Here is a 57,671-nt window from a genome sequence, read left to right as displayed (position 1 = left end):
GGTCCACGTGGAGGCCGTCTTCGATGACGGCTCCCGCCTCGCGATCGTCACCGACCCGATCGGGGGCGGGCTGGGGACGGCGGCTCCGGGCGCCCTGCTGCCCGGCCCCGAGCACACCGACCCCCACCCCACCCGCACGCTCACCGTCACCAACACCGCCACCGTCCCCATCTCGGTGACCTCCCACTTCCACTTCTTCGAGGCCAACCCCCGCCTGGCCTTCGACCGCGCCGCCGCCTACGGCACCCACCTGGCCGTCCCCGCGGGCGCCTCCACCCGTTTCGCCCCGGGCGAGACCGTGGAGGTCGGCCTCCGGCCGATCGGCGGCGACCGCGTGGCGATCGGCTTCGCGGGCCTCGTGGACGGCCCGCTCGACGCCCCGTGCGCCAGGGCGGAGGCCCTGCGCAGAGCGGCGGCCTGCGGATATCTGGGAGCGGTCGCCCCCGAGGGAGGACAGGCGTGAACCCGTACGAGTACGCGGCCACCCACGGCCCCCGCGCCGGCGACCGCGTCCGCCTCGGCGACTCGGGGCTGACCGTGCGCGTCGAGTCCGACGCCCAGAAGTACGGGGACGAATTCCTCGCCGGGTTCGGCAAGACGGCCCGTGACGGACTGCACCTCAAGGCCGCGGCAGTCCGCGACACCTGTGACGTCGTGATCAGCAACGTCCTCGTGATGGATGTGGCGCAGGGGATCAGGAAGGTGTCCATCGGCATCCGGGAGGGGCGGATCGCGGCGATCGGGCGGGCCGGTAACCCCGACACCCTCGGCGGGGTGGACGTCGTCGTCGGTACCGGCACGGCGATCGTCTCCGGCGAAGGCCTGATCGCCACCGCCGGAGCCGTCGACACCCATGTGCACCTGCTGTCGCCGCGCATCATGGAGGCCTCGCTCGCCTCCGGGGTGACGACGGTCATCGGCCAGGAGTTCGGCCCGGTGTGGGGCGTCGGCGTCAACTCGCCCTGGGCCCTGCGGCATGCCTTCAACGCGTTCGACGCCTGGCCGGTCAACATCGGCTTCCTCGCCCGGGGTTCGTCCTCGGACCCGGCCCCGCTCGTCGAGGCCCTCGCCGAGGGCGGCGCGTCCGGTTTCAAGGTCCACGAGGACATGGGCGCCCACACCCGCGCCCTCGACACCGCGCTGCGCGTCGCCGAGGAGCACGACGTACAGGTCGCGCTGCACAGCGACGGCCTGAACGAGTGCCTGTCCGTCGAGGACACCCTCAAGGTCCTCGACGGACGGACCATCCACGCCTTCCACATCGAGGGCTGCGGCGGCGGCCACGTACCGAACGTCCTGAAGATGGCGGGCGTACGGAACGTCATCGGCTCCTCCACCAATCCCACGCTGCCCTTCGGCCGGGACACGGTCGCCGAGCACTACGGAATGATCGTCTCCGTCCACGACCTCAAGCCCGACCTGCCCGGCGACGCGGCGATGGCCCGCGACCGGATACGTGCCGGGACCATGGGCGCGGAGGACGTGCTGCACGACCTCGGTGCCATCGGCATCACCTCCTCGGACGCGCAGGGCATGGGACGCGCGGGCGAGACCGTACGCCGGACGTTCGCGATGGCCGGGAAGATGAAGGCCCAGTTCGGGCCGCTGGAGGGCGACGGCCCGGACGACGACAACGCGCGCGTCCTGCGCTACCTCGCCAAACTGACGATCAACCCCGCCATCGCGCACGGCCTCGACCACGAGGTCGGCTCCGTCGAGACCGGCAAACTGGCCGACATCGTCCTGTGGCGCCCCGAGTTCTTCGGCGCGAAGCCCCAACTCGTCCTGAAGTCCGGCTTCCCGGCGTACGGGGTCGTCGGCGATCCGAACGCGGCCACCGACACCTGCGAACCCCTGGTGCTCGGGCCGCAGTTCGGGGCGCACGGCGGCACGCCCGCCGACCTCTCGGTGGCGTTCGTCGCGCAGGCGGCGCTGGACCAGGGCAACGACCTCATGCCGACCCGCCGACGCCGGGTGGCCGTTCGCGGCACCCGCGGCATCGGCCCTGCGGACCTGCGCCTCAACTCCCGTACGGGAGACGTCGACGTGGACCGGGACACCGGTCTGGTCACGCTCGACGGCGACCCCCTGCGCTCGGAGCCGGCCGAGTCCGTGTCACTCAACCGCCTGTACTTCCTCTGAGGACCACCCGATGACGACCGCTGCCGCCGACGGCTTCCGCATGCCCGCCGAGTGGGCCCCGCACAAGCGCACCTGGATGGCGTGGCCGGGCCCGAACCCCACCTTCGACGACCCCGCCGACCTCGCCGAGGCGTGCGCGGCCTGGGCGGCGGTGGCCCGTGCGGTACGCCGCTTCGAACCGGTCACGGTCGTGTGCGGGCCCGGCCGGTCCGCCGGGGCACGGGCCCTGCTGGGCCCCGGCATCGACACCGTCGAGCACGACCTCGACGACGCCTGGATGCGGGACATCGGCCCCACCTTCCTCACCGGGGCCAAGGGTGAACTCGCCGCCGTGGACTGGACGTTCAACGGCTGGGGCGCGCAGGCCTGGGCCCGCTGGGAGCACGACGCCACGATCGGGGCGTACGTGGCGGACCTCGCCGGCGCCCGTACGTACGCCTCCACACTCGTCAACGAGGGCGGCGCGATCCATGTCGACGGCGAGGGCACGGTGCTGCTGACCGAGACCGTGCAGCTCGGGCCCGAGCGCAACCCCGGCTGGACCCGCGAGGAGGTCGAGGCCGAGATCCACGGCATGCTCGGTACCCGCAAGGCGATCTGGCTGCCGCGCGGCCTGACCGGCGACTACCCGGCCCCGCCCGGCGAAGGGGACCACGGGGCTCCCGACAGCTTCGGCACCCTCGGCCACGTCGACATCGTCGCCGCCTTCGCCCGCCCCGGAGTCGTCGTCGCGCACTTCCAGCCCGACCCGGCCCACCCCGACCACGAGGTGTCGAAGGAGATCACCGGGCTGCTGCGGTCGGCGACCGACGCGCACGGCCGGCCCATCGAGGTCGTCGAGGTGCCCGCCCCGACGGTCCTTGAGGCCGACGGCCACTGGGCCGACTACTCGTACATCAACCACTACCTCTGCAACGGCGGAGTCGTCCTCTGCGGCTTCGACGACCCGCGCGACGAGACCGCGGCGGGCATCTTCCGGCGTCTGTTCCCCGAGCGGACGGTGACCCTGGTGGACGCACGGGCGATCTTCGCGGGCGGCGGCGGCATCCACTGCGTCACGCAGCAGCAGCCGAGGGTCTGAGGGCGCCGGGATGCGGGACGCGGGCGCGGCGACCGGATCGAGCGGAACGACCGGGATCAGAACGACCGGGATCAGGTAGAACGTACCGGTGAACATACTGTCTTGTGCCGTCTGCGGACGCCGGCTGACCGAGCCCGTCCGGCAGCTCGACGAGCCGCCCGGGTACCCGGGCCGGGACGGCCTGCCCGACGCGGAAGGCCGCAGGCACGGCCCGGCGACCGTCCCCCGCGGCACGTACGTGGTCGATCCGCAGCCGTACGGAGCGCCCTTCGAACCGTACGAGGGCGAGGAGGACGCGTACGACGGCATCGTGCCCGGCGGGATGTGGATGTCCGACGAGCGGGGCTCGCTGGTGGCCGCCGGGCCGCGCGGCACGTACGTCCTGCATCCGCTCGACGTCGTGGAGCTGGCGTTCCACCCCGACACGGCCCGGTGGGGCGGCTGTTGCGGTGCGACCCCCCACAACGGCGTCAACCGCGTCTGCTCCTGCGGCGCCGAGGTGGCCATCCTCGCGAGCGACTGCAGCAGTGGGTACGAGACACGGCTCGTCCCGGACGCCGTCCGCGTGGAGGCCGCCCCGTGACCACTCGCCGGCGCAACACCGCGCCGCCCCGCGAGGACGTCCTCGCCGCGGCCATGGGCATGATCGCCGAGCGCGGTCTGGAGAAGCTCACCATGGCGGCGCTCGGCGGCGAGGTCGGGATGAGCAGCGGCCATCTCCTCTACTACTTCCGCTCCAAGGACGAGTTGCTGCTGCGTGCCCTCGAATGGAGCGAGGGCCTGCTCGGCACCGAACGGGGCCGGCTGCTCACCCGGGCTGCCCCGGCGCGCGAACGCCTCGACGCATACGTCGACCTGTACGTGCCCGAGGGCCACCGCGATCCGCACTGGACCCTCTGGCTCGAGGTCTGGAACCGCTCGCAGAACGCCGACGACGACGCCCGCGACCGCCAGGCCGCGATCGAGGGAGCCTGGCACCGCGACCTGGTGGCACTGCTCGCGGAGGGCGTCTCGCGCGGAGAGTTCCGGCCGGTCGACCCCGACCGCTTCGCCACCCGCCTGCGCGCCCTGCTCGACGGCTTCTCCATCCATGTGGCGATCGGCCTGCGGGGCACGGACCGGGGGCAAGTACTCGGCCACGTCGGCGAGTTCCTGGACGAGACACTGCGCCCCCCGACGCCCACGAAGGCGCCCCCGGACGCTTGAACGCACGTCCGGGTTGTACGCGATATGACGGATTGACCCCTGCCCGGTGGTGCGTTTGCATCGCACGGACCGACCGCATCACCACAGGGGGAAAGCTTGTGTACGCCAGCACGCGCACCGCACTCGCCACAGCTCTCGTCACCGCCGCGCTGACCACGACGGCTCTGACGGGCACCGCGGCGAACGCCGCGCCCGGAGTTCCGCACGCCGCACCGCACACCGAGCCGGTCAGCGTCACACCCGGCGGGAGAGCGGGCAACGGGGCCTCGGACGACGCCGTCATCAGCCGCAACGGCCGTTATGCCGCCTTCTCCTCGGACGCCGAGGACCTGGACCCGAACGCCCCGCACGGGGGCATGTACCTGCGCGACCTGCGCACCGACAGGACCCGTTTCGCGGGCTTCGGCGACGTGGTGGCGGCCCTCGACGACGGCCGCCTCGTGTACGCCGCGTCCGGCGACGTGTCGCTCCTGGACCCGGGCACGGGCCGGCAGGAGACGTTCGGCATCGAGATCCCCGAGGGCTTCAGCGGCCCGCCCGGCGAGGTCTCCGTCAGCCCGAACGGCCGGTACGCCGTCTACACGCTGTACGGGACCGGTGAGGGCTCCGTCGTCTTCCTGAGCGACCGGACCGCAGGCACCACCGAGCGGATCAGCCACCCGCGGCCCACCTGGGAGCCGCGCAACGCCTTCGAGCCGACGGTCGGCGACGACGGCCGCCGGGTCGTCTACCAGTACAACTACGCCAACGGCCCGCGCGGCGACGACTGGGGGGACGTCTGGGTGTACGACCGCCGCACCGGCGAGCGCGTCCAGGCCGACCGCTCCCACGACGGCTCGGCCACCGAGAAGGAGTCGCTGCGCCCGTCCCTCAGCGGCGACGGCCGCACGGTCGTCTTCGAGTCCCGGGACACGCACCTGGTGCCGGACGACACCGACGGCGCCTGGAACGTGTTCGTGCACGACCTCGCCACCGGCACCAACCGGCGTGTCCACGGCACCCAGGGCGGCCCCGGCGAGACCTCCACCCGTAACCCCGCGGTGAGTCCCGACGGGCGGTACGTCACCTTCATGTCGGAGGTGACGGAGGCGGGCGCGCAGTACGGCAAGGAGTGGCCCGTCTATCTGCGGGACCTGAGGAAGGGCACCACCGTCCTGGTCACGCCCGACACCACCGGCGGCACGGCCACCGCCGACGTCCTGCCGGGCCGGATCGCCGACGGCGCCCGCCGCATCGCGTTCCGGTCCGCGGACCCGTCGCTGATCCCGGCCGGCGACACGAACGACGGCACCGACGTGTTCGTCCGCCACCTGCGGTGACTCACCGATGATCCAGTGGTGATGAACCGAGTGCTCGCATCCTGAGACGGACGGTGAGCACGGAGGGGGTCTGTGCCAGACTGCTTCCGTGCTCTCGTTCGCCACGATTATTGGCAGCAGGCGCGCCGGTCCGCAGTGACCACCACGTACGACCAGGTACGGGTGGACACCGTCGTCTCGACCCGCGCGCAGACCTCTCGCACCCGCGAGGGGTTTTTCGCTTTTCTGGCCCACCCTCAGCCGGAGGCGAGAGCGCGAGGGATCATGTGGGGACGGCGGAGCCGGTCATTCCGGTACCGACCGAGATCTGATCCTCAGGAGCCTTGACACCATGACCGAAACCAGCGAGCTCGACGATTCGTTCCACGTCTTCGACACCACCCTGCGCGACGGCGCGCAGCGTGAGGGCATCAACCTCACCGTCGCGGACAAGCTGGCCATCGCACGGCACCTGGACGACTTCGGCGTGGGCTTCATCGAGGGCGGGTGGCCGGGCGCGAACCCGCGCGACACCGAGTTCTTCGCCCGTGCCCAGCAGGAGATCGACTTCAAGCACGCCCAGCTCGTCGCCTTCGGGGCCACGCGCCGGGCGGGCGGCAAAGCCAGCGAGGACCCGCAGGTCAAGGCGCTCGTCGAGTCCGGCGCGCCCGTCGTCACGCTCGTCGCCAAGTCCCACGACCGGCATGTCGAACTGGCGCTGCGCACCACCCTCGAAGAGAACCTTGAGATGGTCCGCGACACCGTCGCCCACCTCCGTTCCGAGGGCCGCCGCGTCTTCGTCGACTGCGAGCACTTCTTCGACGGCTACCGGGCGAACCCGCAGTACGCGAAAGCCGTCGTCCGGGCCGCCGCGGAGGCCGGCGCCGACGTCGTCGTCCTGTGCGACACCAACGGCGGCATGCTGCCCGCGCAGGTCCAGGCCGTCGTCGCCACCGTCCTCGCCGACACCGGGGCGCGCCTGGGCATCCACGCCCAGGACGACACGGGCTGCGCCGTCGCCAACACCCTCGCCGCCGTCGACGCGGGCGCGACCCACGTCCAGTGCACGGCGAACGGCTACGGCGAGCGCGTCGGCAACTCCAACCTCTTCCCGGTCGTCGCGGCCCTGGAGCTGAAGTACGGCAAGAAGGTCCTCCCCGACGGCGCGCTGTCCGAGATGACCCGCATCTCGCACGCGATCGCCGAGGTCGTGAACCTCACCCCGTCCACACACCAGCCGTACGTCGGTGTCTCGGCCTTCGCCCACAAGGCCGGCCTGCACGCCTCGGCCATCAAGGTCGACCCGGACCTGTACCAGCACATCGACCCCGAACTGGTCGGCAACACCATGCGGATGCTCGTCTCCGACATGGCGGGCCGCGCGTCCATCGAGCTCAAGGGCAAGGAACTCGGCGTCGACCTCGGCGGCGACCGCGAGCTGATCGGGCGGGTCGTGAGCCGGGTCAAGGAGCGTGAACTGCAGGGCTACACGTACGAAGCCGCCGACGCGTCCTTCGAACTCCTCCTGCGCGAGGAGGCCGAGGGCAAGGCCCGCAGGTACTTCGACGTCGAGTCCTGGCGCGCCATCGTCGAGGACCGCCCCGACGGCAGCCACGCCAACGAGGCGACGGTGAAGCTCTTCGCCAAGGGCGAGCGGATCGTTGCCACGGCGGAGGGGAACGGGCCGGTCAACGCGCTCGACCGGGCGCTGCGGGTGGCCCTGGAGACCCTGTACCCCCAGCTCGCGAAGCTGGAACTGGTCGACTACAAGGTCCGCATCCTGGAGGGCAAGCACGGCACGGAGTCCACGACGCGCGTCCTCATCTCCACGTCGGACGGCGCGGGGGAGTGGTCGACGGTGGGCGTCGCGAAGAACGTGATCGCGGCGTCGTGGCAGGCACTGGAGGATGCGTACACGTACGGCTTGCTGCGCGCGGGCGTTGAGCCCCCGGAGTAGCTCCCCTTCCCGTACCTGCCTCGGGGGCCAGCCCCCGAACCCCCGGTCCTCAAACGCCGGACGGGCTGAAGGCCTTTCAGCCCGTCCGGCGTTTGAGGACGCGCGCGGAGCGCGATCAGGGGGGGCGAGGGGGCGCAGCCCCCATGCAGTGTCGGGAAGGGCAGGGGCGGCGGGGGCGAAAAACCCCGCCCCCGGATTCGGCGCGAAGGCTTGACGCCCTCGCGGGGCGTCAGTTAACTCACGGCGTGATTTAAGCCCCGCGAGATCACCCCCGTCAAAGCCTGAGCCGAGGGAAGGTCCATGCGAAGAACCGCCCTGCTCGTAGCCGCCACCCTGCTGACCGGACTGCTGCCGTTCGCCGCCGCGACCCCCGCTTCCGGAGCGGACGATCCCGCCCCCGTCCCCGTCGACAACTTCGAGGGCGAGATCCCGTTCGCGAACCCGCCCGCGGAGGGCATCTTCACCTGGGGCAGCGACGCCGACGACCCGCCCACGCTGGAACTCGCCGCCCGCGCCGACGCGCCGCAGGGCGACAAGGTCCTGGCCGGCACGTACGACATCAGCGGCTACGGAGGCTTCACCCACGACTTCGCCTTCGCGGAGCCGGCCCACGACTGGTCGGCCAGCAAGGGCATCCGCTTCTGGTGGGACGGCCGGAACAACGGCAAGAAGGTCAACTTCGAGCTGAAGGACGGCGGCGCCAACGGCGAGGCCTCCGAGCTGTGGACGACGTCCTTCACCGACGACTTCACCGGCTGGAGGCAGGTGGAGATCCCGTTCACCGACTTCGTCTACCGCACGGACTACCAGCCGGTCGGCGGCATCGACCAGGTCCTCGGCCTCACCGAGATGTGGGGTTACGCGCTCACGCTCCCGGTCGGCGTCAGGGATCAGTTCGCCATGGACGGCGTGGAGTTGTACGGCAAGGCCGACCAGGCGCTGCGCGCGAACGTCGTCACCGACGCGGCCGTGTATCCGGTGAAGGAGGGCCGCTCGGCCGCCGTGAGGATCACGGTCGCCACCACCGGCTCCGCCCCGATCGAGGAGCCGGTCACCGTCGCGTACGAGACGGCCGGCGGCACCGGCGAGTCCGGCAAGGACTACACCCCGGTCAAGGGCGAGCTGACCTTCCCGGCCGGTACGGCCTCCGGCGCCTCGCGGACGGTCACCGTGGCGACCCTGCGCGACAAGGCGGCCGAGAACGCCGAGACCGTCCCGCTGAAGCTGACGGTCACCGGCGCCAAGGCGCCCGCCGAGAACCCGCAGGTCGTCATCGACGCCCACGGACTCCCGTACCTGGACGCGAAGCTGCCGGTGAAGAAGAGGGTCGCCGACCTGCTGTCCCGGCTGTCCCTCGCCGAGAAGGCCGGCCAGATGACCCAGGCCGAGCGGGGCGCGCTCACCGCGCCGGGCGACATCGCCGCGTACGACCTCGGCTCGCTGCTCTCCGGCGGCGGCTCCACGCCGACCCCGAACACGCCCGCGGCCTGGGCGAAGATGATCGACGGCTTCCAACTCCGGGCGCAGGCCACCCGGTTCCAGATCCCGCTCATCTACGGCGTGGACGCCGTGCACGGCCACAACAACCTCGTCGGCGCCACGATCCTGCCGCACAACATCGGCATCGGCGCCACCCGTGATCCCCAAGTCGCCCACGACGCGGGCAAGGTGACGGCCGCCGAGGTCCGCGCCACCGGCATCCCGTGGGACTTCGCGCCCTGCCTGTGCGTGGCGCGCGACGAACGCTGGGGCCGTACGTACGAGTCGTTCGGTGAGGATCCGGCGCTCGTCGAGTCCATGGAGACCGTCATCCAGGGGCTGCAAGGGGCGCCCAGCGGGAAGGACTTGAAGCGCAACGACAAGGTGCTCGCCACCGCCAAGCACTTCGTCGGGGACGGCGGCACGGAGTTCGGCTCGTCCACGACCGGCTCGTACACGATCGACCAGGGCGTCACCAAGGTCACCCGGCAGGAGCTGGAGGCCGTGCACCTGGCTCCGTACCAGGACGCGGTGGACCGGGGTGTGGGCACGTTCATGCCCTCGTACTCCTCGCTGGACATCCTCGGTGACGGCAAGGGCGCGGTGAAGATGCACGCCCGCGCCGACATGATCAACGGAGTCCTCAAGGACCGCATGGGCTTCGACGGCTTCGTGATCAGCGACTGGCAGGCCATCGACCAGATCCCCGGCGACTACGCGAGCGACGTCCGTACGTCGATCAACGCGGGCCTCGACATGATCATGGTCCCGTACGCGTACAAGGACTTCCACGCCACGCTCCTCGACGAGGTGCGGGCCGGGCGCGTGAGCGAGAAGCGGATCGACGACGCCGTCTCGCGCATCCTCACGCAGAAGTTCAAGCTGGGCCTCTTCGAGAAGCCGTACGCCGACACGAGCGGCGCTTCGGCGATCGGCTCGGCGAAGCACCGGGCCGTGGCCCGCGAGGCCGCCGCCGCGTCGCAGGTCCTGCTGAAGAACGCGGGCGGGGTACTGCCGCTGAAGAAGTCGCAGAAGGTGTACGTCGCCGGGTCCGACGCCGACGACATCGGCAACCAGACCGGTGGCTGGACCATCACCTGGCAGGGCTCGTCCGGGAAGATCACGGACGGGACGACGATCCTGGAGGGCATCCGGAAGGCGACCGGCGGCTCGGTCACCTACTCCAAGGACGCCTCGGCGCCGACCGCCGGCAGTGACGTGGGTGTCGTGGTCGTCGGCGAGACGCCGTACGCGGAGGGCGTCGGTGACGTCGGCAACGGCAACGACCTGGCGCTGACGGCCGCGGACAAGGCCGCCGTCGACAAGGTGTGCGCCGCCATGAAGTGCGCGGTGCTCGTCGTCTCGGGCCGTCCGCAGCTCATCGGCGACCAGCTCGGTGACATCGACGGGCTCGTCGCGTCCTGGCTGCCGGGCACGGAGGGAGACGGGGTCGCGGACGTCCTCTACGGGAAGCGGGCCTTCACCGGGCAGCTGCCCGTCACCTGGCCGAAGTCCGAGGCGCAGCTGCCGATCAACGTCGGTGACTCCGCGTACGACCCGCAGTTCCCGTACGGGTGGGGGCTGACCACGCTCACGAAGGTGCCGACGGGTGGGCTCGCGACGCTGAAGGGTCTCGCCGTCGCGGCCTCGCTGGCCGAGCGGGCCGGGGCCGAGGAGGCGGGGCGCGCGATCGTCGGCAAGGCGAGGCTGATCGTCCAGCAGAAGGTCGGGCAGGGGATCACTTCGGCGGTGGCCAAGCCGTTCGCCGACGCGGATCATTTGCTGCTCACGGGGCGCTATGCGCGGGCGGTGGAGAAGCTGGCGGCGGCCTATACGGCAACCTGAACGGCCGCCCATCGGGTCGTGGACATGTGTCTGCGGCCCGGTGGGGGCTGGTCGCGCCCACGCGGCGGAGCCGCATATGAACACAGCCCCGCGCCCCTGAAGGGCGCCCCGGTGCCAGGAGGTGTGGGCCGCCGATTGCGGCCGTCAGGAGTAGGTTCGGGGTATGACGGGCGCACTGGCACGAGGACTGGCCGTTTTCATGATCGCGTTCGCGGCGCTGGGCGTCGGAGGCACCGGCGCCCACGCCGCTACGGACGCCACCGGCGTCTCAGCCGTCGCGGACGCCCTGCGCGAGCGGCCCGTGTACGTCGATCCGTCCATGGCCCGGGTGCTGTCCGACGCGGAGGCCGACGCGCTGGCCGCGAAGATCGAGAAGGCGGACAAACCGCTGTTCGTCGCGGTTCTCCCCGGGGACTTCCCCACGGACAACCTCTTCCAGAACCTGCGTACCGACACCGGTGTCACGGGCCTGTACGCGATCCGGCTCGGCTCCCGGTTCGACGCGAAGGCCGACTCCTCCGTCATGCCGAACGCCGCCGTGCGCAACCTGGTGACCAGCGTCCGGGGCGAGGACGCCCTGACCCAGCTGAACCACTTCACCGACCGGGCCCTCGCCAACGTCGGCGGCTCCGCGCCCAGCAGCTGGAGCGACGGCGACGACGGCGTGGACACCGGCGCCCTCATCGGCGCCGGCGTGGTCGTCGTGGCGGGCGGCGCGGGCGCGTACGCCCTCGTGAGGCGCAACCGCCGCCGCAAGGAGGCGGAGCGGCGGGCCGCACTCGACCGGCTGCGCGTGGTCGTGGACGAGGACATCACCGCCTTCGGCGAGGAACTCGACCGGCTCGACTTCCACCCCGCGGAGGCCGGCGCGGACGACGCGATGCGCGCCGACTACGAGCGCTCCCTGGACGCGTACGACAAGGCGAAGTCCTTCATGGCCGCGGCCACCCGCCCCGAAGACGTGCGAGGGGTCACCGAGGCGCTGGAGGACGGGCGCTTCTCGCTGGCCGTGCTCGCCGCGCGCCGCGAGGGCAGGCCCGTTCCCGAGCGCCGGGCGCCCTGCTTCTTCGACCCGCGCCACGGTCCTTCGGTCGCCGACGCCGCCTGGACGCCGGCGGGCGGAGCGCCCCGCGAGGTGCCCGTCTGCGCCGCCGACCAGGTCCGGCTGGCCGAGGGCACCGACCCGGCCGTGCGCGAGGTCGACACGGAGTACGGGCGGCGGCCCTACTGGGACGCGGGCCCGGCGTACGGCCCCTGGGCGGGCGGCTACTTCGGCGGCGGCATCCTGCCCGGCCTCCTCGTCGGCACGGTTCTCGGCTCGATGATGGCCGGTCCGGCGTACGCGGCCGACTACGGCTCCGGTTACGGGGACTTCGGCGGCGGGTACGAGGGCGGGGACGTGTCCGGCGCCGACTTCGACTCCGGTGACTTCAGCGGGGGCTTCGACGGCGGCGGTGGCGGCGACTTCGGCGGCGGGGGCGGCGGCGACTTCGGCGGGGGGTTCTGACCCGCGGCGTGGGCACCGGTACGGATACGGGCCCGGCGCGGTGCGGCGCCGGGCCCGTGGACCTCGTACGAGCGTGAGTGGACCTTGTACCGCGGGCGTCAGAGAGTCGCTGCCGCCGAGGCGATCGCGGAGGAGAAGGTCGAGACCTCGCTGTAGACGCCGGGGGCGTTCGCGCGGGCGCAGCCTATGCCCCAGCTGACGATGCCGACCTGGATCCAGGCGTTGGCGCTGTCCCTGCGGAACATCGGGCCGCCGGAGTCGCCCTGACAGGTGTCCACACCGCCGGCGGCGTAACCGGCACAGATCTCGTCACTCGCGACGAGACCGCTGTACCCGCTGTACGTGCGGCAGGTGGCGTCACTGACGAACGGCACGCTGGCCTTGAGCATGTAGCGCTGCTGGGCGCCGCCCTCGGTGGCCGCACCCCAGCCGGCGACGGTGAAGGTGCCGGAGTTGTACGCCGTGGTGGTGGCGATGGGCAGCGTCGGCAGGTTGATGGGCGTGGCGAGCTTGATGAGCGCCCAGTCCTTGCCGTTGCCGTTGTAGCCGGGGGCCCGGTAGATCTTCGTGGACTTGACCTGGACCCGGCCGGAGGTGGACTGGAGGTCCACGACCCCGGCGGTGGCGGTGATGCTCGTGTTGTTGCCGGTGGCGCCCACGCAGTGCGCGGCGGTGAGCACGATCTGCTGGGTGTAGAGCGCGCCGCCGCAGCCCATGGAGAGCCGGACCATGAACGGGAACTCGCCCTGCGCGGCGCGGGTTCCGCCGACGACGGGCGCCGGGGCGGCCTGCGCGGAGGACAGGGGCTGAAGGCTGATGACCGCGAGGGCGGCGGCGCCCGCGACCGCGCATCTCTTGAGCGTCTTGAGGAGGTTCTTCAACGTGATGCCTTCCGTGGGGGGTGGAAGTGACAGGCTCATGCCAAGTCCGACGAGAGAAGATCCCGATGTTCTCGTCATGGGCCGGTCAATTTCTGTTGAAGGATTATGGGAACGCTGTGAGCACCGCCACAAGGGGTCGAAACCAGCCGTTCGTGTCCGGGCCGTTGTCAGGCGCGGTCCGGGAGGGCCAGCCATTCCTTCCACGACAGGTCCCGGCCGATGAACCGCGGCCGCTCGAAGGGCCACGCCTCGGCGATCCAGTGCGGTACGAACGCGTCCAGGTCCTGCTCCAGCGGGGTCCCCGCCCGGTCGTCGACGACCCACCAGGAGATCTCGGCGTCGGCACCGGCCTTCTCCGGCGGGTCGATGTACACGCACCCGTACTCGGTGGTCTCCGCCTCGTCGAACAGCACGTAGTTGAAGGACTCGTGCGCCTCGATCTCGGCCGCGTGCCGTTCCAGGTCCGCCTTGTTGGCCTCGTACGTGATCGTGGCGGCGGGCCACCCCCAGGCCTCCCCGAAGATCGACCACAGCCGCTCCCGGGAGCCCATCACCGCCGGGTAGTCGACCGCGGCGTCGCCACCGGAGATCGGCCGCAGATGCAGCAGCCCTCCGGGCAGGGCGGCGCGGAGGGGGTGGGCGAAGTCGGTGGGCAGCCATGTCATGGCCGGAGGTTAACGCGCGCCGCGTCGGCGCCGCACCGGGATATCCGCGGCTGCGTCCCCGGCTCTCCGTCACTGCCTGGGGGCTCCGCCCCCGAACCCCCGGTGCGCAGTTCCCCGCGCCCCTATAGGGCCCGCACAGCCGAGCGCCCGCCTTCCGCTCGCAGGGAGCCGGAGGGCGGGCGTGCTCGGGCCCCTTCAGGGGCGCGGGGAACTGCGCACCGGGGGTCCAGGGGGCGGAGCCCCCAGGCAGTGACGGGCGCAGGCCGCCGGGCGGGACCCGGCCCCCCGGGGGATCAGGCGGCGTTCTTGATCGCCGAGATGTCGAAGGTCAGCTTGATCTTGTCGGAGACGAGCACGCCACCGGTCTCAAGCGCCGCGTTCCAGGTGAGGCCCCACTCGGAGCGCAGGATCTCGGACTTGCCCTCGAAGCCGACGCGCTCGTTGCCGAACGGGTCCTTGGCCACGCCGTTGAACTCCAGGTCGATGGAGAGCGGCTTGGTGGTGCCGAGGATCGTCAGGTCACCGGTGATGCGGTAGTCGTCGCCACCGAGGGCCTCGGCCGCGGTGGAGCGGAAGGTCATCGTGGGGAACTCCTCCGTCTTGAAGAAGTCCGCGCTTTTCAGGTGACCGTCACGGTCGTCGGAGCCGGTGCTGATGCTGTCCATCTTGACGTCGAGGGACGCGGTCGACAGCGACGGGTCGGCGCCGTCGAGGTGCAGGCTGCCGGTGAAGTCCTGGAAACCGCCCTTGACGTTCGTGACCATGGCGTGGCGCGCCACGAAACCGATCGTCGAGTGCGACGGGTCGATCGTGTAGTCGCCGGTCAGAGCGGCGAGGTCGGGGTTCACGGCGCCGGGCGTCGCGGTTGCGGTGTCGGTGTCCTTGCGGCCGAAGATTCCCATGACTGGCTCCTTGGGGGGACGAGTTCCGGCTCTGTGCCGAAGCTGTTTAACGTTCAACTAGGGCGACCATAGACCTATTCCCTACGGGTTTCAACTGTGGTCGTGGCGTGTTGCCCCGGTTACACCCGGTTGCCATTGGTCTACTCCTAAGGTGATCCATCAGCCCCCTGGTGGACACGTGTAGACCTCGGGCACGATCGCCTTGCTCCACCTGCACCGCCGCCCCACAGCCAGCACGGTCGTCCGCAGGAAGGCTCCGCATGAAGCTCCGTTCCGCCCTGACCGCACTCACCCTCTTCGCCGCCCCGGCCGCCGTCGTGCTCGGCGGCGCGACGGGGGCGACCGCCACCCCCTCCAACGGTGCCGCCGCCGTCGCGGTCACGAAGATCAGCCACGCCACGGCGACCTCGATGTTCAGCGCCTCCGGCATCACCTGGTCGTCCTCCGGCGGCTGCTCGGACCGCGACAACTCCACCTGTACGTCCTTCACGGAGCTGAACCTCGCCACCGCCCAGGGCGCGCAGACGCTGAAGAGCGCCACCGGCTGCGCCCTCGACATCACCGGCGGCACCGAGACGGGCCACGCGAGCGGCACGTACTCCCACTGGAACGGCTACAAGCTCGACTACGCCAAGAGCACCTGCGTCACGAACCACATCAAGAACACGTTCACCTACATCGGCCCGCGCGGTGACGGAGCCCTCCAGTACCAGTCGGGCTCGGGCAACATCTACGCGGACGAGGGCAACCACTGGGACGTCCTCTACCACAACTGCGGCGGCTGCTAGGAGATGATCTCCACCCGACGTACGTTCCTGCTGGCGGCGGCGCTCGCACCCGCCGTCCCCCTCCTGGCGTCCGCTCCCGTCGCCCACGCGGCCGAGGACGACCCCTACGACACGCTCCGCCGCCGCTGGCTGGAGATCGCCCTCGGCGCGGGCTACGACCCGGCCGCCGAGCCGTACGCGTCCCGGCTCGCCGAGACCGGCGAACTCGCCCGCGGCTTCCGGGCGTCCATGGCGCCGACGGCGAACTCGCTGTGGCCCGGCTACCCGTACGACCCGCCCGCCGGCATCACCCAGGCCTACAGCAGGCTGTGGACGATGACGCAGGCGTACGTCCAGGAGGGCACCGGATCCACCGGCGACGCGGGCCTGCTCGCGGACGTCCTGCGCGGCCTCGACCACCTCTCCGCCACCGTCTACAACCCCTCCACCACTCGGTACGGCAACTGGTGGGAGTGGCAGATCGGCAGCCCCCGCCACCTCATGGACATCGTGGCCGCCCTGTACGGGCAGCTCACGGACGCGCAGATCGCCGCCGCCTGCGCCGCCGTCGACCACTTCGTCCCCGACAGCGTGCTCGGCGACTACACGGGCACCTCGACCGGCGCCAACCGCGTCGACCTGTGCCGTTCCGTGGCCCTGCGCGGCATCCTCGGCCGCGCCCCCGAGAAGATCGCGCTCGCCCGGGACGCGCTCTCGCCGGTCTTCCCGTACGTGACGAAGGGGGACGGGCTCTACGCCGACGGGTCGTTCGTCCAGCACACGTGGGTCGCGTACTCGGGAACGTACGGGCAGGTCATGCTCGACGGGCTCGGGCGGCTCTTCGCACTGCTCGCCGGTTCGCCGTGGGAGGTCACCGATCCCGGCCGGCAGATCATCCTCGACAGCGTGGAGAAGGCGTACGCGCCGCTGATCCACGACGGGCTGATGATGGACAGCGTCAACGGCCGTGCCATCAGCCGGGGTTACCTCAAGAGCGACGACCGGCAGGTCATGCGCAGCGACCACTTCCACGGACAGGCGCTGATCGCCGCGATCACGCTCCTCGCCCAGGGCGCGAGTGCGGCGGAACGCGAGCGCTGGCAGGGGAGGATCAAGGGCTGGATCGAGCGGGACACCGTCACGCCGATCCTGACGGCACGGCAGTTCGGGGTGGCCGATCTGGCCCGGCTGCACGCCGTCGCCGACTCGGCCCTCCCGGCCGCGCCCGAACCGGCCGGCCACCACCTCTTCGCGGCCATGGACCGGGCGGTCCACCGGGGCTCCGGCGCCGGTTCCGGGAGGGGCGCGGGCTTCACCGCCAACATCTCCATGGCGAGCGAGCGGATCGCGTACTACGAGTGCGGCAACGGCGAGAACCCGCGCGGCTGGCACACGGGCGCCGGAATGCTCTACTGGTGGGCCGACGGGAGCCGGTCCGGTCCGTCGGGCGGGTCCGGTCAGTACACGGACTGGTACTGGCCGACCGTCGACTGGTACCGGCTGCCCGGGACGACCGTGTCCACCAAGCGGCTCGCCGACCGGGCGGGCGGCGAGTGGGGCGAGCCCAAGCCGGCGGCGCGCTGGGTCGGCGGCACCACGGACGGGGAGTTCGCGGCGGTCGGACAGCACCTGCCGGGGCTCGGCTCGACCCTGCAGGCCCGCAAGTCGTGGTTCTGCCTCGACGACGCGATCGTCTGCCTCGGCGCGGGCATCACCGCCACGGACGGCGTCCCGGTCGAGACGGTCGTCGACAACAGGAACCTGGGGGAGAGCGGTACCCAGGCCTTCGTACGAGGTCCGGGCTGGGCCCACCTGGAGGGCCACGGCGGCTGGGTCGTCCTGGCGGGACCCGCCCTGCGCACCCTCCGCGAGGACCGCACCGGCGCCTGGTCCGACATCAACACCACCTCCACCACCGAACGCCGGACCCGCCGCTGGCAGACGCTGTGGCTCGACCACGGCACGGACCCGGTGGACGCCTCGTACGCGTACGTCGTGCTGCCCGGGGCCTCGCGCCGTACGGTCGCCGCCCGCGCCGCCGACCGGCACCGGCTGTCGGTCCTCGCCAACGACTCCGGCCGTCAGGCGGTCTCCGTACCGGCGCTGGGGCTGCTCGCGGCGAACTTCTGGCGCCCGGGAACGGCCGGCCCGCTCTCCGTCACGGCCCCCGCGAGCGTGCTCGTACGCCGCCGGGGCGGGACCGCGACCGTCTGCGTGAGCGAGCCACCGCGTACCGGGGAGACCCTGGAGGTCGTCTGGGACCGTCCCGTACGCGGGGTCGTGCGCGCCGATCCGGGAGTCGAGGTGCTCGCCACGGGACGCCGGCTCAGACTGCGCGTCACTCCAGGGAAGGTATGCGCATCGCTGGAGTGTGAGGTGACTCTCAGCTGAGCGCTTTGTGCGACCCCTACAAGCCACAGGGCCTCTGAGCAGTCGGATCGCCTGCATGCGGGCAGGGTTCTGTTCAGGGCTACCAGTAAAACGGGCCGGAGACTGTACAGAGTCGACGGCCCGCTTTCCTTGGTGGACTTCGTAAGGTCGCTACATGACCGTTTTGGACGAGACCGAATCCTTGGCCGACGAACCCGCGGATGCCCGTGGGCGCGTGGCCGAGCTGCAGGCGATCCGTGCGGAGGCTCTTCGCGGACCCAGCGACAAGGCGACCGCGGCGCAGCACGCCAAGGGCAAGCTGACCTCCCGGGAGCGGATCGAGCTGCTGCTGGACGAGGGCTCGTTCAACGAGGTCGAGCAGCTGCGGCGGCACCGGGCCACCGGCTTCGGCCTGGAGGCCAAGAGGCCCTACACGGACGGCGTCATCACCGGCTGGGGCACGGTCGAGGGCCGCACGGTCTTCGTCTACGCCCATGACTTCCGTATCTTCGGCGGCGCGCTGGGCGAGGCCCACGCCACGAAGATCCACAAGATCATGGACATGGCCATCGCGGCCGGAGCGCCGCTGGTCTCCCTCAACGACGGCGCCGGCGCCCGCATCCAGGAGGGGGTCTCGGCCCTCGCCGGGTACGGCGGCATCTTCCAGCGCAACACCCGCGCCTCCGGCGTCATCCCGCAGATCTCCGTGATGCTCGGCCCGTGCGCGGGCGGCGCGGCCTACAGCCCCGCCCTCACCGACTTCGTCTTCATGGTCCGCGAGACCTCGCAGATGTTCATCACCGGCCCGGACGTCGTCAAGGCGGTCACCGGCGAGGAGATCACCCAGAACGGCCTCGGCGGCGCCGATGTGCACGCCGAGACGAGCGGCGTCGCGCACTTCGCGTACGACGACGAGGAGACCTGCATCGCGGAGGTCCGCTACCTCCTGTCGATGCTGCCCCAGAACAACCGCGAGAACCCGCCGACCACCGAGTCCGAGGACCCGGCGGACCGCCGCTCCGACGTCCTCCTGGACCTCGTGCCGGCGGACGGCAGCCGTCCGTACGACATGACCAAGGTCATCGAGGAGCTCGTCGACGACGGCGACTTCCTGGAGATCCACGAGCGCTGGGCCCGCAACATCATCTGCGCCCTGGCCCGGCTCGACGGCCAGGTCGTGGGCATCGTCGCCAACCAGCCGCAGGCCCTGGCGGGCGTGCTGGACATCGAGGCGTCGGAAAAAGCGGCGCGTTTCGTCCAGATGTGCGACGCTTTTAACATCCCGATCGTCACGCTGCTGGATGTGCCGGGCTTCCTGCCCGGTGTCGACCAGGAGCACGGCGGAATCATCCGCCACGGCGCGAAGCTGCTGTACGCCTACTGCAACGCGACCGTGCCGCGGATCTCCCTGATCCTGCGCAAGGCCTACGGCGGCGCGTACATCGTGATGGACAGCCAGTCCATCGGCGCCGACCTCACCTACGCCTGGCCGACCAACGAGATCGCCGTCATGGGCGCGGAGGGCGCCGCGAACGTCATCTTCCGCCGCCAGATCGCGGACGCGGAGGACCCCGAGGCGATGCGGGTGCGCATGGTCAAGGAGTACAAGGCCGAGCTGATGCACCCCTACTACGCGGCCGAGCGCGGCCTGGTCGACGACGTCATCGACCCGGTCGAGACCCGCGAGATCCTCATCCGCTCCCTCGCGATGCTGCGCACCAAGCACGCGGACCTGCCCTCCCGCAAGCACGGAAACCCGCCGCAGTAGTAACCCGGCGGATTCATCGCGGCAATCCCGCGTACCTCTCTCTCACGGAGACTGACACCCATGGACATTCCTGATATCCGCGTCGAGAAGGGCCACGCCGGCCCCGAGGAACTCGCCGCGGTCACGGCACTCCTCCTGGCCCGCGCGGCCTCAGCGCCCGCCGAGGCCCCGACCCACCGCCGCCACCCGAAGGCCGGCTGGCGCCGCCTGGAACGCACCCCGGGCTTCCGGGCGCCGCACTCCTGGCAGGGCTAGGCTGCTGCGCCGCCGCTCTGACGTCTGAAGGGGGCCCCTCCCGCCGGGAGGGGCCCCCTTCAGACGTTCACGTCCGTCTGCGGCCCGGCGGGGGCCGACCGCGCAGTCTTCTGTCTTCAGGGGCGCGGGGAACGGCGCGATCTTTGGGGGCGCGGGGAACGGCGCGACTAGCCACGACGGACTCGCACCCCGCAACGCACGCGAAGGGGCCCCTCTGGGCAAGAGAGGGGCCCCTTCGTCACGGCTGAGCGCCGCAGGCCTACCGCAAGCGCGCCATCAAGGCATGCTCCACCAATGTGATCAGTGCCGACTTCGCGTCCGCCCTGTGGCGGGCATCCGTCGTGATGATCGGGGTGTCGGGGCCGATCTGGAGCGCTTCCCGGACCTCGTCCGGGTTGTACGGCTGGCTGCCGTCGAAGCCGTTGAGGGCGATGACGAACGGCAGTCCGCTGTTCTCGAAGTAGTCGACTGCGGGGAAGCAGTCGGCGAGACGGCGCGTGTCGACGAGCACGATCGCGCCGATCGCGCCGCGTACCAGGTCGTCCCACATGAACCAGAAGCGGTCCTGGCCGGGTGTACCGAAGAGGTACAGGATCAGGTCCTGGTCCAGGGTGATACGGCCGAAGTCCATGGCCACCGTCGTGGTGGTCTTGTCCCCGGTGTGGGTGAGGTCGTCGATGCCCGCCGAAGCGGACGTCATCACGGCCTCGGTACGCAGCGGGTTGATCTCCGAGACGGCCCCGACGAACGTGGTCTTGCCCACGCCGAAGCCGCCCGCCACCACGATCTTCGCGGACGTGGTGGAGCGGGAAGGCCCTCCGCTAGAGCTTGCGAAGTCCACTGAGCACCCTTTCGAGCAAAGTCACGGCTGGCTGGCCGCCGGCGCTCTCGTCGCCGCCCGGCTGATGAATGGCGACCAGGCCCGCTTCCGCCAAGTCGGCGACGAGGATCCTGGCCACACCGAGAGGGATCGTCAGCAGGGCCGAGATTTCGGCCACCGACTTGATCTCCCGGCAGAGGTTGCAGATGCGCTGATGCTCGGGCAACTGGCCCTGCATCTGGTGCGGCTGCGCTGTGGTGTGTACCAGTGCCTCGATGGCGAGCTGGTATCGCGGCCTGGTACGGCCGCCCGTCATCGCATAGGGGCGGACCAGCGGATTGCTGGCACTCCCCGCGGGTGACGGTTCGGGCGAGCGCCGCTGCGGCTGCACGGGCTGGATGCGCGGCGCCGGCGGCTGGTCGTACGGAGAAGGACCCGGACCCTGGGGAGAGTACGGCTGCTGGCGTCGGGGGCTCGGCGCGGAGGGAAAGTTGTACCGGTTCGGCGAACCGTCGCCGCCCTGGCCCTGGCCGGGGCCGTAGGACCAGTTGCCCGAAGACGAACCGCCTGGGGGTGTTGCCACTTTCTCCTCCTCCGAATGTGCCGGGCCCGTCAATGTGGAGCCGCGTCCCGAAACCTTACGGCCACGGGACGCCAAAACGCATCGCTTGTCTGCTAGTTGAGAAGGCTCCCCTGCAGCTCGGCACGTAGATCCGGCGTGAGGACCGTACCGGCACGGTCGACCAGAAGGGCCATCTCGTACCCAACGAGACCGATGTCCGCTTCCGGATGTGCGAGAACGGCGAGTGAGGAACCGTCGGAAATGGACATGATGAACAGGAATCCCCGCTCCATCTCCACAACCGTCTGATTCACGCTCCCGCCCTCGAAGATGCGGGACGCGCCCGCGGTCAGTGAGGTCAGGCCCGACGCGACGGCCGCCAGCTGGTCGGCGCGGTCACGCGGGAACCCTTCGGACATCGCCAGAAGGAGTCCGTCGGCGGAGACCACCACGGTGTGGGACACCCCGGGGGTGTTGTCCACGAAATTGGTGATCAACCAGTTCAGGTTCTGTGCCGCCTGGCTCATCGGGCTCACACTAACGCTCCTGGTTGTAGGTGCTGTCAGGGCCACCGGGCTGGTTCCTGGTGGTCTGACCGTTCGTTTCACTGGTTGCATCTCGGCCCCGCTGCACGCCGCGTCGCAGGTTGCTCAGCCTGCCCCGGACGTCCTCGGGAGCGCGGGAGACCTGGGGGCCGCCCTGTGGGGTCGATTCCGCGGTGCCCTCGACCAGATTGGCCTTGGGCACCCGCCGCGGCAGGCCGGAGGAGGTGACCCCGCCCGCCTTGGGCTGCTTCAGCGCTTCGGCCCGGTGCCACATCTGGTCGTTGTTCGACCGCCAGTCGCCCTTGCCGCCGGTGCCGTTGCTGCCGCTGCCGTTGCTGTCGTTGTTCGCGAAGGGCGCCGGTGACTCCTGGCCCACGGACTGCTTGCCGACCGCGGTGGCTCCGCGGCGGGGAAGTCCGGCGTCGGTGGTTCCGCGGCGCGGAAGTCCGGCGTCGGTGAGCTCGGGGGCGCTGGAGGGGACCGGTCCCGGAGCATCGAAGCCTACGCTGTCCTGCTCGGCCGCCTCAGCGGTCTGCGCGGACTCGGCCTGGGGAGCGTACTCGGCGGGGAAGCCGTTCTGGTACGTCTCCTGCTGCGGCCAGTCGTCCTGGTAGGGCTGCTCCTGGAAGGGCGGGAACGCGTCCTGCCCGGCGGCCTGGTCCGGCTGGTGCTCGTCCTGGCCCGGCTCCGCGTAGGTGCCTTCCTGGTACCCGCCGGCCTGCGGGACCGGCGGGAAGTACGTCTCGTCGTACGACGTCTGCTGCTGTCCCTCGTACGACGTCTGCTGGTCGTAGGCGGGAGCGTCGGTGTACGCGGGCGTCTCGGTGTACGCGGCCGCCGTGTCGTCGAACGCGGGCTGACCGTTCTCGTACCCCTGGCCACCGTTCTCGTAGGCCTGCTGCGGGTCGAACTCGCCCTGGAAGGAAGGAGCCTCGCCGTCGGGGCCGTGCGTCTGGGCCTCCAGGGCCGCGCGGCGCTCCTCACGCATGAGCGAGCGGCCCACCGGGTCCAGCTCGCGTATGTCGTCCGGGACCTCGGGGTTGTAGCGGCTGTCGTCGAAGCCCAGTTCGGCGGCCGTGCGCAGGGCCGGCTGGACGCTCTGGAACTCCTCGCCGCCGAAGGGCGGCTGCGGCTGCTCGGGCTCCGGGATGATCTGCGAGACCGTGAAGTCGTCGCGCTGCACCTGGTAGTCGCCGCCGCCACCGTGGGTGATGGCGTCGGGGAGCATGACGAGCGAGGTCGTGCCGGCCTGCTCGCCCGAGGGGCGCAGCTGGACGCGGATGCCGTGCCGGTCGGACAGCCGGCCGACCACGAAGAGGCCCATGCGCTGGGAGATCGCGGCGTCCACGGTCGGCGGGTTGGCCAGCTTGTGGTTGATGTCCGCGAAGTCCTCGGCGGTGAGGCCGATGCCCTTGTCGTGGATCTCGACCATGATGCGGCCGTCCGGCAGACGGGTCGCGGTGACGCGGACCTTGGTCTGCGGGGAGGAGAACGTGGTGGCGTTCTCCAGCAGCTCGGCGAGCAGGTGCACGAGGTCGGTCACGGCGCGGCCGTGGATCTCGGCCTCCGGGACCCCCGACAGCTCGATGCGCTCGTACTGCTCCACCTCGGAGGAGGCGGCGCGCAGTACGTCGACCAGCGGGACCGGCTGGTCCCAGCGGCGGCCCGGCTCCTCGCCGGCGAGGACCAGGAGGTTCTCGCCGTTGCGGCGCATACGGGTGGCCAGGTGGTCCAGGCGGAAGAGGTTCTCCAGCTGGTCCGGGTCGGCCTCGTTGTTCTCCAGGTCGGTGATGAGGGTCAGCTGGCCCTCGATCAGGGACTGGTTGCGGCGCGACAGGTTGGTGAAGATCGCGTTGATGTTGCCGCGCAGGAGGGCCTGCTCGGCGGCCAGTCGTACGGCCTCACGGTGGACCTGGTCGAAGGCGCGGGCGACTTCGCCGATCTCGTCCGTGGTGTTGATCGGGATGGGCTGGACACGGGTGTCCACCCGGCCCGGGTCGGTGCGCGAGAGCTGGTCGACCAGCATCGGCAGGCGCTGCTCGGCCACTCCGAAGGCGGCGTTGCGCAGCTGGCGCATCGAGCGGCTCATCTGGCGGGCCACCATGCCGGCCAGGATGAACGCGGCGAGCAGGGCGATGACGACGGCGGCACCGGTGATGAAGGCGTCGCGCTTGGCGTCGGAGGCGATGGTCGAGGCCTCGGACACGGCCTTGTCGCCGAGGTCCGCCTCGATGGTGCGGTACGCGTTGTACTTGGCGGTGTTCACCGCCCACCAGTTCTGGGCGGTGATGCCCTTGTCGGCGAGCGCGACCCGGGCACTGGCGTCGGTCGTCGCGAGGGTGCCGATACCGCTGACCATGTCGGTCTCGCCGGACGGCGGCGGGACATAGGTCTGCCCCCGGGCGGCGGCGGCCTCCGCGGCCTCCTTGGCCTGCGCCGCGCCGTCGGTCTGGATCTGCTTCTTGGCCTGCTCCAGCTTGGCGGCGTCGCTTTCCGTACCACCACCGATGTACTCCTCGACGGCGATGCCTTCGAGGTAGGCGTACGAGGTGAGGGCGACACGCTGCTTGGCCAGGCTGTCGTCGGAGGGCCCCGGCTTGATCAGCAGATGGGTGCCGATGGAGCGCTGGAGCGAGAGAGCGGCCTTGGAGAGGGAGATCGCGTAGACCGTACGGCCGTAGCTGGTGATGTTTCCGGTGCCCAGACCGAGTTCGTTGGCGAACTCCATCAGCGGGTGCTGGATCTCGACGTAACCCTCTTCGGTCTGTACACCCTTGAGCTTCGAGGTGTACGCGGCCGCGCGCAGGGCGGCGAGCTTGGGCTCCTGCTTGCGGAAGATGCCGAGGCGGCGTTCGAGTCCGGCCTTGGCCGGCATGTCCTTGGCGGCCTCGTTGAAGGCGAGGGCCGCCGCGTCCGTCTCACTGCGGGCCTTGACGACGGTCGCGTCCTTCGCGCCCTTGCCCTCGAGCAGGGGGGCGGCGGTGATGTCACGCTCGGAGTAGAGCTTGTCGCCGTAGGTCAGGGCGGCACGGACCAGACGCGCGGTGCTCTCCGCGTCCTCGGCCTGCTGCCAGGTGTCGATGGAGCTCTTCACCTGGAAGCCGCCCATGACGAGGCCGACCACCACGGGTATGAGCAGAATCGCATTCAGTCTGGTCGGTACGCGCCAGTTACGCGGAGAGAAACGGCCGCCGCTGGGCGGCGGTGCGGCCGTCGGCTCCGAGCCGGGCACATGTGCGGGTGCCGCTCCGCGCGGCGGCGGGGTGAAGTTGCCCCGTGCCGACGGCTCGGGACCGTTCTTGCTTCGCCTCACTCGACCAACAACCTCTCGGCTCGGCACCTTCGTCGTGCCGCGTGTGTCTTCCGGCCCTTACTACTGGGCAGTTCTGGCATTCCAGCACGTCGGTGTGTGCTCGTCCAAACACTCGGAACCGAAGATTCCGGGTGACGTGAACCGCAGATAAAACGGAACATAAAGAACGAGCCCCGCCAAAAGACGGGGCTTTTGTGAGCACAGCGGCATCAGACGACCGCGTCGCGTGGCGGCACCACTCGATATCTCTGTCGAAACGTTATGAACACTGAGGCCGACCGTGTCAAACGACACAGCCGGCTCCAATGCGTCTACGACAACTTTCGTACGGCGTTGCCTACTTGAATGCCGAGCCTCCCAGGACGCCATTCGCCGGGCGGGCCCTACCGCAGGCGGGCCATCAGGGCGTGCTCGACGAGCGTGATCAGAGCACTCTTGGCGTCCGAACGATGGCGGGCGTCCGTCGTGATGATCGGGGCGTCGGGCCCGATCTGCAGAGCCTCGCGAACCTCTTCGGGAGTGTAGGGCTGGTGTCCGTCGAAGCCGTTGAGGGCGATGACGAACGGCAGTCCGCTGTTCTCGAAGTAGTCGACCGCGGGGAAGCAGTCGGCCAGGCGGCGGGTGTCGACCAGGACGACGGCGCCGATCGCGCCGCGTACCAGGTCGTCCCACATGAACCAGAAACGGTCCTGACCCGGTGTACCGAAGAGGTACAGGATCAGGTCCTGGTCCAGGGTGATACGGCCGAAGTCCATGGCCACCGTGGTGGTGGTCTTGTCCCCGGTGTGGGTGAGGTCGTCGATGCCGGCCGAAGCGGACGTCATCACGGCCTCGGTGCGCAGCGGGTTGATCTCGGAGACGGCACCCACGAACGTGGTCTTGCCGACGCCGAAACCACCCGCCACAACGATCTTCGCGGAGGTGGTCGCCCGCCCTCCGTCAGAGCTTGCGAAGTCCACTGAGCACCCTTTCGAGCAGTGTCACGGCCGGGGCGCCGCCGTTGCTCTCGTCGCCACCGGGCTGGTGGATCGCGACGAGTCCGGCTTCCGCGAGGTCCGCGACAAGAATCCGTGCCACGCCCAGGGGCATGGAGAGCAGAGCCGACACCTCGGCCACCGACTTGACTTCACGGCAGAGGTGGCAGATCCGCTGGTGCTCGGGGAGCAGTCCCATGAGCGCTGCCGGATCGGCCGTGGTGCTGATCAGTGCCTCTATGGCGAGCTGGTAGCGCGGCCGGGTCCGGCCGCCGGTCATCGCGTACGGACGTACCAGCGGCTGGTCGCCCTCGTCCTCGTACGAATGAGCGTACGGATCATGAGAAGCGGTGGGCGGCGGGGTCATGGATCCTCCGGGCGGGACAGCAAGTCGGTCAGTCGTGCCGTCTGACGGGGCCGGTGGGGGGAGGGCGGCCGGACGGTTTTCCTACATTCGGTAGAACCTTGCTAGTGGAGCAGGCTGCCCTGGAGCTCCGCCCGCAGATCCGGTGTGAGCACTGCGCCCGCACGGTCCACAAGCAGAGCCATCTCGTATCCGACGAGGCCGATGTCGCAGTCCGGGTGGGAGAGGACCGCGAGGGACGACCCGTCCGAGATGGACATCAGGAAAAGGAAACCCCGTTCCATCTCGACGACCGTCTGGGCCACCGTGCCGCCCTCGAAGATGCGCGAGGCGCCGGCGGTCAGGGACGTGAGTCCGGAGGCAACGGCCGCGAGCTGGTCGGCGCGGTCGCGCGGGAAGCCCTCGGACATTGCCAGAAGGAGTCCGTCGGCGGAAACGACGACGGTGTGGGACACCCCGGGGGTGTTGTCAACGAAGTTGGTGATCAACCAGTTGAGGTTCTGTGCCGCCTGGCTCATCTGGCTCAACTAACGCTCCTGCTGGTGAGTGGGGCTGGGGAAGCTGCCGGTCTGGCCGGTACCGGCCTGGCGCCCCTGCTGAATGCCCCTACGAAGATTGGTCAGCCGTCCGCGTACGTCATCGGGCGCACGCGAGACCTGCGGACCGGTTTGGTGCTGTTGCTGCTGCTGGGCCGTTCCCGCGACAAGGTTCGCGCGGGGGACCCGGCGCGGCAGACCCGAGACGGTCACGCCACCCGCGGAGGGCTGGCGTACCCGCTCGGCCTGACGGCCGAGTTCGTCATTGGGGGTGGTCCGCCAGGAGGAGGCGGAAGCGCCGGCGGTTGCCGGACGCTGCGGGGCCGCGGGAGCCTGTGCGGGCTGCTGCGGTGTCTGCTCGTTCTGGGCGCCGTCGCCGCCCTGAGCCTGGTTGAACCAGTTGGTTTCCAGGGTGTCGTACAGCGGTGTACGTCCGTCGCCGGGACTCGTCGCCGGCGGCAGTTCCCAGCCGTCGTTCGGCCCCCGCACCTCGTCGGGCCGCTGGGGAGCGGTCCTGTTGTCCGGCTCCGGGGGGAGCGCGGGGCGGCGGCGCGTCTGCGGGCGCTGCTGCGACGGGCGGTTTCCGTTGGCGGGCCGTTCGAACTGCCCGGTGCCACCGTCCTGCCGCTCGCCGTAACCCTCGCTGTAGCCCTGCGCCGGGAACTGCCCGGTGTCCTGCTGGGCCGGCGCCGCGTACTGACCGTTGCCGTTGGTCCCGGTGTCGTAGCCGTTCGGGGCGTACTGGGCCGGGTCCTGGCGGTTGTACTGGCCGCCCGCCTGGGGGTTGTGCCCCGCACCGGAGTGGTTCGGCGAACCGAACACATCCGTGCGGACGAACTGTCCGTTGTCCTGCGGCGCGTTCGTGCCGGGACGCGGGGCGTCGTAGTCGGGCCGCTGGAACTCGGCGGTGGACGCGGGTCCGGCCTGCCGGTCGTCGATCCGCGGCATCTGCGAGGTGACGTCCGGCTCCTCGTGGCCGCGCGGGGCGTCCTGCGAGGAACGCGGCACCGGCGGCTGCGCGTTGTCGTCGCTCCAGCTGGGCACCCGCGGCTGCGGGTTGCCGCCCGGCAGCTCGGCGCGCGGACCGCCGCGGGGCGGCAGCTGCGGAGACTGCTGCTGGGGGCGACGGCCCTGGTCGCCGTTGCCGGCCGACCGCTGCTGGGACTGCTGCGAGGAACCGGGGCCGCGGTTGCCGCCCATGGTGTCCTGGCGGTTGCCGCCGAACAGGTCCTGCTGGCCGCCTGAGTTGTTCCCGAAGCCGTTGAAGCTCTGCTGGGCACCGGCGCCCGCGGGTGCCGGCCTGCCCTGCGGGGGGTACGGGGGCTGCTGCGGAGACTGCTGGTTGCGGTTTCCGCCCGGCGCACCCGGTCCACCCGGACGGCCGCCCGCCTCGGGCCTGGGCAGTGCGGCCCGCGGTGCGGAACCCGCTCCGACCTGGCCACGCTGCGGCGGCGGGTTCAGCCGGCCGCCGTTGCCCTGGCCCTGCGCACCCTGGCCGATGGCGGGACCGCCGCCGCGGCGGGCCGCCGCGACACCGGCCGCGGCCTGCGCCGCCGCCGGACCGCCGACGGTGGGAGCGCCCTGGCCCTGCTTGTTGCCCGGAACCTTCTTGCCGCCCTGGGCGACGTCCACCGGAAGCATGACCAGCGCGGTCGTACCACCGGAGTCGGACGGGCGGAGCTGGATGCGGATGCCGTGCCTCTGCGACAGCCGGCCGACCACGAACAGACCCATGCGGCGCGAGACCGAGACGTCCACGGTGGGCGGCGAGGCGAGCCGCTCGTTGATCGCCGCGAGGTCCTCGGGCGAGAGGCCGATGCCGGTGTCGTGGATCTCGATCAGTACGCGGCCGTCGGGCAGCGCGTGACCGGTGACCTTGACCTTGGTCTGCGGGGAGGAGAACGACGTGGCGTTCTCCAGCAGCTCGGCGAGCAGGTGCACGAGGTCGTTGACCACGCGGCCGGCGACCTCGGTGGTGGGCACCGAGGAGAGTTCGATGCGCTCGTACTGCTCCACCTCGGACGCGGCGGCGCGGAGCACGTCGACCAGCGGGACCGGGCGGGTCCAGCGGCGGCCGGGCTCCTCACCGGCGAGGACCAGGAGGTTCTCACCGTTACGGCGCATGCGGGTCGCGAGGTGGTCGAGCTTGAACAGGGAGGACAGCTGGTCCGGGTCGGCCTCGCGGGACTCCAGTTCGGAGATGAGCGAGAGCTGACGCTGGATGAGGCCCTGGGAACGGCGCGAGAGGTTCGTGAACATCGCGTTGACGTTGCCTCGCAGGAGGGCCTGCTCGGCGGCGAGTCGCACAGCCTCGCGGTGCACGTCGTCGAAGGCCGCGGCCACCTGGCCGATCTCGTCCTTGGAGTGCACACCGACCGACTCGACGGACGTGTCGACGTCCTGCGGGTCGGACTCGGAGAGCTGCTTGACCAGCTCGGGCAGCCGGTCCTGGGCGACCTTCGTCGCGGTGTCCTGCAGCCGGCGCAGCGAGCGGATCATCGAGCGGGCCACCACGAAGGCGCCGACCAGCGAGACGCCGAGCACCAGCAGGATCAGCGCACCGGAGATGATCGCTTCCTGCTCGGCCTCGTTGCGCAGCTCGCGGGCCTTCTGCTCCATCTGGTTGAGGAGCGTCAGCTCGATCTTCGACATCTCCAGGATCTTGGCGGAGTCGGCGTCCACCCAGTCCAGGTACGAGCGCTTGGCCTGCAGCTGCAGACCGTTGTTGCGCTGCAGGACGCGCGACAGGTAACCGTCGGCGTCCTTGATGGTCGGGCTCGGCTCGTCGAGCGGCTTGGTGAGCTGGTCGGCGTTGCCCTCGTAGATGTTGGCGAAGCTCGTGAGTTCGAACTTCTGGTTCTCGAAGGCGGAGAGGCCGTACTGACGGTCGTTCGGGGAGAGTTCACCGAACGTCTTGTTCGTGGCGGGCAGGGCCGCGGCGATGATCGCTCGCTGGACGGACGCGTACTCCTTGGCGGTGGAGAACGCCGCCAGGGCGCGTGTGCGCTGGATCATCTCCGGGTTGCTGGTCGCCTCGGCCATGTCCTGGGAGAGACCGAGCAGCTGCTCGATGAGGCGGTGGTACGCCTCGACCGACTGGGACGAGTTGTCCTCGTCCTGGAAGGCGTTGTTGCGGACCTTGTTGAGGGTGTTCAGCTGGGTGGCGATGGCCACCACGTTGTCGCGGACACCGTCGAGGTTCTCGTTGTTGTCCGCGTCGTCGAGCTCGTGGGTGCCTTCGAGGAAGTTGGCACGCGCACGGTCCGTCTTGTCGCGGAGGCCCTTGATCGTGACGTCGCTGGCCTTGGTGCCGTTGGCGAGCGGACCGGCCGACCTGTCGCGCTCCGTCTGGAGCGCCGCGGCGAGCTCGGTCGCCTGCTTGGTCATGTCGGTCAGCAGTTTCATGTTCTCGAGCTGCTGGATCTCGTCCATCGTGTCGCTGATGCGCAGCGCGCCCAGCGAGGTGGCCGCGACCACGGGCAGCGCGAGCAGCGAGACCAGACGCGTGGAGATGCGCCAGTTGCGCAGCGCTATTCGCGAGCCGGGGCCGCTGGGGGCCTTCGCCTTGGGCGGCGCGGGAGCCGGGGTGCCGGGAGCACCGTTCGCCGCGTTCGGACCGCCCTTGCCCTGGGCGCCCTTGGGCGCACCGGGCCGCGAGGAGCGGTCACCGTTGTTGCCGGCCTGCGCCGGTCCCGGGTTCTGGGCGTGCTGGGGCGAGGAGCCGACTGCCCTGGGGCCAGTCCCGCCTTGCGGCTCCGGCTCCGCCGAAGCGCTGCCATCCCTCTTGAAACGTCCCTGCACTAGCGTCGCAACCTCTGGACCAGGCGCCCCTCCGCGTGAACGGTGGGACGGTGTCGGCGTCTTGGGAGCGCCCTGAAAGCACTCCCAGTGGTGGTCGTGAGTGACCGGCGCAGGTTCCCCTTTCCCGCCGCCACTCGGCGCTGCGTTGCGCCCCTGCGCGCCGGTTCGTTCCTGCGGCGGTCCGAGGAATTCCAGCACAGTGCCGGATCTCCAACAAGGCCCATGGGTCATGCTGTGACCTCCGTGACGCGTTGTGAGGGCAGCGTCACGAGACGTAGAAAGTGACCTCATCCATATCGGACACATAGGGACGAGACCTTCGCGGGCAGGGGGTGTCCCAGTCGCCATGATCAGGAGCGGAATGATGTCTTCCGTGACGGAATGCCCGTTTGGTGACCTGAGGGTGAGGGTCCCAATTGACCCGTATGCCCGGCAGTAAGTGAGGAAACTCACACGACGATCACGGCGTCTTCACGGCTTCGACAGGGAAGCGCATGTTTAGCCTGACGCTTTACAGGGATGGCAAATCCGACAACCCGCGCCTACGCGACGGTTTCCGAACCCGCCGGCGCCTCCAAGGAACAGGGCCTGTAACCCCAGATGAAGACGACGATGACCTTCCTCAACATAGCCAACCCGCGACGCACCACCCTGGCGCACCTCGACGACGCCGAGGAGCTGCGTACGCCGGAGCAGGAGGGGCACGCCGTCGAGCTCCCCGCGCAGACCGCCAACCCCCGCCGCACGATCCTGATGGACGTCCCGGTCGCGGCCGGCGTCACCGAGTAGTCACCGCACCCCGACGGGCCCGGTCCGGTGGGCCCCGCCCGTGATGCGCGAGGCGGTCGCCCCTTGCCGCGTTAGCCTGGAGCATCAGACTCCGGCCAGCTCAGTGAGGGGCGCAAGGACACCGTGCGCATCGCCAGGTTCTCCATCGACGGCAACGTCGCGTTCGGTGCGGTCGAGGGCGAGAGCCCTCCTGGATCGACCGACGGCCTCGTGCTCGACATCATCAAAGGCATCCCGTTCGCCGACTTCGAGCTCTCCGGGACCAAGGTCCCGCTGAGCAAGGTCCGCCTCCTGCCGCCCGTGCTCCCGAACAAGGTCGTGGCCTTCGGCCGCAACTACGCGGACCACGCCAAGGAGATGGGCGGCGAGGTGCCCGACGCCCCGTTCGCCTTCTTCAAGCCCTCCACCTCGGTGATCGGCTCCGGCGACGACATCGCGTACCCCTCCTTCACCGAGGAACTGCACCACGAGGCCGAGCTGGCCGTGGTCATCGGCCGGATGTGCCGTGAGGTCCCGCGCGAACGCGTCAAGGACGTGATCCTCGGCTACACCTGCGCCAACGACGTCACCGCGCGCGACGTCCAGCGGCGCGAGAAGCAGTGGGCCAGGGCCAAGGGCTTCGACTCCTCCTGCCCGCTCGGCCCCTGGGTGGAGACGGACCTCGACCCGTCCGACCTCACCATCCAGTGCACGGTCAACGGCCAACAGCGCCAGCTGGGCCGCACCAGCGAGATGATCCACTCCATCGAGGATCTGATCGTCAACATCACCGAGGCCATGACGCTGCTCCCCGGAGACGTCATCCTCACGGGCACCCCCGCCGGGGTCGGCCCCCTCAGTGCCGGCGACGAGGTCGCCGTCACCATCGAAGGCATCGGCACTCTCACCAACAAGGTTGTCAAGCGTGGCTAGCGCATCCGACCCCGCCGTCCGAGTACGTTTCTGTCCCTCCCCGACCGGCAACCCCCATGTGGGCCTGGTCCGCACGGCCCTCTTCAACTGGGCGTACGCCCGCCACACCGGCGGCACGTTCGTGTTCCGTATCGAGGACACCGACGCGGCCCGCGACTCCGAGGAGTCGTACGAGCAGCTCCTGGACTCGCTGCGCTGGCTGGGCTTCGACTGGGACGAGGGCCCCGAGATCGGCGGCCCCCACGCGCCGTACCGCCAGTCGCAGCGCATGGACCTCTACAAGGACGTCGCGCAGAAGCTCCTGGACGCAGGCCGCGCCTACCACTGCTACTGCTCGACCCCCGAGCTGGACGCCCGTCGCGACGCAGCCCGCGCCGCCGGCAAGCCGTCCGGCTACGACGGCCACTGCCGCGACCTGAGTGCCGAGCGGAAGAGCGCGTACGAGGCGGAGGGCCGCACGCCCATCGTCCGGTTCCGCATGCCCGACGAGGCGATCACCTTCACGGACCTGGTCCGCGGCGAGATCACCTACCTCCCGGAGAACGTGCCGGACTACGGCATCGTCCGGGCCAACGGCGCCCCGCTCTACACGCTGGTCAACCCGGTCGACGACGCCCTGATGGAGATCACCCACGTCCTGCGCGGTGAGGACCTGCTCTCCTCCACCCCGCGACAGATCGCCCTCTACAAGGCGCTGACCGAGCTGGGCATCGCCAAGGAGACCCCGGCCTTCGGGCACCTCCCCTATGTGATGGGCGAGGGCAACAAGAAGCTCTCCAAGCGCGACCCCGAGTCCTCGCTGAACCTCTACCGGGAGCGCGGCTTCCTCCCGGAGGGCCTGCTGAACTACCTGTCCCTGCTGGGCTGGTCGCTCTCGGCGGACCGCGACATCTTCTCCGTCGAGGAGATGGTCGCCGCCTTCGACGTCTCGGACGTGAACCCCAACCCGGCGCGCTTCGACCTCAAGAAGGCCGAGGCCATCAACGCGGACCACATCCGGCTGCTGGACGTCAAGGAGTTCGCCGAGCGCTGCGCCCCCTGGCTGAAGGCCCCCTTCGCGCCCTGGGCGCCGGAGGACTTCGACCCGGCCAAGTGGGACGCGATCGCCCCGCACGCCCAGACCCGCCTGAAGGTGCTCTCCGAGATCACCGACAACGTCGACTTCCTGTTCCTGCCGGAGCCGGCCGTCGACGAGGCGTCCTGGACGAAGGCGATGAAGGACGGCTCCGACGCTCTCCTCACGACGGCCCGCGAGAAGCTGGAGTCCGCCGACTGGACCTCCGCCGAGGCCCTCAAGGAGGCCGTACTGGCCGCCGGTGAGGCGCACGGCCTGAAGCTGGGCAAGGCGCAGGCCCCGGTCCGTGTCGCCGTCACCGGCCGCACGATCGGCCTGCCCCTCTTCGAGTCCCTGGAGATCCTGGGCAAGGAGAAGTCGCTGGCGCGCATCGACGCGGCCCTGGCGAAGCTGACCGCGTAGGCGACGACGGACGCGTGGGGAAGGGGCGGCATCCGTACGGGATGCCGCCCCTTCCCCCTGTCCGCCGGGAACGGCGCCGGAGGTACCGTCGGACCATGACGATCCGAGCCGTGCTGTGGGACGTGGACGACACCCTCTTCGACTACACCACGGCCGACCGGGCCGGTATGCGCGGGCACTTGACCGCCGAGGGGCTGCTCGTCGGATTCGCTTCCGTGGAGCAGGCCCTGGACCGCTGGCGCGAGCTCACCGACGAGCAGTGGGCGCGGTTCGCGGCGGGCGAGGTGGACTGGGAGGGCGGGCGCCGGGACCGGGTGCGGGCGTTCCTGGACCGGCCGCTGACCGACGCGGAGGCGGAGGACTGGTTCGGCCGTTATCTCGGTCACTACGAGGGGGCCTGGGCGCTGTTCCCGGACGTCCTGCCCGTCCTCGACCTCCTGGCGGGCAGCCACCGTCACGCGGTGCTCTCCAACTCCAGCCTGCGTGTCCAGGACCACAAACTGCGCGTCCTCGGCGTACGGGACCGCTTCGAATCGGTGCTGTGCGCGGCCGAACTCGGCGTCTCCAAACCCGCGGCCGAGGCCTTCCACACGGCCTGCGAGGCCCTGGACCTGCCCCCGCACCAGGTCGCGTACGTCGGGGACCATCCGGAGATCGACGGGCGGGGCGCGGCCGACGCCGGCCTGTTCTCCGTCTGGATCGACCGCACGGGCATGAGCGCGGTCGCACCCCCCGCTCCGGACGCCGCACCGGGCCCGCCCGCGGATCGGCTCTCCCACCCGCGGCGGATCGTCTCGCTGGCCGAACTCCCCGCGATCCTCCGGCCCGATACCCGTTTTGGAGCGCCGTCCACCTTCAGGTAATGTTCTTCCTGCGCCGCCGGAGTGCGGGCCGAAAGGCCGGAGACCGGAGGCGCAAGCTAAAACAAAATCCCCATGGGGTTGAGTTTCAGTGGCCTATGGTGTAATTGGCAGCACGACGGTTTCTGGTTCCGTTAGTCTAGGTTCGAGTCCTGGTAGGCCAGCTCGCAGAGCTTATCTGCACAAGCAGAGACCAGCTCTGCAAGGCCCCCGTTGTGTAGCGGCCTAGCACGCCGCCCTCTCAAGGCGGTAGCGCCGGTTCGAATCCGGTCGGGGGTACAGATCCTTCCCAGGGGGTCAGTCCGGGTCGCACCCGCTGACTCTCATGCAGGATCGCTAGGGCCCCCGTTGTGTAGCGGCCTAGCACGCTGCCCTCTCACGGCAGTAGCGCCGGTTCGAATCCGGTCGGGGGTACGGAGTGGTCTAGACCACTATTGGGCTATGGTGTAATTGGCAACACGACGGTTTCTGGTTCCGTTGTTCTAGGTTCGAGTCCTGGTAGCCCAGCTGGATCACTTGTGATCCTCGCCCCCGTTGTGTAGCGGCCTAGCACGCTGCCCTCTCACGGCAGTAGCGCCGGTTCGAATCCGGTCGGGGGTACATACAGAGGAAGCCCTCCCCACCCGGGGAGGGCTTCTTTCGTGCTGCGTGCCCTGAGGGCATCGGACGAGGACAACAGGTGAGGGCGTCAACCCTGGCCGTTCGCTGCGGCGTTGAAGCGATCGGCCGGGGGAGTGGTCGACAGGGTGGGACTCAGCTGGTGCGGCGCAGTGCCTCGGACAGACGCGCGGCCGCGTCGATGATCGCCTGGGCGTGCATCCGGCCCGGGTGGCGCGTCAGCCGCTCGATCGGGCCCGACACCGACACGGCGGCGACCACGCGGTTCGAGGGCCCGCGCACCGGCGCGGAGACGGACGCGACGCCCGGCTCCCGCTCGCCGATCGACTGGGCCCAGCCCCGGCGCCGTACGCCCGACAGGGCCGTCGCCGTGAAGCGGGCGCCCTGGAGGCCGCGGTGCAGACGCTCCGGCTCCTCCCAGGCCATCAGGATCTGGGCCGAGGAACCGGCTTTCATCGTGAGGGTCGAGCCGACCGGGACCGTGTCCCGCAGGCCCGACAGTCGCTCGGCCGCGGCGACGCAGATACGCATGTCGCCCTGGCGGCGGTAGAGCTGCGCGCTCTCGCCCGTGATGTCGCGCAGATGCGTGAGCACCGGGCCCGCCGTCGCGAGGAGGCGGTCCTCGCCCGCGGCGGCGGCCAGCTCGGCCAGCCGGGGGCCGAGAATGAAACGGCCCTGCATGTCGCGTGCCACCATCCGGTGGTGTTCAAGTGCCACGGCGAGGCGATGTGCCGTGGGCCGTGCCAGTCCGGTCGCCGCGACCAGTCCCGCGAGGGTGGCCGGACCGGACTCCAGTGCGCTCAGGACAAGGGCTGCCTTGTCCAGAACGCCGACGCCGCTACTGTTGTCCATGAAACGATACTCGCGTCTCACTCTGTGAAACGCAAGTTCAATTTTCGGTGGAACGCGCCACCCTGATACGTACACGGCCCGTGGACCGACGGGCCTGGCGGAAGACGTCCGGTACGGGGGGTACGGGCGCCCGCCGCCTCGGAAATCTCTAGTTGGGCCGGCGCCACACAGGCCGGCCGGAGGGAAAGCGATGGGTAGGACACTCGCGGAGAAGGTCTGGGACGACCACGTCGTCCGGCGCGCGGAGGGCGAGCCCGACCTTCTCTTCATCGATCTGCACCTGCTGCACGAGGTGACCAGCCCCCAGGCCTTCGACGGCCTCCGTCAGGCGGGGCGCCCCGTGCGCCGGCTCGACCTCACCATCGCCACCGAGGACCACAACACCCCCACCCTCGACATCGACAAGCCCATCGCGGACCCGGTCTCCCGGGCCCAGCTGGAGACGCTGCGCAAGAACTGCGCCGACTTCGGCGTGCGCCTGCACTCGCTGGGCGACGTCGAGCAGGGTGTCGTCCACGTCGTCGGCCCGCAGCTGGGCCTGACCCAGCCCGGTACCACGGTCGTGTGCGGTGACTCCCACACCTCCACCCACGGCGCGTTCGGCGCGCTGGCGTTCGGCATCGGCACCTCCCAGGTCGAGCACGTGCTGGCCACCCAGACGCTGCCGCTGGCCCGCCCCAAGACCATGGCCATCACGGTCGACGGCGACCTGCCCGAGGACGTCACGGCCAAGGACCTGATCCTGGCGATCATCACCAAGATCGGTACGGGCGGCGGCCAGGGCTACATCCTGGAGTACCGCGGCTCCGCCATCGAGAAACTCTCGATGGAGGCCCGCATGACCATCTGCAACATGTCGATCGAGGCCGGCGCCCGCGCGGGCATGATCGCCCCCGACGAGACCACCTTCGCGTACATCGAGGGCCGCGCCCACGCCCCCGAGGGCGAGGACTGGGACGCCGCCGTCGCGTACTGGAAGACCCTGAAGTCGGACGACGACGCCGAATTCGACGCGGAGGTCGTCATCGACGCCGCCTCCCTCGCGCCGTTCGTCACCTGGGGCACCAACCCCGGCCAGGGAGCACCGCTTTCGGCCGCCGTCCCCGATCCTGCTTCGTACGAAGACGCTTCGGAGCGGTACGCCGCCGAAAAGGCCCTGGAGTACATGGGGTTGACCGCCGGACAGCCGCTGCGGGACATCAAGGTCGACACCGTCTTCGTAGGTTCGTGCACCAACGGCCGCATCGAGGACCTGCGCGCCGCCGCGGAGATCGTGGGAGGCCGCAAAGTCGCCGACGGCGTACGCATGCTGGTCGTCCCCGGCTCCGCGCGCGTCGGTCTGCAGGCCGTCTCCGAGGGCCTCGACCTGGTCTTCAAGGAGGCCGGCGCCGAATGGCGGCACGCGGGCTGCTCGATGTGTCTGGGCATGAACCCCGACCAGCTGGCCCCCGGTGAGCGCTCCGCGTCCACCTCCAACCGCAACTTCGAGGGCAGGCAGGGCAAGGGCGGCCGTACGCACCTGGTGTCGCCGCAGGTCGCCGCCGCCACGGCCGTACTGGGCCATCTGGCGTCCCCCGCCGACCTGTCCGACGCCGACGTCCGCACGCCCGCTGGAGTCTGAGAGCCATGGAAGCATTCACCAAGCACACCGGCCGGGCGGTCCCGCTGCGCCGCAGCAACGTGGACACCGACCAGATCATCCCCGCCCACTGGCTCAAGAAGGTGACCAGGGACGGCTTCGAGGACGGGCTCTTCGAGGCCTGGCGCAAGGACTCGTCCTTCATCCTCAACCGGCCCGAGCGCGCGGGCGCCACGGTCCTGGTCGCGGGCCCCGACTTCGGTACGGGATCCTCGCGCGAGCACGCCGTCTGGGCCCTGCAGAACTACGGCTTCAAGACGGTGATCTCGTCGCGCTTCGCGGACATCTTCCGCGGCAACTCTCTGAAGAACGGCCTGCTCACAGTGGTTCTGGAGCAGAAGATCGTGGACGCGCTCTGGGAGCTCACCGAGAAGGACCCCGAGGCCGAGATCACGGTCGACCTGGAGGCCCGTGAGGTGCGCGCCGAGGGCATCACGGCCGCCTTCGAGCTCGACGAGAACGCCCGCTGGCGGCTGCTGAACGGGCTGGACGACATCTCCATCACCCTCCAGAACGAGGCGGACATCTCCACCTACGAGGCCAAGCGGCCCTCCTACAAGCCGCGGACCGTTCAGGTCTGACCGGAACGGGACCCGCACGGCTGATTCCAGCCAGGCAACAGGCCTCTGTACCCCCAATCGTGGACGGTTGGGGGTACATCTGTGTCTGCCTCCGGAAGGGGTGTTCCGGCCTTTGTGATTGGCCTCAACTACCCTTGTTTCAAGGGGCCTTGTTGGGGTAGCCGAACCCCGGCAGGGGCTGGTGGGCAGGTGCGCGGAAGGTCCTCGGGAGGCGGTAGTTACCCCCTGCGCAGGCGACAACTCGCCCCAGATGGCACAATCTGTGCATGGAACACGACGGCCAACTCGACCTCTATGCGGCAGTCGCGTCCCAACTCAAGGAAGCGCACACATCGGTGCGCGCACTGCAAGTCCCGGAGGGCGTACGGATGGCGCTGACCCGGAAGCTGCTGGTCATTACGGCCGTGGCCAAACACGATCTCGCCGATGCGACAAGGCGTCTGGAGCGGTTCACGACGGACCTCGACGAGGGCTGAATCCCCGAAGAGGAACGCTGAGGAACTTGGGCAGCGCCCCAGTTCGTTGCGGCACAAGGGTGATTAGCCCGTTTCGTGTTTGATTTGCGGTATATATCTGCCTAACGTGCGAAAAAGCTTGAACACTTTCGTTCTGGCAATGTCTCCGAAGGGGAAGACGTGAACAAGGCGCAGCTCGTAGAAGCGATTGCCGACAAGGTCGGCGGGCGTCAGCAGGCCGCTGACGCGGTCGACGCCGTACTGGACGCCGTGGTGCGTGCAGTTGTCGGCGGGGACCGGGTCTCGGTCACCGGCTTCGGTTCCTTCGAGAAGGTGGACCGTCCGGCCCGTTACGCCCGCAACCCGCAGACCGGAGAGCGGGTTCGGGTCAAGAAGACCTCCGTGCCCCGCTTCCGTGCGGGCCAGGGCTTCAAGGACCTGGTGAGCGGCTCGAAGAAGCTCCCCAAGAACGACGTGGCGGTCAAGAAGGCCCCCAAGGGCAGCCTGAGCGGTGGCGCTTCCGCCACGGTCAAGAAGGCCGCGGCCAAGAAGGCCACCACCGCCAGGAAGGCGACGGGGGCCGCGAAGAAGACCACGGCCGCGGCGACGACCCGGAAGGCGACCGCGGCGAAGAAGACCACGTCCGCGGCTGCGAAGAAGACCACCGCCACGGCCAAGAAGGCGACCGCCAAGAAGACGTCGGCGACCGCGAAGAAGACCTCGGCGGCGGCCAAGAAGACCACCGCGAAGAAGGCGGCGGCGAAGAAGGCCCCCGCGAAGAAGGCCGCGGCCAAGAAGGCGCCGGCCAAGAAGTCGGCGGCCCGTACGACCACCACCGCCAAGAAGGCCACCGCCCGCAGGTAGACAGGGGCGCAGGGCATAAACGCGCCGGGCCGGGCTCCCACGGGGGAGCCCGGCCCGCGGCGTTCGCGGATGCTTCGGGTTGCCTCAGAAGGTCTGCAGGGTCACCAGGGTGATGCGGCGGTTGTCCTCGCCCTCGCCCTCGACCTCGATCCGTACGCGCTGGCCCGGACGGAGCAGTCTCAGGCCGCCCTTGTCGAAGGCCGGGGCGTCGAAGGGGACGGGGGTGCCGTCGTCCAGCAACACCTGGCCCGTGCGGGTCTCTGGGTCGTATGTGTACGCGGTCGCCTGCATGGGGGAAGCGTATGCGGTTCCCCTGCCGGGGAGGGGTGGGGTGTCCGGGGTTGGTGGGTGCCTGCGGGCCGGTGGGGGCTGGGCGCGCAGTTCCCCGCGCCCCTTTGGGAGCGGCGCTGGGGGCTGGTCGCGCTCCGCGGTGGAGCCGCGAAATGTCACAGCCCCGCGCCCCTATTGGGGCTCGGTCGGGGCTCAGGCTGCTTTGAGGTGTTGGGCGGCCGCTGTCGTGCGGGGGCCTGTGCCCAGTGTCAATGCCGCTCGGAGGTCCGCGCCCGTGTCCACGTCCTGGCGTACGGAATCCACCGCGGTCAGGAGGAGTTCCGCGGCGCCCGAGGCGCGATGGCGCGCGCGGGAATCCGTTCCGAAAGCGGGAAGCAATTCGTGGCCCGGTGACGCGGCCAGGAGAGTGGTGCCGATTCCGGCGGCGTCCGCGAGGAAAGCCCGGGGGAATTCGGCGGCGGCCGTGAGCACCCGGGCCAATTCGAGAGGCCGCAGAGCGGGCAGATCCGCGTTCATGGCGGCCAGCGGTGTGTGCGGGTTCGTGATGCGTACGACCGCCTCCGCGTGCCGCAGCGCGGCGTTCAGGCCGCCCCCGGGCTCGTCCGGGACGATCCGGGCACCCAGGGCGGCCAGCTCGCGTCCGGCCAGCGCGTCACCCGTGACTACGGCCACATCCGCGACTTCCGGGCAGGCCAGCGCCGCGGCCACCGTGTCCTGTGCGAAGGCGAGGGCGAGCCCGGGACGCAGACCGTCGGCCGCGGTGTCCGAGAGCCTGCTCTTCGCCCGCGCAAGGGCTTTGAGGGGTACGACCATGATCCATTGCACGAGCGTCTCGTCCCTCCCTTGTCCCGCCCATTGTCCCCCGGGCACCGGAGTGGGGCCGAGACCGGGGCGTACGGTGTTCTCGACAGACCGGCGGCCTGGGGTGACACTTGTGCGGCCCCCAAGGCCCAAGAGGAAGGTGTTCGCGTGTCCCGCCGCAGAATCGGCTTCTGGTACCGCTTCTCAGCGGTCCTCGTCAAACCGCCGCTGGTGGTTCTGATCAAGCGGGACTGGCGTGGAATGGAGAACATTCCTGCCGATGGCGGATTTATCACCGCGGTGAACCACAATTCTCACGCCGATCCGTTCGCGTACGGGCACTTTCAGTACAACACCGGCCGCGTTCCGCGTTTCCTCGCCAAGAGCGGGCTTTTCAAGAGCGGATTCGTGGGAGCGGCCATGCGGGGCACCGGGCAGATCCCGGTGTACCGCGAGAGTTCCGACGCGCTCAGCGCCTACCGGGCCGCGATCGACGCCGTGGAGCGCGGGGAGTGCGTCGCCTTCTATCCCGAGGCCACCCTCACCCGTGACCCCGACCTGTGGCCGATGACCGGCAAGACGGGTGCCGCGCGGGTCGCGCTGCAGACCAGGTGCCCGGTGATCCCGGTGGCCCAGTGGGGCGCCAACCACCTTCTGGCCCCGTACGCGAAGAAGCCCGATCTCTTCCCGCGCAAGACGCACCACGTGCTCGCCGGCCCGCCCGTGGACCTCTCGCGGTTCTACGACAAGGAGATGACCCCCGACCTCCTGAAGGAGGCGACCGAGGTCATCATGGCCGCGATCACCGCGCAGCTGGAGCTGATCCGCGGGGAGAAGGCGCCGGCCACGCGGTACGACCCGCGCCTGGTGCGTATCGAGCAGCGGCGCAGGACGCGCGAACAGGACGAGCAGGAAGCGCACGACGAGCACGACGAGCTGAACGCGCGCCGGGGACCGGCCGCGCAGGAGAAGCAGGAGAAGACCGTGCGGGAAACAGGCGCGCGGGACACGACCGAGGCAGAGCACGAAAAGGGGCACGGCAAGTGACGACATCCGGCAGGCCCGTCAAGGCGACCGTCTTCGGGACCGGATCGTGGGGCACCGCCTTCGGGATGGTGCTCGCCGACGCGGGCTGCGACGTGACGCTGTGGGGACGGCGGACCGAACTCGCCGAAGCGGTCAACTCCACCCGCACGAACCCCGACTACCTGCCGGGCATCGAACTCCCGGAGAACCTGCGGGCCACCACGGACGCCGCCGAGGCCGCCCGCGGCGCCGACTTCACGGTGCTCGCCGTGCCCTCGCAGACACTGCGCGAGAACCTGGCCGAATGGGCGCCGCTGCTCGCGCCCGGCACGGTCCTCGTCTCCCTCATGAAGGGTGTCGAACTCGGCTCCGCGATGCGGATGAGCGAGGTGATCGAGGACGTCGCGAAGGTCGGCGCCGACCGGATCGCCGTGGTCACCGGGCCCAACCTGGCCCGGGAGATCGCCGCCCGGATGCCGGCCGCCGCCGTGGTCGCGTGCAGCGACGAAGGGGTGGCCCAGCGGCTCCAGGCCGCCTGCCACACGCCGTACTTCCGGCCCTACACCAACACCGACGTGGTGGGCTGCGAGCTCGGGGGCGCGGTCAAGAACGTCATCGGCCTCGCCGTCGGCATCGCGGACGGCATGGGCCTGGGCGACAACGCCAAGGGGTCCCTCATCACACGGGGGTTGGCGGAGACGACCCGGCTCGGACTGAGGATGGGCGCCGACCCGCTGACGTTCGCCGGACTCGCGGGCCTGGGCGACCTCGTGGCGACCTGTTCCTCGCCGCTCTCGCGCAACCACACCTTCGGTACGAACCTCGGCAAGGGCATGACCCTCCAGGAGACCATCGCGGTCACCAAGCAGACCGCCGAGGGCGTCAAGTCCTGTGAGTCCGTACTGGACTTGGCGCGCCGGCACGGAGTCGACATGCCCATCACGGAGACCGTCGTCGAGATCGTCCACGAGGGCAAGCCGCCGGTCGTCGCCGTCAAGGAACTGATGTCTCGCAGCGCCAAGCCGGAACGGCACTGAGCGACCCCGCCACCGGCCGCTGACTCAGGGTCCTGCCACCGGGTACTCTCAACCCGATATGAGCACCGAGAACCTTCCCCAGAGCCCTGAGCAGCCGCCTCGCAAGCCGCGCGTGGCCGTCGTCTTCGGCGGGCGCAGCTCCGAACACGGGATCTCCATGGTCACCGCCGGAGCCGTCCTGCGGGCCGTCGACCGGACCAAGTACGACGTCCTGCCGATCGGAATCACCAGGGAAGGCCGCTGGGTGCTCACGGCCGACGACCCGGAGCGCATGACGATCAGCGAGCGTCGTACGCCCGACGTCGCGGAACTCGCCGAGTCGAGCGAGGGCGGCGTGATCCTGCCCCTCGACCCCGCCGACCGCGAAGTGGTCTACAGCGAGCCGGGTTCGGTGCCCAAGGCGCTCGGCGAGGTCGACGTCGTCTTCCCGATGCTGCACGGCCCGTACGGCGAGGACGGCACCCTTCAGGGTCTGCTGGAGCTCTCCGGTGTCCCCTACGTCGGCTCGGGCGTGCTCGCCTCGGCCGTCGGCCAGGACAAGGAGTACATGAAGCGGGTGTTCACCTCCTTCGGGCTGCCGGTCGGCCCGTACGTGGTGATCCGGCCCCGTGAGTGGGAGCAGGACGAGTCGGCGGCCCGCAAGAAGATCATCGACTTCGCGGGGGAGCACGGCTGGCCGCTCTTCGTGAAGCCCGCGCGCGCGGGCTCGTCGATCGGCATCACCAAGGTCGAGGACCTGTCCGGCCTCGACGAGGCGATCGCGGCGGCCCAGCACCACGACCCGAAGATCCTCGTGGAGGCGCTGCTGCGCGGTCGCGAGATCGAGTGCGGGGTCCTGGAGTTCGAGGACGGGCCCCGGGCGTCCGTACCGGCCGAGATCCCTCCGGTGCAGTCGCACGCGTACTACGACTTCGATGCGAAGTACATCGACTCGACGCCCGGCATCGTGCCGGCCCCGCTGACTCCCGAGCAGACCGCCGAGATCCGCCGCCTGGCCGTCGAGGCCTTCGAGGCCGCGTCCTGCGAGGGCCTGGTCCGCGCGGACTTCTTCCTCACGGAGGACGGCGAGTTCGTGATCAACGAGATCAACACGATGCCCGGCTTCACGCCGATCTCCATGTACCCCAAGATGTGGGAAGCGACAGGAGTCCCGTACCCGGAACTGGTGGACCGCCTGATCCAGGCGGCCCTACGCAGGTCGACGGGCCTGCGATAAGGCTTTTGGCTTTGCTTTCAGGGGCGCGGGTGCCGGCTTCGCTCCTTCGGGCGGGGCAGGGCCGGGCCTTTGCTTTTAGGGGCGCGGGGAACTGCGCAACGCCAACTACGACGTACCCGCACCCGACAACGCACCGGCGGAGAACGAACCGGCCGTGGCCATCAATCCGCAATCCCCAAAGGGATCGACTTCTTGATGGCCCCGGCCAGATCGACGAGAACAGAAGACGTGTCCCGCCCCGACGGCACCGTCACCTCGACGTACACGCGCCGCTGAGCGGAGGTGAAGCGGGTCACTCCACCGTCCCGCTCCTCCATCAGCCACCCCACCCCGTTCACGCCACCCCCGATCGCATCGGGATCACTCCCGTCGGCCACCTTGGGGTCGACCATCTTCGCGGGCCGCGACACCCCGCAGCGCAGTATGATCGCCGGGCTTCCCCAGCCCGCGGTCAGCGCTGACCGGGGCTCGGGATCCTCCCGATCGAGGCCGTCCACCTTCCGTGGCAACGACTTGTCCAGGTTCCGGCACAGCTCGGCGGCCTTCGCACCCGGACTGGGAACCGCGACCGGGGCGTTGTCGTCTGCTGAGGAGCAGCCTGTGGCAGCGATCAGCAGAACGAGGGCGGGGAGCCCGACCAAAGAAGCACGCCGGTGACGGAAGAAGTCCACCGGCCCAGCGTAGACGGGGGCTACAGGTGCACGACCGGGCAGGTCAGGGTGCGGGTGATGCCGTCCACTTGCTGGACTCTGGCGACCACCATGCGGCCGAGCTCGTCCACGGTGTCGGCCTGGGCCCGCACGATCACGTCGTACGGCCCGGTCACGTCCTCGGCCTGGATCACCCCCGGAATCTTGCTGATCGTCTCGGCGACGGTCGACGCTTTGCCGACCTCCGTCTGGATCAGGATGTACGCCTGTACCACGGAACCTCCAGGGCGGCCACGAGGATCATGTGGGGAAAAGGAACGCCACGGTATCGCGTCGCCGCACGCCACGGGGAGACCCGCGGGGGCGGGGGCTTACGCGCCAGGGTGCACGGACGGCACAGGTTGACGGTTGTTCCGACGGTACCGAGGTACGGGACGGCCCGCGACCGGACGCACGCTGGACGCGAACGAGCGCATACAGAGCAGACGCAGTCACGCAGGAACAGAAGCAGACAGGGCTACTCGCCTCATGGGCACGAAGGGAACAGGTGAGACTCGGTGAAGGGAACCGTGGGCGAGTTGGGGGAGTTCGGGCTCATCAAGGAGCTCACCTCCCGGCTCACCACCACCCCGGCGGTACGCGTCGGGCCGGGTGACGACGCGGCCGTGGTGGCCGCCCCCGACCGCAGGGTCGTGGCGAGCACCGACATCCTCCTGGAGGGGCGCCACTTCCGGCGCGACTGGTCCACGGCGTACGACGTCGGGCGCAAGGCCGCTGCGCAGAACCTCGCGGACATCGCCGCCATGGGCGCGGTGCCGACCGCACTGCTGCTCGGCCTGGTCGTCCCGGCCGAACTGCCCGCCACCTGGCCCTCCGAGCTGATGGACGGCCTGCGCGACGAGTGCCAGGTCGCGGGGGCGGCGGTGGTCGGCGGAGACGTCGTACGCGGCGACACGATCACCGTGGCGATCACCGCGCTCGGCGATCTGCGCAACCACGAGCCGGTGACCCGGGCCGGTGCCCGGCCCGGTGACGTGGTGGCCGTGACGGGCTGGCTGGGCTGGTCCGCGGCCGGGCACGCCGTGCTCTCGCGCGGTTTCCGTTCGCCGCGCGCCTTCGTCGAGGCCCACCGGCGCCCGGAACCGCCGTACCACGCGGGCCCCGCGGCGGCCGGGCTCGGCGCGACCTCCATGACGGACGTCAGCGACGGGCTGATCGCCGACCTCGGGCACATCGCCGAGGCCAGCAAGGTCCGCATCGACATCCGCTCCGGTGCCGTCGACATCCCCACGCAGATGAACGACATCGGTCAGGCCGTCGGCGTCGACCCGATCCAGTGGGTGCTCACCGGCGGCGAGGACCACGCGATCGTCGCGACCTTCCCGGCGGACGTGAAACTGCCCGCACGCTGGAAGGTGATCGGCGAGGTCCTCAACCCGTCGGCGCTGCCCCAGGTCACGGTCGACGGGGCGCCCTGGACCAGCAAGGGCGGCTGGGACCACTTCGGGGACATCGAGTCATGAGCACCCCGCCGAGTGCCCCTTCCCGCATCGCGCCGAGTGCCGCTCCCCGCACCCCGCCGCGTGTGCTGACGGTCGCGGGTTCCGACTCCGGTGGCGGGGCCGGGATCCAGGCCGACCTGAAGACCATGCTCGCGCTCGGCGTGCACGGCATGAGCGTGCTCACCGCCGTCACCGCGCAGAACTCCCTCGGCGTGCAGGGCGCCTGGGAACTGCCGGTGGAGGCGGTGCGGGCCCAGTACCGCAGCGTGGTCGACGACATCGGCGTCCAGGCGGTCAAGACCGGCATGCTCTCCTCCGCCGAACTCGTCGAGGCCGTCGCCGAGTTGATCGGCGGCACCGACGCGCCGGCCGTCGTCGACCCGGTCGGCGTCTCCAAGCACGGCGACTCCCTGCTGGCCTCGTCCGCCCTGGACTCCGTACGCACGAAGCTGCTTCCGGTGGCCACGGTGGCGACACCGAACCTCGACGAGGTGGCCCAGCTCACAGGGGTGACGGTCGAGTCGGAGGACGGGATACGGCGGGCGGCGGAGGCCGTGCTGTCGTACGGGCCCGGCTGGGCGCTGATCAAGGGCGGCCATCTGAGCGGGGACGCGGTGGACTTCCTCACCGACGGCTCCGACGAGCTGTGGCTGCGCGCGCCCCGGTTCGACAACCGGCACACCCACGGCACGGGGTGCACGCTCGCGAGCGCGATCGCCTCGGAGCTGGCGAAGGGGCTGTCGGTGCCGGACGCGGTGGTGGCGGCGAAGGAGTACGTCACCGGGGCGATCGCGGCCGGATTCGCGCTCGGGGCAGGGATCGGCCCGGTCGATCACGGCTGGCGGTTCACCTCGGTGACCGCGAGCGACTGAGAGCCGCTGAGGGCGACCGGGCAGCCGGGGCGCCCGCCACATCGCCGAGCGGCCCGTGAACAGCAGAAAGCCGGTCCTCCGTGAGGGGGACCGGCTTTGAGCGGTGGACCAGCAGTGGCTGCGCGCTGTGCAGATGTCAGCGCGAGACCTTGCCGGCCTTGATGCACGAGGTGCAAGCGTTGACGCGCTTCGGCGTCCCGCTGACCACGGTACGGACGCGCTGGATGTTCGGGTTCCAGCGACGGGACGTACGGCGGTGCGAGTGCGAGATGCTGTTGCCGAAGCTCGGCCCCTTGCCACAGACGTCGCAGTTGGCAGCCACGGGTCACTCCAAAGACTTCAGATGCTCTTACGGTGGATCCCGGCATGCCGGGATCAGGATCGTAGGATCTGAGTGGCGCTGCCAGGGGGAAGGCCCGATGAGATCGGGCAACCGGAGCAGCATACAACGACTGCGTCCGTACAACGAAACTACCATGTCCCGTGCGGGGTCTCTCCCGGCCCTCTTCCGGCCGGCACCCCACCTGGGTCTACGCTGCGTCGGACGTTCGGCCGCTCGGTCCGGCCGCTCAGACCGGCTGCTCAAGGAGGCGCAGGTGCCGCAGGTGCCGCAGACATTGGACGCATCCGCGGTACGCGCCTGGAGCGGACTCGCGCTGGAGGCCCTCGGCCGTGCGCGCGAGGAGATCGACGCGATCAATGTCTATCCCGTCGCCGACGGGGACACCGGCACCAACCTCTATCTGACCGTCGAGTCGGCCGCCGCGGCGGTCGAGGCGGTCTTCGCGGCGCACGCGGCGATGTCCGTCGTCGGCACCGCACCCGGGGGACCGTCGTCCGAGGGACCGGTGTCCGACGTGCCTGTGTCCGACGGGCGGCCGGTCTCCCATGGGCCGCTGATCGAGCCGCCCACACTCGCGGACGCGGTACGGGCCATGGCGCACGGCGCGCTCATCGGGGCCCGGGGCAACTCGGGGACGATCCTCGCGCAGCTCCTGCGGGGCATGGCCCAGGTGCTCGCCGCGGACACGGGCACCGAGCGGACCGACGGGCCGGGCCTGCGGCTCGCCCTGCGGCACGCGGCCGACGCGGCCAGACAGGCCGTCGCGCACCCGGTCGAGGGCACGGTCCTCACGGTCGCCACGGCCGCCGCCGACGCCGCCTCGGGCGCCGAGGGGGACTGCGCGGTGGTCGCGCGGGCCGCGTACGAGGGCGCGCGGGCCGCGCTCGCGGCGACCCCCGGACAGCTCGCCGTCCTGGAACGGGCCGGAGTGGTCGACGCGGGCGGACGGGGACTGGTGGCCGTGCTGGGGGCGCTGGTGGAGACGTTCACCGGAGCGGCCCCCGCCGTGGAAGCGATCCCGGTACTCGCGTCCCACGCGCGCGTGCAGGCCGACACGGGGGAGTGTGCCGACGGCGGTCCCGGTACCGCACCCGTCGAGGACGAGAGCGGCCCGGCCTTCGAGGTGATCTACCTCCTGGAGGCGGACGACACGGCCGTCGCGCGCCTCCGGGACCGGCTCGACGGGCTCGGGGACTCGCTCGTCGTGGTCGGCGGGGACGGACTGTGGAACGTGCACGTCCACGTCGACGACGCGGGCGCGGCCGTGGAGGCGGGCGTCGAGGCCGGCCGGCCGTACCGCATCCGGATCACGCACTTCGGTCCCGCCGACGCGCACACCACGGGCTCGACGGTCCGGCCGCTCCGGGAGAGGGCACAGCGCGCGGTCGTGGCCGTCGTCCCCGGGGAGGGCCTCGCGCGGCTCTACGCCGACGCCGGGGCCACCACCGTCCTCGCGCGCCCCGGGGAGCCCCCGGCCAGCGGAGAACTCGTGGACGCGGTACGGCGGGCCCACGCGCTGGAGGTCGTCCTGCTGCCGAACGACGCCGAGCTGCGCCACACGGCCGCCGCGGCGGCGGAGCAGGCCCGCACCGAGGGCGTACGGGTCGCGCTGATCCCCACACGCTCCGCGGTGCAGGGGATCGCCGCGCTCGCCGTGCACGAGCCCGAGCGGCGCTTCGACGAGGACGTGGTCGCGATGACCTCGGCGGCGGGCGCGACCCGGTACGCCGAGGTGGAGGTCGCGGAACGCCAGTCCTGGACCATGGCCGGCATCTGCCAGGCCGGCGACGTCCTCGGCCTCATCGACGGCGACGTGGCCGTGATCGGCTCCGACGTCACGGCCACCGCCGAGTCGGTCCTCAACCGCATGCTCTCGGCGGGCGGCGAAATGGTCACCCTGGTCCTGGGCGACGAGGCCCCCGCAACGATCGCCGACCACCTGGAAGCAAGGGTCCGCGAGTCCTACCTGGCGGTGGACACGGTGGTGTACCGGGGCGGCCACCAGGGAGCCCTGCTACTGATCGGCGTGGAGTAGCCGCCCCCTGAACCCCGCAAGAGGCGCGGGGAGCTGCGCGACCGGCCACGATGCTCCCGCACCACCCGCATCCCGGACTCCTGTCAGGTGCGGGTCCGGTGGGGGTCGGCCGCGCAGTTCCCCGCGCCCCTTCAGGGCGAAACCTGGACGCAGCCCCCGCTTCTCAGGGACGGGGGGAACGGCGCGAGCGGCCTCGACGCTCTCGCGCCCACCGAACCTCGGACTTGTGTCGGGTGCGGGTCCGGTGGGGGTCGGCCGCGCAGTTCCCCGCGCCCCTTACGGGGCGAGACCTGGACGCAGCCCCTGCTTCTCAGGGGCGCGGGGAACGGCGCGAGCGGCCCCCACCGGGCCCGCACCCACCCCACGACCCCTCCGGGGCGAAGCCCCGTCCCAGGGGCGCGGGGAACTGCGCGACCAGCCACAGCGGACCCGCACCCGGTACCCGACCCTCAGCCCCCTCCCGCAGCCCGCAACAACCGCTCCGCCTCAGCAACCCGGGCCACCACGACCTCGTCGGAGTCGGAGCCGGCGTGGGCGTAGGCGTCGAGGACCGCTCGGGCCCGCCCGACAGCCTCGCCCGGCCGCTCAAGATCCGCCTCGATCCACCCCGCCGCGAGCAACGCCCCCGTCCAGTCATGGACCGCGTCCTCACCGAGCGAGAGAAACCCCGACACGGCCAACGTGAAATGCCCCAGCGCCTCCTCGAACACGGCACGAATCGCGTCGTCCGCCGCGTCCTCGGGCACGGACCGGGCGACCAGATCCCCGAACTGCCGATGTGTATGCGCGAGTTCGGCGACGAGCGACGCACGGGCAGCGTCCCCGTCACTGTCCCCGTTCCCGTCTCCGGAAAGGGACACGGACGCGGCCATACCCGCCTCGCACGCCAGGACCGCCCGCCCCATCAACTCCCGCGCCCCATCGGCCCCCGCACCTTCAGACACCTCGGAGTCCCCGGAGCCCCCGCCGTCCTGCCCGCGCACAGCGAGCCATGCACGGGCCCGCAGCGACCGGACCAGCCCGTGGACGTTCCCGAGGGTCGCCCACAGATCACCGGCGCGCTCGTAGGCCAGCTCCGCCTCGGCAAGCAGCCCCGCGTGCCCGAGCGCCTCCGCGGCGAGGTGCGCGAGCGTCGCGTGGTCCTGCTGCTCGGGCCACCGCCGGGCGATGTCGGCCGCCCGGAGCCAGTGCTCGGCCGCCTCGCGGTGCTCGCCCAGCTCGGTGAGACAGTCGCCGAGCCACCACCGCGTCTGCACGATCGCCTCGTCGCCGTGCGTGTCCGCGCTCAGTTCCGCCAGCGCCGACTCCAGGATCTCCGCGGCCTCCGCCCACCGCTCCCGGCGCAGCAGGAAGCCGCCCAGCTGATGCCGGGCCCAGGCGCCCAGCGTGGCGCTCTCACCGCCCTCGTCGGCCCAGTGCGACGCCTCCAGGGCGTGGTCCGCCGCGGGCCCGAACCGCCCCGTGGCGCCGAGTATCTCGGCCAGCTGGAGATGCAGTTGGGCCTGCCCGACCGCCTCCATGAAGGGCGCCCCGTGCTCCAGCGCCGCCCTGGCCGCCCGCTCGGCCGCCTCGGCGTCGCCCAGCTGGCGCGCGAGCCCGGTCAGCCGGGCCTCGTACTCCACCGCGAACCACGGCACCCCGGCCGCGACGAACGCCTCCGAGGCCCGGGTGAGCAGCTCCGCGGCCTTCTCCGCGTCTCCGGAGAGCGCGGCGAGCTCCCCGAGCATCGCCTGCGCCTCCGCGGCCCGTGAGGCGACGAGGAGGTCGTCCCCGGTGCCCGGCCCGGCGAGGGCCAGCAACTCCCGTGCGGCGCTCCTGGCGGCGGCCGAAGCCTTCGATCCGCCGCCCGGGCCACCGTTCAGCCCGTTCGCCGCAGCCGCCTCGTGCACCCGCTGAAGCAGAATCCGGGCCCGCCCGACCAGCACGGAAGCGGCCTGCGGGAGCCCGGTCGCACCCTCCGCGTAGAGCGTGAGCACCAGCTCGTACGGTTCCGAGACCGCGGCCAGTGCCTCCTCGCTCCGGCCGGACAGGGCCAGCGCGTACGCTCCACGCGCGCGTGCCGCCAGCGCCTCGCCCGGGTCGCCCGCGTCCTCGTACAACTCGGCGGCGTGGGCGAACAGTTCCACGCCCTCCGGGCCGAGCCCCATCGCCTCGTGGTCGGTCATCTCCGCCCGGTCGCGAGGAGTCAGCTCCTGGTCCCCGACGGCCTCAGCGGCTCCGACGGCCTCGGCGACCGCCGCCCATGCCGCGACGGACTCCGGATGCAGTGACGCGGAGAGCCGCCGGGCCTCGGCGAGCAGCGCGGGCAGCTCCGGCTCCGCGTCGGCGCCGGGAGCGGGCGCCGACCGTACGGGAGCGGTGGCGACGCCGGTCCGCGCCGACGCCCGCACCCCCAGCGGCAGGCGTTCCACCAGCGGTTGCCGGTCCATGCGCCGGCGGATCCGCTCGCTCACCCGCGTCGTGCCGTTGCGCGCGTCGAAGCGCCCGGCCAGGGAAAGGGCCTCCACGCGCGCGTGGGCGGCGAGTTCGCCCGCCGTCCAGGTGCGTCCCGCCGGACCCGGCACGGTCCGGGTGCCGAGCCCCAGAGAGGTCAGGCGGTCCGCCAGCAGGGCGACCACGGCCAGGAAGTCCATGCGGCTGCGCGGCTCCCCGCTGTCCGTGAAGTAGGAGGGCCGCTCCGCGAGCAGTTCCAGGGCGCGTGCCTCGTTGCCGCTCAGCACGCAGAACTCCACATGGTCCGCGTACGCGCCGCGCATGCTCTCCATGGGGCGCACCAGCCGGAAACCGCGCAAGTGGTGGGCACGTGCCTCATCCGTACGGCCGAGGCGCAGCAGGGGCAGCAGCGAGGACGCGAGGACGGCGTGCGGTTCGTGGGCGCAGGTGTACTCGCCCTCCAGGACCGGCCGCCACAGCTCAAGGGCCTCGGCGTCCGCGCCCCGCTCGGCCCGCCAGCCGCCCTGGTCGTGCAGTTCGCAGGCGTGGCAGTCGGCCATCCGGTCCCGGTCCGCGGCGAGCCACGCCGTGTACGCGCGCTCCGCCCGCCCCAGGTCCCCGACCTCCCGGGCCACGGTGAACTCGGCGGCGCGCACGGCCCGTTCGGAGTGCCCGGCGAGCCGGTAGCGGTGCTCCATCTCGCCGAGCCACTTCTCGATGGAGGCGAGCGGTATGTGCGGCTGGCCGAGCATCCCCGAGGACACCCACTTGAAGACCCAGTGCAGGGAGTGGATCTCGTACGCGTCGAAGTCCTCGGGCCGTTCGTCCCACATGCGCAGCAGACGCGCGAAGGGGACGAACATCCGGTCCTTCTCGGAGCTGTAGTTGTAGACCTTCAGCTGGTGGCCGAGCGCCTCGACCACGGCGAGCGGGATGTTCAGCTTCTCGGCCTCGGTGAGCAGCTGCTCCGCGCGCGCGTTGCGGGCGGGGCCCTCCGGCTGCTCGTAGTTGTCCTGCATCGCCCGGCGCAGCGCGTCGAAGTCCCTGTCCATGGGCTCGCTCATCGGTGGCCCTCCTCCGGGGGGTCGTGGTGGGTGGCCCACTCCAGGAGGCCCATGAACGCGCGGTTCAGCAGCGCCGAGTCCGCGGGCCGCAGCGGACGCTGGGCCATCAGCAGTGCCTGTCCGTAGAGCGACTCCGTGGCCGTGCCGATCAGCTCCCGGTCGTCGAGCGAACTGATCCGCCGGATCAGCGGGTTGAGGTGGTTGAGCACCAGCCGCGCGCGTGGGGCGGTGCCGCGCAGCGAGCCGAGGATGCCCGCCCACAGGTCGTCGGCCTGTTCCTCGGCGTCCGCGCGGGCCTGCTCGTGGCGGGCCGCCCGGTCGTCCAGGTGCAGGGCCGGCACGGAGAGCGGATGGAAGGCCCGTAGGACGACATCGCATCCCAGGGGGGCGAGTTTCGCCCGCGCGGCCCCCAGGAAGGCCGACAGGGCCAGCTCGACGGCCGGGTCGACCGCGTCCAGGTGGGCGGTCACCGTGTCGGCGTCCAGCTCCGCGACGACCGTTCCCGGGCGCACGGAGGGCAGGGCCTCGACCAGTTCGGTGTCGTACGTGTAGCCGCCGTTGACGACCCCGACGCCCTGCGCGGACGCGATCTGCGCGACCTGCCGGTACTCCTCCACGGTCCGCGTGAAGTGCACCACCGGATGCCGCTGCGCGAACTCCTCCAGGGACAGCCGTCCGTCGGTGGTCTCGAACGGCAGCCACGGCAGCATCGTGCGCAGCATCTCGCCGTCGTGCCGTGCCAGCGACTTCACCCCCAGGTGGTGCACGGACAGGAAGGCGGCGAGCCGTTCCGGATCGCCGGCCGCGAGCCCCGTCAGCCAGGCCCGGATCCGCTCGCCCAGCGCCTCCCGTACGCCCGCCAGGGTCTCGTCCTCGTACAGCGCCTCCCGTGACGCGGTGGGCCGCAGGCTGTCCGTGTCCAGGACGCAGCGCACGAAGAACGCCCAGTCGGGCAGCAGCTGTTCGGCGCGCTCGGTGAGCAGCATGCCCTTCAGGTGGACGCGATGCCCGGCGCGCCGGGCGGGGCTGACCGCGGACGGCAGCACGTACGCGACCCCGCGGATCCCGGCCAGCGGCACGTTCAGTTCGATCGAGTCCAGCGGGGTGAACCCGAACAGGTCGTGGCAGTGCCGGGCCAGGGCGACCCGCCGGGCGGCCGGACCGGGGTACGAGCGGTCCCAGGGCGCCGGCAGATCCGTCACGGCCTCGTCGCCCACCCGGACGTCGTACGGCAGCAGTGAACCGAAGTCCCTGGCCAGCGACAGCACCCGCTCCCCGGCCAGCCAGTCGGCGGCGCCCGGACGGGCCTCCAGATACACGGTGGTGCCCGGTTCGGCGCGGGCCTCGGGCGGCAGCGTACGGACCCGGTACGAGCCGTCGTCCGTGGCCGTCCACGCCACGGGCGGTGCGTCGGGCGTACGCGCGCTGCGGCTGACCACCCGGATGCGCTCGGCGACCACGAAACAGGCGAGCAGGCCGATGCCGAACTGGCCGAGGAATTCGGAACGGGCCGACTCCAGGCCGTCCGCCCGCTTGGAACTGCGGCCGATGGTCGCCAGGAGGCTGTGCACGTCCTCCTCGGTGAGGCCGATCCCGGAGTCCTCCACGCGCAGGGTGCCGTCCTCGGCGAACAGCCGCACCAGGGCGGGCGCGTGCGGCTGCTCGGCCCGCCGGGCGGTGATCGCGTCCACGGCGTTCTGCAGCAGTTCGCGCAGATAGACCTTGGGACTGGAGTAGAGGTGGTGGGAGAGAAGGTCCACGAGGCCGCGCAGGTCGACCTGGAACGTATGAGGTGACTGGGATGCCTGAGACGGCTGTGAGCTCTGGAAGTCCATCGTCGCTGCGCCGGTGGGGGGACGTGCGACGGCGCGGGGTCGGGCGGTCCCGTGACGAGGCGACCGCGAACAGTGCCGGAGCGCGACATCCTAGGCCCGGAACGAGCCGTCTGACCAGGGGATTTCCAGTACGTATACGGCATTGTCAGTGGGGTGGTGTGCAATGGATCTCGTGCCCGCGCTCGAAGAACCACTGAAGAAGGTGCTCGGACCCGCCACCGCGAAGGTGATGGCCGAGCATCTCGGCCTGCACACCGTCGGCGACCTGCTGCACCACTACCCGCGCAGATACGAGGAGCGCGGGCAGCTCACGCACCTCGCCGACCTGCCCATGGACGAGCACGTGACGGTGGTCGCCCAGGTCGCCGACGCCCGCCTGCTCACGTTCGCCTCGGCCAAGGCACCCCGCGGCAAGGGCCAGCGCCTCGAAGTGACCATCACGGACGGCAGCGGCCGGCTCAAGCTGGTCTTCTTCGGCAACGGCGTGCACAAGCCCCACAAGGACCTCCTGCCCGGCACCCGCGCGCTGTTCTCCGGCAAGGTCTCCGTCTTCAACAGCCGCCTCCAGCTGGCCCATCCGGCGTACGAGCTGCTGCGCGGGGAGGACGCGGACGAGACCGTGGACACCTGGGCCGGAGCGCTGATCCCGCTCTACCCCGCCACCGCCAAACTGGAGTCCTGGAAGATCGCCAAGGCCGTGCAGACGGTCCTGCCGAGCGCCCAGGAGGCCGTCGACCCGCTGCCCGGACCGCTTCAGGAGGGCCGGGGCCTGGTCTCCCTGCCCGAGGCCCTGCTGAAGATCCACCGCCCGCACACCAAGGCGGACATCGAGGACGCCCGCGCCCGCCTGAAGTGGGACGAGGCCTTCGTCCTCCAGGTGGCCCTGGCCCGCCGCCGCCACGCGGACTCCCAACTGCCCGCGGTGGCGAGGAAACCCAAGCAGGACGGCCTGCTGACCGCCTTCGACGCGAAGCTCCCCTTCACCCTCACGGAAGGCCAGCAGAAGGTCTCCAAGGAGATCTTCGACGACCTGGCCACGGAACACCCGATGCACCGGCTGCTCCAGGGGGAGGTGGGTTCCGGGAAGACGATGGTGGCCCTGCGCGCCATGCTCGCCGTCGTCGACGCGGGCGGCCAGGCCGCGATGCTCGCCCCCACCGAGGTGCTCGCCCAGCAGCACCACCGGTCGATCACCGAGATGATGGGGGAACTGGCCGAGGGCGGCATGCTCGGCGGGGCCGAGGACTCCACGAAGGTGGTGCTGCTCACCGGCTCCATGGGCGCGGCCGGCCGCCGCAAGGCGCTCCTCGACCTGGTCACCGGCGAGGCGGGTCTCGTCATCGGCACGCACGCGCTGATCGAGGACAAGGTGCAGTTCCACGACCTGGGCCTGGTCGTCGTGGACGAACAGCACCGGTTCGGCGTGGAGCAGCGCGACGCCCTGCGCGGCAAGGGCAAACAGCCCCCGCACCTGCTGGTGATGACCGCCACGCCCATCCCGCGCACGGTCGCCATGACCGTCTTCGGCGACCTGGACACCTCGGTCCTCGACCAGCTCCCCGCCGGACGCTCGCCCATCGCCAGCCATGTCGTCCCGGCCGCGGACAAGCCCCATTTCCTCTCGCGCGCGTGGGAGCGCGTGCGGGAGGAGGTGTCGAACGGCCATCAGGCGTACGTGGTCTGTCCCCGCATCGGCGACGAGGACGACGACCCGAAGAAGGCGAAGAAGAAGGCGTCGCCCGAGGACGACGCCGAGAAGAGGCCACCCCTCGCCGTCCTCGAAGTCGCCGACCAGCTCGCCAGGGGCCCGCTCCAGGGACTCAAGGTCGAGGTGCTGCACGGCCGGATGCCTCCGGACGACAAGGACGCCGTGATGCGGCGCTTCGCCGCCGGGGAGACCCACGTCCTCGTCGCCACGACGGTGATCGAGGTCGGGGTGAACGTGCCGAACGCGACCGCGATGGTGATCATGGACGCCGACCGGTTCGGTGTCTCCCAGCTCCACCAGTTGCGCGGCCGGGTCGGCCGTGGGTCCGCCGCGGGCCTGTGCCTGCTCGTCACCGAGATGCCGGAGGCGAGCCCGGCCCGCCAGCGGCTGAACTCGGTGGCGTCCACGCTCGACGGCTTCGAACTCTCCCGCATCGACCTCGAACAGCGGCGCGAGGGCGATGTTTTGGGCCAGGCGCAGTCCGGGGCCCGTACGTCGCTGCGGATGCTCGCGGTCATCGACGACGAGGAGATCATCGCCGAGGCCCGCGAGGAGGCGACGGCGGTGGTCGCCGCGGATCCGGACCTCGACGGTCTCCCCGGGCTGCGGACGGCTCTCCAGGCGCTGCTGGACGAGGAGAGAGAGCAGTACCTGGACAAAGGCTGAGAGCGGCCTTCCCCCGGGGGCCGCGCCCCCGGACCCCCGCATCGGCCTGAACGGCCTCGTCCTCAAACGCCGGACGGGCTGGAAGAAGAAAGGCGGGGGCGCAGCCC

The 57,671-nt window shown here is 70.8% G+C and carries 47 protein-coding genes and 5 tRNA genes (1 of these 52 running past the window's edge); 33 read left to right on the top strand and 19 right to left on the bottom strand.

Annotation, left to right across the window (positions count from 1 at the left end; all coding sequences use genetic code 11):
- The 9 genes from ureA to ACFVH5_RS21780 all read left to right on the top strand — a co-directional run.
- Positions 1 to 463 carry the 3' portion of an urease subunit gamma gene (gene ureA, locus ACFVH5_RS21820; protein ID WP_385835268.1) on the top strand. The gene continues 236 nt to the left of window position 1, outside the view, so 463 of the gene's 699 nt are visible here — the last part of the coding sequence; its start codon lies beyond the left edge, outside the window; it ends in the stop codon at positions 461 to 463.
- Positions 460 to 2,142: an urease subunit alpha gene (locus ACFVH5_RS21815; protein ID WP_385835267.1), complete on the top strand. Its 1,683-nt coding sequence runs from the start codon at positions 460 to 462 to the stop codon at positions 2,140 to 2,142. Before ureA ends, ACFVH5_RS21815 begins: the two co-directional genes overlap by 4 nt.
- Positions 2,143 to 2,152: 10 nt before the next feature.
- A complete protein-coding gene (locus ACFVH5_RS21810; RefSeq protein WP_385835266.1) occupies positions 2,153 to 3,223 on the top strand; it encodes an agmatine/peptidylarginine deiminase in 1,071 nt (356 codons plus the stop codon).
- 88 nt (positions 3,224 to 3,311) lie between these two features.
- The gene (locus ACFVH5_RS21805) at positions 3,312 to 3,806 is read left to right on the top strand and encodes a hypothetical protein (protein ID WP_385835264.1); all 495 of its coding nucleotides are present in this window, start codon (positions 3,312 to 3,314) and stop codon (positions 3,804 to 3,806) included.
- 53 nt (positions 3,807 to 3,859) lie between these two features.
- Positions 3,860 to 4,429 carry a TetR/AcrR family transcriptional regulator gene (locus ACFVH5_RS21800; protein WP_384811571.1) on the top strand — a complete coding sequence of 190 codons (570 nt, stop codon included), beginning with the start codon at positions 3,860 to 3,862 and terminating at the stop codon, positions 4,427 to 4,429.
- 98 nt (positions 4,430 to 4,527) lie between these two features.
- Entirely contained in the window at positions 4,528 to 5,748 is a 1,221-nt protein-coding gene (locus ACFVH5_RS21795) for a TolB family protein (protein ID WP_385835263.1), read from the top strand.
- A gap of 331 nt (positions 5,749 to 6,079) precedes the next feature.
- Entirely contained in the window at positions 6,080 to 7,684 is a 1,605-nt protein-coding gene (gene cimA, locus ACFVH5_RS21790; protein ID WP_385835262.1) for a citramalate synthase, read from the top strand.
- 300 nt (positions 7,685 to 7,984) lie between these two features.
- Positions 7,985 to 11,008, top strand: coding sequence for a glycoside hydrolase family 3 N-terminal domain-containing protein (locus ACFVH5_RS21785; protein ID WP_385835261.1), 3,024 nt, complete (start codon positions 7,985 to 7,987; stop codon positions 11,006 to 11,008).
- Between the two features lie 163 nt (positions 11,009 to 11,171).
- Complete coding sequence (locus ACFVH5_RS21780; RefSeq protein WP_385835259.1) at positions 11,172 to 12,515, top strand: hypothetical protein; 1,344 nt, start codon at positions 11,172 to 11,174, stop codon at positions 12,513 to 12,515.
- 98 nt (positions 12,516 to 12,613) lie between these two features.
- On the opposite strand, the gene ACFVH5_RS21775 is transcribed toward ACFVH5_RS21780, so the two are convergent.
- From ACFVH5_RS21775 to ACFVH5_RS21765, 3 genes are all read right to left on the bottom strand, one after another.
- Positions 12,614 to 13,396, bottom strand: a complete 783-nt coding sequence (locus ACFVH5_RS21775; protein WP_384811572.1) for a serine protease — start codon at positions 13,394 to 13,396, stop codon at positions 12,614 to 12,616.
- Positions 13,397 to 13,563: 167 nt separating this feature from the next.
- A complete protein-coding gene (locus ACFVH5_RS21770; RefSeq protein WP_385835258.1) occupies positions 13,564 to 14,061 on the bottom strand; it encodes an N-acetyltransferase in 498 nt (165 codons plus the stop codon).
- Positions 14,062 to 14,354: 293 nt separating this feature from the next.
- Entirely contained in the window at positions 14,355 to 14,963 is a 609-nt protein-coding gene (locus ACFVH5_RS21765; protein ID WP_385835257.1) for a YceI family protein, read from the bottom strand.
- Positions 14,964 to 15,223: 260 nt separating this feature from the next.
- Between ACFVH5_RS21765 and ACFVH5_RS21760 the strand changes: the two genes are divergently transcribed.
- From ACFVH5_RS21760 to ACFVH5_RS21745, 4 genes are all read left to right on the top strand, one after another.
- The gene (locus ACFVH5_RS21760; RefSeq protein ID WP_385835256.1) at positions 15,224 to 15,751 is read left to right on the top strand and encodes a hypothetical protein; all 528 of its coding nucleotides are present in this window, start codon (positions 15,224 to 15,226) and stop codon (positions 15,749 to 15,751) included.
- Between the two features lie 3 nt (positions 15,752 to 15,754).
- Positions 15,755 to 18,121 (top strand): polysaccharide lyase 8 family protein, encoded by a 2,367-nt coding sequence (locus tag ACFVH5_RS21755; RefSeq protein ID WP_385835255.1) that lies wholly within the window; start codon positions 15,755 to 15,757, stop codon positions 18,119 to 18,121.
- Between the two features lie 154 nt (positions 18,122 to 18,275).
- Entirely contained in the window at positions 18,276 to 19,868 is a 1,593-nt protein-coding gene (locus ACFVH5_RS21750; RefSeq protein ID WP_384811513.1) for an acyl-CoA carboxylase subunit beta, read from the top strand.
- A 60-nt stretch (positions 19,869 to 19,928) separates the two neighbouring features.
- Positions 19,929 to 20,123 carry an acyl-CoA carboxylase epsilon subunit gene (locus ACFVH5_RS21745; protein WP_384811515.1) on the top strand — a complete coding sequence of 65 codons (195 nt, stop codon included), beginning with the start codon at positions 19,929 to 19,931 and terminating at the stop codon, positions 20,121 to 20,123.
- 259 nt (positions 20,124 to 20,382) lie between these two features.
- On the opposite strand, the gene ACFVH5_RS21740 is transcribed toward ACFVH5_RS21745, so the two are convergent.
- From ACFVH5_RS21740 to ACFVH5_RS21705, 8 genes are all read right to left on the bottom strand, one after another.
- The gene (locus ACFVH5_RS21740) at positions 20,383 to 20,964 is read right to left on the bottom strand and encodes an ATP/GTP-binding protein (RefSeq protein WP_006375305.1); all 582 of its coding nucleotides are present in this window, start codon (positions 20,962 to 20,964) and stop codon (positions 20,383 to 20,385) included.
- Positions 20,945 to 21,526 (bottom strand): DUF742 domain-containing protein, encoded by a 582-nt coding sequence (locus ACFVH5_RS21735; RefSeq protein WP_384811518.1) that lies wholly within the window; start codon positions 21,524 to 21,526, stop codon positions 20,945 to 20,947. Before ACFVH5_RS21735 ends, ACFVH5_RS21740 begins: the two co-directional genes overlap by 20 nt.
- A gap of 92 nt (positions 21,527 to 21,618) precedes the next feature.
- Complete coding sequence (locus ACFVH5_RS21730; RefSeq protein ID WP_033321188.1) at positions 21,619 to 22,032, bottom strand: roadblock/LC7 domain-containing protein; 414 nt, start codon at positions 22,030 to 22,032, stop codon at positions 21,619 to 21,621.
- A gap of 10 nt (positions 22,033 to 22,042) precedes the next feature.
- Positions 22,043 to 25,363 carry a nitrate- and nitrite sensing domain-containing protein gene (locus ACFVH5_RS21725; protein ID WP_385835253.1) on the bottom strand — a complete coding sequence of 1,107 codons (3,321 nt, stop codon included), beginning with the start codon at positions 25,361 to 25,363 and terminating at the stop codon, positions 22,043 to 22,045.
- A 383-nt stretch (positions 25,364 to 25,746) separates the two neighbouring features.
- Positions 25,747 to 26,322, bottom strand: a complete 576-nt coding sequence (locus ACFVH5_RS21720; RefSeq protein WP_055520027.1) for an ATP/GTP-binding protein — start codon at positions 26,320 to 26,322, stop codon at positions 25,747 to 25,749.
- Positions 26,303 to 26,704, bottom strand: a complete 402-nt coding sequence (locus ACFVH5_RS21715; RefSeq protein WP_384811524.1) for a DUF742 domain-containing protein — start codon at positions 26,702 to 26,704, stop codon at positions 26,303 to 26,305. Before ACFVH5_RS21715 ends, ACFVH5_RS21720 begins: the two co-directional genes overlap by 20 nt.
- A 101-nt stretch (positions 26,705 to 26,805) precedes the next feature.
- The gene (locus ACFVH5_RS21710; RefSeq protein WP_055520031.1) at positions 26,806 to 27,219 is read right to left on the bottom strand and encodes a roadblock/LC7 domain-containing protein; all 414 of its coding nucleotides are present in this window, start codon (positions 27,217 to 27,219) and stop codon (positions 26,806 to 26,808) included.
- A gap of 9 nt (positions 27,220 to 27,228) precedes the next feature.
- Positions 27,229 to 31,038: a nitrate- and nitrite sensing domain-containing protein gene (locus ACFVH5_RS21705; RefSeq protein ID WP_385835252.1), complete on the bottom strand. Its 3,810-nt coding sequence runs from the start codon at positions 31,036 to 31,038 to the stop codon at positions 27,229 to 27,231.
- 600 nt (positions 31,039 to 31,638) lie between these two features.
- Here ACFVH5_RS21705 and ACFVH5_RS21700 point away from each other — a divergent pair.
- The 9 genes from ACFVH5_RS21700 to ACFVH5_RS21660 all read left to right on the top strand — a co-directional run bounded on the left by ACFVH5_RS21700 (position 31,639) and on the right by ACFVH5_RS21660 (position 35,676).
- The gene (locus tag ACFVH5_RS21700; RefSeq protein ID WP_199855040.1) at positions 31,639 to 31,827 is read left to right on the top strand and encodes a hypothetical protein; all 189 of its coding nucleotides are present in this window, start codon (positions 31,639 to 31,641) and stop codon (positions 31,825 to 31,827) included.
- Between the two features lie 123 nt (positions 31,828 to 31,950).
- Positions 31,951 to 32,739: a fumarylacetoacetate hydrolase family protein gene (locus tag ACFVH5_RS21695; protein ID WP_384811530.1), complete on the top strand. Its 789-nt coding sequence runs from the start codon at positions 31,951 to 31,953 to the stop codon at positions 32,737 to 32,739.
- On the top strand, positions 32,732 to 34,216 hold the full coding sequence (gltX, locus tag ACFVH5_RS21690) for a glutamate--tRNA ligase (RefSeq protein WP_385835251.1): 1,485 nt from the start codon (positions 32,732 to 32,734) through the stop codon (positions 34,214 to 34,216). Before ACFVH5_RS21695 ends, gltX begins: the two co-directional genes overlap by 8 nt.
- A gap of 95 nt (positions 34,217 to 34,311) precedes the next feature.
- The gene (locus tag ACFVH5_RS21685) at positions 34,312 to 35,079 is read left to right on the top strand and encodes an HAD family hydrolase (RefSeq protein ID WP_385835250.1); all 768 of its coding nucleotides are present in this window, start codon (positions 34,312 to 34,314) and stop codon (positions 35,077 to 35,079) included.
- An 89-nt stretch (positions 35,080 to 35,168) separates the two neighbouring features.
- Positions 35,169 to 35,240, top strand: a tRNA-Gln gene (locus ACFVH5_RS21680).
- Positions 35,241 to 35,282: 42 nt separating this feature from the next.
- Positions 35,283 to 35,355 (top strand) — tRNA-Glu (locus ACFVH5_RS21675).
- A 62-nt stretch (positions 35,356 to 35,417) separates the two neighbouring features.
- Positions 35,418 to 35,490: transfer RNA gene (locus ACFVH5_RS21670), tRNA-Glu, on the top strand.
- Between the two features lie 21 nt (positions 35,491 to 35,511).
- Positions 35,512 to 35,583 (top strand) — tRNA-Gln (locus ACFVH5_RS21665).
- A gap of 20 nt (positions 35,584 to 35,603) precedes the next feature.
- Positions 35,604 to 35,676: transfer RNA gene (locus ACFVH5_RS21660), tRNA-Glu, on the top strand.
- Between the two features lie 153 nt (positions 35,677 to 35,829).
- Here the strand turns inward: ACFVH5_RS21660 and ndgR are convergent.
- A complete protein-coding gene (gene ndgR / locus ACFVH5_RS21655) occupies positions 35,830 to 36,546 on the bottom strand; it encodes an IclR family transcriptional regulator NdgR (RefSeq protein WP_107021936.1) in 717 nt (238 codons plus the stop codon).
- Between the two features lie 190 nt (positions 36,547 to 36,736).
- Between ndgR and leuC the strand changes: the two genes are divergently transcribed.
- From leuC to ACFVH5_RS21635, 4 genes are all read left to right on the top strand, one after another.
- Positions 36,737 to 38,167: a 3-isopropylmalate dehydratase large subunit gene (gene leuC, locus ACFVH5_RS21650; protein ID WP_384811539.1), complete on the top strand. Its 1,431-nt coding sequence runs from the start codon at positions 36,737 to 36,739 to the stop codon at positions 38,165 to 38,167.
- 5 nt (positions 38,168 to 38,172) lie between these two features.
- Positions 38,173 to 38,766, top strand: coding sequence for a 3-isopropylmalate dehydratase small subunit (gene leuD / locus ACFVH5_RS21645; RefSeq protein ID WP_384811540.1), 594 nt, complete (start codon positions 38,173 to 38,175; stop codon positions 38,764 to 38,766).
- Positions 38,767 to 39,032: 266 nt separating this feature from the next.
- A complete protein-coding gene (locus ACFVH5_RS21640; protein ID WP_385835249.1) occupies positions 39,033 to 39,242 on the top strand; it encodes a hypothetical protein in 210 nt (69 codons plus the stop codon).
- A 159-nt stretch (positions 39,243 to 39,401) separates the two neighbouring features.
- Positions 39,402 to 40,085 (top strand): HU family DNA-binding protein, encoded by a 684-nt coding sequence (locus tag ACFVH5_RS21635; protein ID WP_267027429.1) that lies wholly within the window; start codon positions 39,402 to 39,404, stop codon positions 40,083 to 40,085.
- 84 nt (positions 40,086 to 40,169) lie between these two features.
- Here ACFVH5_RS21635 and ACFVH5_RS21630 read toward each other — a convergent pair whose 3' ends face one another.
- Both ACFVH5_RS21630 and cofC read right to left on the bottom strand, forming a co-directional pair.
- Entirely contained in the window at positions 40,170 to 40,376 is a 207-nt protein-coding gene (locus tag ACFVH5_RS21630) for a hypothetical protein (RefSeq protein ID WP_385835248.1), read from the bottom strand.
- Positions 40,377 to 40,568: 192 nt separating this feature from the next.
- Positions 40,569 to 41,201, bottom strand: coding sequence for a 2-phospho-L-lactate guanylyltransferase (gene cofC, locus ACFVH5_RS21625; RefSeq protein ID WP_385835247.1), 633 nt, complete (start codon positions 41,199 to 41,201; stop codon positions 40,569 to 40,571).
- Positions 41,202 to 41,345: 144 nt separating this feature from the next.
- Here cofC and ACFVH5_RS21620 point away from each other — a divergent pair, with 144 nt between their 5' ends.
- The 3 genes from ACFVH5_RS21620 to ACFVH5_RS21610 are packed head-to-tail and all read left to right on the top strand — an operon-like array spanning position 41,346 to position 44,456.
- The gene (locus ACFVH5_RS21620; protein WP_385835246.1) at positions 41,346 to 42,224 is read left to right on the top strand and encodes a lysophospholipid acyltransferase family protein; all 879 of its coding nucleotides are present in this window, start codon (positions 41,346 to 41,348) and stop codon (positions 42,222 to 42,224) included.
- Positions 42,221 to 43,240 carry an NAD(P)H-dependent glycerol-3-phosphate dehydrogenase gene (locus tag ACFVH5_RS21615; protein ID WP_385835245.1) on the top strand — a complete coding sequence of 340 codons (1,020 nt, stop codon included), beginning with the start codon at positions 42,221 to 42,223 and terminating at the stop codon, positions 43,238 to 43,240. The genes ACFVH5_RS21620 and ACFVH5_RS21615 overlap by 4 nt, the downstream gene beginning before the upstream one ends.
- A 58-nt stretch (positions 43,241 to 43,298) precedes the next feature.
- A complete protein-coding gene (locus ACFVH5_RS21610; RefSeq protein WP_385835244.1) occupies positions 43,299 to 44,456 on the top strand; it encodes a D-alanine--D-alanine ligase family protein in 1,158 nt (385 codons plus the stop codon).
- A 161-nt stretch (positions 44,457 to 44,617) separates the two neighbouring features.
- Here ACFVH5_RS21610 and ACFVH5_RS21605 read toward each other — a convergent pair whose 3' ends face one another.
- Both ACFVH5_RS21605 and ACFVH5_RS21600 read right to left on the bottom strand, forming a co-directional pair.
- The gene (locus tag ACFVH5_RS21605) at positions 44,618 to 45,127 is read right to left on the bottom strand and encodes a DUF3515 domain-containing protein (protein ID WP_385835243.1); all 510 of its coding nucleotides are present in this window, start codon (positions 45,125 to 45,127) and stop codon (positions 44,618 to 44,620) included.
- 20 nt (positions 45,128 to 45,147) lie between these two features.
- Complete coding sequence (locus tag ACFVH5_RS21600; RefSeq protein WP_210889534.1) at positions 45,148 to 45,381, bottom strand: Lrp/AsnC family transcriptional regulator; 234 nt, start codon at positions 45,379 to 45,381, stop codon at positions 45,148 to 45,150.
- Positions 45,382 to 45,663: 282 nt separating this feature from the next.
- On the opposite strand from ACFVH5_RS21600, the gene ACFVH5_RS21595 reads away from it, so the two are divergent.
- Both ACFVH5_RS21595 and thiD read left to right on the top strand, forming a co-directional pair.
- Complete coding sequence (locus ACFVH5_RS21595; protein ID WP_190850100.1) at positions 45,664 to 46,629, top strand: thiamine-phosphate kinase; 966 nt, start codon at positions 45,664 to 45,666, stop codon at positions 46,627 to 46,629.
- Positions 46,626 to 47,480, top strand: a complete 855-nt coding sequence (gene thiD, locus ACFVH5_RS21590) for a bifunctional hydroxymethylpyrimidine kinase/phosphomethylpyrimidine kinase (protein WP_385835242.1) — start codon at positions 46,626 to 46,628, stop codon at positions 47,478 to 47,480. The genes ACFVH5_RS21595 and thiD overlap by 4 nt, the downstream gene beginning before the upstream one ends.
- 136 nt (positions 47,481 to 47,616) lie before the next feature.
- On the opposite strand, the gene rpmB is transcribed toward thiD, so the two are convergent.
- Positions 47,617 to 47,802, bottom strand: coding sequence for a 50S ribosomal protein L28 (gene rpmB / locus ACFVH5_RS21585; protein WP_107021922.1), 186 nt, complete (start codon positions 47,800 to 47,802; stop codon positions 47,617 to 47,619).
- Positions 47,803 to 48,076: 274 nt separating this feature from the next.
- Here rpmB and ACFVH5_RS21580 point away from each other — a divergent pair, with 274 nt between their 5' ends.
- Entirely contained in the window at positions 48,077 to 49,858 is a 1,782-nt protein-coding gene (locus ACFVH5_RS21580; protein WP_385835241.1) for a DAK2 domain-containing protein, read from the top strand.
- A 449-nt stretch (positions 49,859 to 50,307) separates the two neighbouring features.
- Here ACFVH5_RS21580 and ACFVH5_RS21575 read toward each other — a convergent pair whose 3' ends face one another.
- On the bottom strand, positions 50,308 to 53,355 hold the full coding sequence (locus ACFVH5_RS21575) for a tetratricopeptide repeat protein (protein WP_385835240.1): 3,048 nt from the start codon (positions 53,353 to 53,355) through the stop codon (positions 50,308 to 50,310).
- The gene (locus ACFVH5_RS21570; protein WP_385835239.1) at positions 53,352 to 55,190 is read right to left on the bottom strand and encodes an HSP90 family protein; all 1,839 of its coding nucleotides are present in this window, start codon (positions 55,188 to 55,190) and stop codon (positions 53,352 to 53,354) included. The genes ACFVH5_RS21575 and ACFVH5_RS21570 overlap by 4 nt, the downstream gene beginning before the upstream one ends.
- 163 nt (positions 55,191 to 55,353) lie before the next feature.
- On the opposite strand from ACFVH5_RS21570, the gene recG reads away from it, so the two are divergent.
- On the top strand, positions 55,354 to 57,564 hold the full coding sequence (gene recG / locus ACFVH5_RS21565) for an ATP-dependent DNA helicase RecG (protein WP_384811569.1): 2,211 nt from the start codon (positions 55,354 to 55,356) through the stop codon (positions 57,562 to 57,564).
- The last annotated feature ends 107 nt before the right edge of the window (positions 57,565 to 57,671 follow it).

It is taken from the genome of Streptomyces sp. NPDC127119 (assembly GCF_042677425.1).
Taxonomy (GTDB): Bacteria; Actinomycetota; Actinomycetes; order Streptomycetales; family Streptomycetaceae; genus Streptomyces.
This window is presented reverse-complemented; position numbering and strand designations above follow the sequence as displayed.

Bases quoted from the DNA above. Each gene is read 5' to 3' on its own strand.
- ACFVH5_RS21810 (WP_385835266.1), top strand. From the start codon at position 2,153: ATGACGACCGCTGCCGCCGACGGCTTCCGCATGCCCGCCGAGTGGGCC.
- ACFVH5_RS21800 (WP_384811571.1), top strand. From the start codon at position 3,860: ATGGGCATGATCGCCGAGCGCGGTCTGGAGAAGCTCACCATGGCGGCG.
- cimA (WP_385835262.1), top strand. From the start codon at position 6,080: ATGACCGAAACCAGCGAGCTCGACGATTCGTTCCACGTCTTCGACACC.
- ACFVH5_RS21785 (WP_385835261.1), top strand. From the start codon at position 7,985: ATGCGAAGAACCGCCCTGCTCGTAGCCGCCACCCTGCTGACCGGACTG.
- ACFVH5_RS21780 (WP_385835259.1), top strand. From the start codon at position 11,172: ATGACGGGCGCACTGGCACGAGGACTGGCCGTTTTCATGATCGCGTTC.
- ACFVH5_RS21770 (WP_385835258.1), bottom strand. From the start codon at position 14,061: ATGACATGGCTGCCCACCGACTTCGCCCACCCCCTCCGCGCCGCCCTG.
- ACFVH5_RS21765 (WP_385835257.1), bottom strand. From the start codon at position 14,963: ATGGGAATCTTCGGCCGCAAGGACACCGACACCGCAACCGCGACGCCC.
- ACFVH5_RS21760 (WP_385835256.1), top strand. From the start codon at position 15,224: ATGAAGCTCCGTTCCGCCCTGACCGCACTCACCCTCTTCGCCGCCCCG.
- ACFVH5_RS21755 (WP_385835255.1), top strand. From the start codon at position 15,755: ATGATCTCCACCCGACGTACGTTCCTGCTGGCGGCGGCGCTCGCACCC.
- ACFVH5_RS21750 (WP_384811513.1), top strand. From the start codon at position 18,276: ATGACCGTTTTGGACGAGACCGAATCCTTGGCCGACGAACCCGCGGAT.
- ACFVH5_RS21745 (WP_384811515.1), top strand. From the start codon at position 19,929: ATGGACATTCCTGATATCCGCGTCGAGAAGGGCCACGCCGGCCCCGAG.
- ACFVH5_RS21730 (WP_033321188.1), bottom strand. From the start codon at position 22,032: ATGAGCCAGGCGGCACAGAACCTGAACTGGTTGATCACCAATTTCGTG.
- ACFVH5_RS21715 (WP_384811524.1), bottom strand. From the start codon at position 26,704: ATGACCCCGCCGCCCACCGCTTCTCATGATCCGTACGCTCATTCGTAC.
- ACFVH5_RS21710 (WP_055520031.1), bottom strand. From the start codon at position 27,219: ATGAGCCAGGCGGCACAGAACCTCAACTGGTTGATCACCAACTTCGTT.
- ACFVH5_RS21700 (WP_199855040.1), top strand. From the start codon at position 31,639: ATGAAGACGACGATGACCTTCCTCAACATAGCCAACCCGCGACGCACC.
- ACFVH5_RS21685 (WP_385835250.1), top strand. From the start codon at position 34,312: ATGACGATCCGAGCCGTGCTGTGGGACGTGGACGACACCCTCTTCGAC.
- ndgR (WP_107021936.1), bottom strand. From the start codon at position 36,546: ATGGACAACAGTAGCGGCGTCGGCGTTCTGGACAAGGCAGCCCTTGTC.
- leuC (WP_384811539.1), top strand. From the start codon at position 36,737: ATGGGTAGGACACTCGCGGAGAAGGTCTGGGACGACCACGTCGTCCGG.
- leuD (WP_384811540.1), top strand. From the start codon at position 38,173: ATGGAAGCATTCACCAAGCACACCGGCCGGGCGGTCCCGCTGCGCCGC.
- ACFVH5_RS21640 (WP_385835249.1), top strand. From the start codon at position 39,033: ATGGAACACGACGGCCAACTCGACCTCTATGCGGCAGTCGCGTCCCAA.
- ACFVH5_RS21630 (WP_385835248.1), bottom strand. From the start codon at position 40,376: ATGCAGGCGACCGCGTACACATACGACCCAGAGACCCGCACGGGCCAG.
- ACFVH5_RS21610 (WP_385835244.1), top strand. From the start codon at position 43,299: ATGAGCACCGAGAACCTTCCCCAGAGCCCTGAGCAGCCGCCTCGCAAG.
- thiD (WP_385835242.1), top strand. From the start codon at position 46,626: ATGAGCACCCCGCCGAGTGCCCCTTCCCGCATCGCGCCGAGTGCCGCT.
- ACFVH5_RS21575 (WP_385835240.1), bottom strand. From the start codon at position 53,355: ATGAGCGAGCCCATGGACAGGGACTTCGACGCGCTGCGCCGGGCGATG.
- ACFVH5_RS21570 (WP_385835239.1), bottom strand. From the start codon at position 55,190: ATGGACTTCCAGAGCTCACAGCCGTCTCAGGCATCCCAGTCACCTCAT.
- recG (WP_384811569.1), top strand. From the start codon at position 55,354: ATGGATCTCGTGCCCGCGCTCGAAGAACCACTGAAGAAGGTGCTCGGA.